Source organism: Pseudomonas sp. GW821-FHT07F05, from assembly GCF_059418765.1.
This window is the reverse complement of sequence record NZ_JBWKQL010000008.1, coordinates 169,071-226,741: the sequence shown is the minus strand read 5'-3', so window position 1 is coordinate 226,741 and position 57,671 is coordinate 169,071. Positions and strand designations below refer to the sequence as shown.

Genomic DNA, 57,671 nt, shown 5'->3' with positions numbered 1-57,671 from the left:
GGTGAGCAGAAGCGCGCACACCCCCGAGGTGGCGCTGTTCTACGCCAACCACCTGCACGACAACGACCGCTGGCCCATGGGGCTGGCCGGTAAAGGCGTCGCGCTGCCGCCGTTTGTAGAGGCGCCTTCGGTGGATCAGCTCTGGAGTACGTCGCTCGGTTCGGACGTGCAACTGGATAAGGCCATGGCTCTGGCGATGCAGCATGACCTCCAGGGAGCGCCACCCCTGAAGAAGCGCCTGCGCCGACAGATTCAACGCTGGCTGGCCGGTCGCGAATGGCCGCTGACGGGAGACGACGAATTCTTCCGCAAGGCCGTGCGCCGTCACGAGGTGTTCTGGGTTCGCCGCTTTCCGCGCCCATAGCTGCAACAGTCGATGCGCCATTCGTTGCACCAGTTAAAGCGCCATCTGAAGCGCCATCTGAAGCGCTGTTTGAAGCACTAAGGGATTCGAGGCCAACCGGCCAGCCAGCGCTGATCGCTGTGCTAAGATTCCGTCCTTGTCCATTTCTGCCACGGGTTGTTCGATGAAGTTGTCCATGCCGCGTTTTGATCAGGCTCAAGTGTTGGTTGTCGGCGATGTCATGCTCGACCGCTACTGGCACGGTGGCACTTCCAGAATCTCCCCTGAAGCACCGGTGCCGGTGGTCAAAGTCGACCAGATCGAAGACCGTCCGGGCGGTGCCGCCAACGTGGCGTTGAACATTGCTGCGCTGGGCGCCAAGGCGTCCCTGGTCGGCGTGACCGGCACCGACGAAGCCGCCGACAGCCTGAGCAACAGCCTCAAGGCCGCCGGCGTGATCGCCAGCTTCCAGCGCATCGCCCACCAGCCCACCATCGTCAAATTGCGCGTCATGAGCCGGCACCAGCAGCTCCTGCGTATCGACTTCGAAGAACCCTTTGCCACTGACCCCGAGGCCCTGAGCCGCGAGGTCGATACCTTGCTCGACGGTATCAAGGTGCTGGTCCTGTCCGACTACGGCAAAGGCGCGCTGAAGAATCATCAAGTGCTGATCAAGGCAGCCCGGGACCGTGGCATTCCCGTGCTCGCCGACCCCAAGGGTAAAGACTTCGCGATCTACCGTGGCGCCAGCCTGATTACCCCCAATCTCAGTGAATTTGAAGCCATCGTCGGCCATTGCGTCGACGAGGCAGAGCTGGTCGCCAAAGGCGCGGCGCTGATGAAGGACCTCGATCTGGGGGCGTTGCTGGTCACCCGTGGCGAACACGGCATGACCCTGCTGCGTCCGGATCAGCCAACGCTGCACCTTCCGGCCCGCGCGCGGGAAGTCTTCGACGTGACGGGGGCTGGCGATACCGTCATCTCCACCCTGGCAGCGGCCATTGCGGCGGGTGAGGAGTTGCCGCACGCGGTCGCGCTGGCGAACCTTGCGGCGGGCATCGTCGTGGGCAAGCTTGGCACTGCCGCGATCAGCGCGCCCGAGTTGCGTCGCGCCATCCAGCGCGCCGAAGGTTCCGAGCGCGGCGTGCTGACCCTCGATCAGCTGCTGCTGGCCATCGACGACGCCCGTGCCCACAACGAAACCATCGTATTCACCAATGGCTGTTTCGACATTCTGCACGCAGGCCATGTCACCTACCTGGAACAGGCCCGCGCCCAGGGCGATCGGCTGATCGTGGCGGTCAACGATGACGCGTCGGTGAGTCGCCTGAAAGGCCCGGGCCGCCCGATCAACAGCGTTGATCGACGCATGGCCGTGCTGGCCGGTCTGGGCGCCGTGGACTGGGTCATCAGCTTCCCCGAAGGCACCCCGGAAAACCTGCTGACCCATGTGCGTCCGGACGTGCTGGTGAAGGGCGGGGACTACTCGGTTGACCAAGTCGTCGGCGCCGACATCGTCGGCTCTTATGGCGGCACCGTGAAAGTGCTGGGACTGGTTGCCAACAGCTCGACGACAGCCATCGTCGACAAGATCCGCAGTCAGGACTGATCCGACGCCCGCAGCGCAGAGTGGCACCCCTTGCCGCTGCCATTTTTGTATTCGCAGTTCGGTATATGAACGTATGAAAGTCATGTTACTGGTGATGGATGAACAGCGCGTCATACTGGACGGTTTGTACGACACCGTGCGGCAGCATTGTGACGACTGCGTCATCTTTCGCCTGAGCAAGCAACAGCAGCTGAATCTCGGGCCGTTTCTGGCCTCGGTCGACTATCAGCGCTACGACCGGGTGGTGATTTTCTCCCGGGTCAAACGGCTTGCTCGCCAGCGCGCGGTGCTCAAGTGTATTCCGGGGCTGATCTTTCTTGAGCACGATGCGTATCAGAACTACATGAGCGCCAGCAAATACCACGGCATGTATTCACGCTTGTACCGGCAGCTGCCGTGGAGTCGCGCACTGGTTTCCGGTGCGGTGGTTGCGCGGCGCATGCGCGGCGAAGGCCTTGATGCGGTGTTCGTGTCCAAGGGCTACGACCAGGAAATGCTGCGCAATCTCGGTCAACCCCGAGACATTCCGGTGGGTTTTCTGGGCAGCCTGAAAAGCCGCGAGTATTCCCAGCGCAAGCAACTGGTGGAAAACCTCGCGCGGCGCGCCGGCATGCTGGTGACGCGCACGGCCTCTGGCGCCGAATACCTTGAAACGCTTAATCGCATCAGGATTTTCGTCAGTGCCGACATCGGCATGGGCGAGTTCATGATCAAGAATTTCGAAGCCATGGCCTGCGGCTGCGTGCTGCTCGCATGGAGCCAGGGTGAAGAGGACGAGCTGCTGGGGTTCGAAGAGGGGCGAAATGTCATGTTCTACCGCTCCGAAGACGAAGCCGTCGAGAAGATCCGCCTGCTGCAGAGTGATCCCGAGCTTGCCGCGCGCATCGCCAGCGAAGGCCAAAAATTCGCCGAAGCACGTTATGCCTTTGCCCGCGTGGGCCGCGATCTGGCCGATGAAATTCAGCGGCCGATGCGCCCGTGGCAACGTCCGTCGGCGCTGACCCGTGCCTGGGTCAAGTGGCGCCATGGCATGCAGGTGCCGGCCTGATGACGTTGCCGTCGAACCACGACAGCACCGCGCCGAGTGAACCCCTTGTATTGCCGGGCGCCGATCAGGACGTATTCGGCGCGCTTCCCGCTGCGCTGCGCCAGTGCCTGGCTAACGCTGCACGGGTCATCCTGATCGCCAACAATCCAGCCATCACCCCAGCCGATTTCGATGCCTTGGGCGTGGGTGCCGACGATGTGGTGGTCAGCTTCAATCTGTGCATCAAGGCCGCCCTGCTAAAGCCTGAAAGCGTCAACCTGTTTGTCCACGGCTTCAACGCGCCCGACTGTTATTTCTTTGGCCTGCCTTCAACCGCTGACGTACAGAAGTTCACTGCCCAACCGGGCTCGCGTTGCTTCACGCTGCTGGTGGGATGCGCCGTGCCGCTGTGCCCGCTGCCTGAGGTTGCGCTGTATTGGGACCGCATTCCGTTGCCGGCCCTGGCCGAGCATTACCCTGTTGATCGTCCCAACGGCAAGCGCTTCGTCGGTCCGTCCACAGGTTTCAACGTGCTGGTGCTGCTCGACTGGCTGCGCGCCCATGCCGGTTACCGCTACAAGCTCATGACCCTCGGTTTTTCCAACGAAGCCGGCAAGCTCTGGGGCGGCCACGCCTGGGACTATGAGCGCAACTGGCTGCTCGACGCCGACGTCGAAGTGATCGCCCTCAAGCCCCGGAGTTGGTGGCGCACGCTGTTGTTTCGTAAATGAACGAGGCCGTCCGCCGCTTGAGCGCGCATGTCCAGGCGCATCGCCATCGATCCCGGAGAGTTTGTCAGTGCTGAACATTGCGGTCGCGTTTTTTGGTATCCCGCGCAACTCGGAAATCTGTTTTCCTTCCATTGAGGAAAACGTCCTTGGCCCGTTGCCCAAGGGCAGCAACGTCAAATGCTTCTACCACCTCTACAAGATCGACGAAGTGCATAACCAGCGCTCGGCGGAGAAGGGGGAGCTGAAGGCGCAGAACTACGACGTTTTCCAGTCGATGACGGGGGTTCTCGAGTCCACGGACGGCGTGCTGGATCGCTGGGATTTCGAGCGGGTCAAGGCGATGGGCGACACCTGGGGCGACGAGCATGTCTCCCTGCGCAACCTGATCTATCAGCTCAATTCCCTGCACACGGTCACGGGCATGATGGAGTCGTTCGATCCGGACTTCGTGGTGTTCGTGCGCCCGGACAACTTCTTCCATTCGCGGCTGCCAGGTTATGTCTTTCATTCGCCACAGGCACGGCGGCTGAACGCCTATATTCCGGACTGGCAGTGGTGGGGCGGGCTGAACGATCGTTTCGCCATTTGCGGCCGCGACGTCTACCGCGCCTATGGCAAGCGGGTGGAGCGCATCTTCGAGTTCTGCGAAGCGACGGGCCGCAAGCTGCACTCGGAGCGTTTGCTCAAGTACGCCCTGCTTGAGGCCGACGCCCGCGTTTGCACGCTGCCAACCACCGCCTCGCGAGTGCGCATCACCGGCGCCTTCGCTGAAGAGTCGTTCTCACCGAAGCGCGGGATGGGCAAGCGTGAGAACCGCTATTTCCACTTCTTCGCCCGGCTGCGCACCTGGCGTGACAAACGCCTCACTGAAAAGAGCTGAGTGGCGGCCTACTTGTGCAGGCCGCTGCGCACCAGCCTGACCAGCCGCCTCGCTTTGATCCGCAGCTTGGTCAGACCTGATTTGGGCTTTTTCTTCGGCGTCAGGCCCTGCTGCACCAGCCAGTCCTTCCAGCGAATCCGCTCCTCGCGTACCACCCAGCCTTCTTGTGGGGCAAAGCTCTCGGCCAGATAAAGGCCGCGCGTACCGGCGGGCGAAAGCTTGTCTTTCTTCAGGGTGTACAGCTCGGGCAGGGGCGAGCCGTTTTCCAGCGGCATCAGGTACAGATCCGGCTTGCTGCGATTGAGGCGCGCCACCAACTCATTGTTCTCCAGGCTCTCGTCGACGTGAAACAGGCTCAGCGGGCGAGCCTCTTTCGGCACTTCCAGGCGCATGTCGTAGATCAGCTGCAACGACGCCGTCGGCAAATGCACGTAAGCGCGGGGCCGCTCAATCAGGGTCAGGCTGCCGCAACGTACAGGGCGTGCCGCGCCGGAAAGCGGCGTGAGGCGAAAGGGCATCGCTTCGCGGTAATGCAGCGCTGCCGCGTAGGGCGCTGGCAGCCAAGTGTCGTTGAAACGTCCGCCGAGCCAGCCTTGGGGCGTCTCGATCAGGCATTCCTCGGCGACTTCCTGCACCGCCGTGTGCAACGGCAAGTTGAGTTCGTGGGCGGGAACGTAGCCGGAGATCAGCTTGAGCACCACATCGCCACGGTCCTGGCGGCGCTGGCGAACCAGCACCCAGTAATCGCGGTTCTGCCAGCGCAGGGTCAGGCGCACCGAGACACCGAGATTGGCCAGCTCGGTGGAAAACCGTTCGCTGTCCTCTACGTCGATCTTGCGACGCCGTGCTAGGGTCTGGGTGAAATTCAGCGGCATCCCTATGCTCTGGTAGGTCAGGCTTTCCGGGGTGGCTTCGACAAATAACGGCAGGGTCTTGAAGTTGCTGGGGTTCTTTCGGATCAGGGTTCGCGGCATATCGGCTCCTTCTTGCGTTGGGGTCGGCCGTTTGTCTCAGGGCTGACGACGGATCACGGCAGCGGCGGTTGCCACGTTATGGGCCAGATGCAGCGGATTGATGGTGCCGACGATAGCACCGGTGACGCCGGGATGTTCAAACAGCAGCTCGAAACTGGCACGCACAGGATCGACACCGGGGCTCAGGCAAACGTGCCCGCTGGCCAGCGCTTTTTTGACCAGCACCCCTTTGCCGTGTGCAGCAGCGTAGTCGAGGACCGGCTTTTCGCCCTGTTCGTTGAGGTTGTACGTGACCATCGCGCAGTCGCCGTCCTCCAGCGCCAGCAGACCGCCTTCGACGGTCTTGCCGGAGAACCCGAACCCGCGAATCTTGCCTTCTCGCTTGAGCTCGGCCAGGGTCTGGTAGACGGCGCAGTCGTTGAGCACGTGCAGATCGTTGCCGTCGGAATGCACCAGCACCAGATCGATGAAGTCGGTTTCCAGGCGCTGCAGGCTGCGCTCCACGGACAGGCGCGTGTGGGCGGCGCTGAAATCGTGCCGTGACTGGCCCGCGTCGAATTCTTCGCCGACCTTGCTGACGATCACCCAGTCCTTGCGTTGCCCGCGCAGCAGCGGGCCGAGGCGCTCTTCGCTGCGACCGTACGCCGGGGCGGTGTCGATCAGGTTGATGCCCAGATCCCGCGCCAGCTTCAGCAACATCTGCGCTTCGACGTCGTCGGGAATGGTGAAGCCGTTGGGGTACTTCACGCCCTGATCGCGGCCCAGCTTTACCGTGCCCAGGCCCAAGGGTGAGACGTTGATGCCGAGGCTGCCGAGCGGCCGATGCAGATCGTGCAGGGTCTTCATGGCAGCAGTTGATCCCAGACAGGAATGGCGAGTGGCGGCTTGGGGAAGTCGGTGTGCGGTGGTTGCGGGGTCGGGTGAATGTCATCCCGGGACAGCGAGGCCAGCACGCGATCGGCGAAGTCGGGGGCCAGCGCCAGTTTGGTGGGCCAGCCGACCAGCAAGCGCCCCTGCACGTCGACAAAGGCGTTGTCCGGGCGCACCAGACCGCTTTGCTGTGGCTCGGCGCGGTCCACGCGCAAGGTGGCGAACTGCGCCTGGCTGAGATCCACCCAGGGCAGCAGATTGGCGAGCTCTTTTTTCGCGGCGGCGATCTGCTCGGCGGGGGTGCGGGCCACGCCTTCGGCTTCGGCAATGTCGCCGCCCAGGTACCAGACCCACTGGCCGTCCGCCGCCGGATGCGTCGTGACGGTGATGCGCGGTTTCGGCCCGCCGCCCAGGCAGTGGGCGTACAGCGGTTTGAGCGTCGGGCCTTTGACCAGCACCATGTGTAGCGGGCGGCGTTGCATGGCCGGCTGGCTGACGTTCAGCGCCTTGAGCAGATCAGCCATGCCTTCACCGGCGCTGAGCACCACTCGCTGGGCGTGGATGTCGCGGCCGTCGACGCGCAGCCCGACCAGTTCGCCGTCGCGGCGCAGCGGCTGGATGTCCTGACCCGCCAGCAGGCTGTCGCCCGCCAGCTCCGCCAGTTTTTTCACCAGACTGGGAATGTCGATGACCAGCTCGGCCAGGCGGTACACCTTGCCCTTGAAGCGCGGATCCTGGAGCGCAGGCGGCAGGTCGCTGCCCTTGACCTGATCAACACGCCCGCGCACGGCCTTGCTGGCGAAGAAGCTGGTGAGGTTGCCGGCGAGGGTGCCGGGCGACCACAGGTAATGGGCTTCCGACAGCAGGCGTACGCCTGAGAGGTTCAGCTCGCCTTTGCCGGCGAGCGCTTCGCGCCAGCGACGTGGCATGTCGGCGATCGCTTCGGAGGCACCGGACAGCGCGCCGTGCAGGGCGTATTTGGCGCCGCCGTGGATGATCCCCTGGGATTTGAGTGTCTGGCCGCCACCCAGGCTGGCCTTTTCCACCACCACCGTTGAAAAGCCCTGGTGCCGCAGCCGCGCGTTGAGCCAGAGACCGGCAACGCCCGCGCCGACAATCAGGACGTCAGTGGAAATAGCAGATGACATGGGCACCTCAAATGGCGAAACGAATGCCGGCATTATAGGGGAAGGCACTTTTCAGTAACCCCCTTAATGACCGGCCGTCTTCGAGAACAGCTGGATGACCACGACGCCCGCGACGATCAGGCCCATGCCGGCGATGGCGGGCAAGTCCAGTTTCTGGCCGTAAATAAACAGCGCCGCGATGCTGACCATGACGATGCCCATGCCCGCCCACACGGCGTATGCCACGCCGACCGGGATGGTGCGCACCACCAGCGTGAGCATCCAGAACGCAATGGCGTAGCTGACGATTACCAACAGCAGTGGAATCGGCGTGCTCAGGCCTTTGACGGCTTTCATGGACACAGTGCCGATGACCTCGGCACAGATGGCGATGGCCAGCAGGTAGTACGCAGACATGGTGTAGCTCCTTTTCAATGGCCGTCATTAAAGCGGCTTACCCGGTACTGAACAACCGGCGCCTTTCGGGCTGGCGGGCTGGCGGCTGGCGAAATGCGCCGGGCAAGATATGTGCGAAGCTCCATGGAAATCTGACAGCGTTTGGCTGATAAACTCCGCGCCCATGAATAGAACCCTCTACAGCATCCTGTTCCACCTCGGCCTCCCATTGATCGCCCTGCGCTTGTGGCTGCGTTCGCGCAAGGCGCCGGCCTACGCGAAACGGGTCGGCGAGCGCTTCGCCATGGGCTTGCCCGCCATGCAGCGCGGCGGTATCTGGGTGCATGCCGTGTCGGTGGGCGAGAGCATCGCCGCCGCGCCGATGATTCGCGCCTTGCTGGCTCGCTATCCGCAATTGCCGATCACCATCACCTGCATGACGCCGACCGGCTCGGAGCGCATTCAGTCGCTGTTCGCCCACGAGCCGCGCGTTCAGCATTGCTATTTGCCCTATGACTTTCCGTGGGCAGCCGGGCGTTTTCTCGATCACATCCAGCCGAAGATCGGCGTGATCATGGAAACCGAGCTGTGGCCCAATCACATTCATCAGTGTGCGAAGCGCGGCATTGCGACGGTGCTGGCGAACGCGCGGTTGTCAGAGCGTTCCGCTCGCGGCTACGGACGCTTCGCCGGGCTGACTCGGCCGATGCTGGCAGAGATGAGCCTGATTGCCGTGCAGACCGAAACCGAGGCCCAGCGCTTTCGTGACCTGGGCGCTCGGCCCGAGTGCGTCACCGTGACGGGCTCGATCAAGTTCGACCTGACCATTGATCCGCAATTGCTGGAGCGTGCCGCTCAGCAGCGTGAGCAATGGCAGACCTTGCAGCGTCCGGTGTGGATTGCCGCCAGTACCCACGCGGGCGAAGACGAGGTGGTGTTGGCGGCCCATCGCACGGTAATGGAAACCCATCCCGGCGCGCTGTTGATCCTCGTGCCCCGTCACCCCGAGCGGTTCAATGGCGTGTTTGAGCTGAGTCAGCAGCAAGGATTCGCCAGCGTTCGTCGTTCGACGGCCGAGCCGGTAACGCCGGAGACCTCGGTTCTGGTGGGCGACACCATGGGGGAGCTGCTGTTTCTGTATGCGCTGGCCGACATCGCCTTTGTCGGCGGCAGCCTGGTGCCCAACGGTGGCCATAACCTGCTGGAGCCTGCGGCGCTGGATAAGCCCGTTCTCAGCGGCCCGCACCTGTTCAACTTCCTCGAAATCGCCACGATGCTGCGTAATGCCGGCGCGTTGGAGGAGGTCAGTGACTCGGCCGCACTGGCCGCTGCAGTGCGAGGGTTGATCGACCATCCCGAGAAAGCAAAGGCGATGGCCGATGCCGGATTGGCCGTGATGAAGGCCAATCAGGGGGCGTTGCAGAGGTTGCTGGATGGGATTGGGCGGTTGTTGGGCTGATTGCGCCTGAAACGCCGCCTTCGTGAGCAAGGTGGAGCGCCACACCGGTCACTCCCACAAGTGCAGTAATAGCTACGCGACCGCGCGACATTCACCGCTCCGTCGGCCGCTCAAAATTCTTCGCCGCTTCTTTCGCCAGATCCGGCGGCAGGAAGTCTTTGTCGGGGTTGTAGTCGGCTTTCAGAAAGCGTGACAGATCCTGCAGATCCCCAGGACTCAATGTGCCGGCAGCCTGCTTCAGACGCAGGTTGTCGAGGATGTAGTCGTAACGGGTGTTGTTGTAGTCGCGGACGGATGCGTACAGCTGGCGCTGTGCATCGAGCACGTCGACGATGTTGCGCGTCCCCACTTGATAACCGATTTCCGTGGCTTCCAGCGCGCTCTGGTTGGAGATGATCGACTGCTTGCGAGCCTGCACCTGCTCGACATCGGTGTTCACCGCGCGGTGCAGGTTGCGGGTGTTTTCCACCACTTGCCGACGCAGGCCTTCACGCTGCTGCTCGCTCTGACCGAGACGAGCGTAAGCCTCGCGGACCTGGGAACTGGTCAGGCCGCCGCTGTAAATCGGTATGTTCACCTGCAGGCCGATGGTGCGTTGCTCGACGCTGCCGTGGAAACTCTGGCCGGTGTAATTGGGGTTGGTGAAACCCAGCGGGTCGTTGTCGCCTTTCTCGTACTGCGCTACCGCATCGACCGTGGGTGCGTGGCCCGCCTTGCGCTGACGCAAAGTCTCTTCAGCGGCGCTGACGGCGTAGTTGCTGGCCAGCAAATTCAGGTTTTGCTGGGTTGCCGTGTCGACCCAGGCTTTCGCATCGTTGGGCGTCGGTGCGAGCACTGGCAGGGTGTGCACGATGCCTTCAATGGAGTTGTAGTCGCGGTTGGTCAGGGTGATCAGCGCCTGAAAGGCATCGTCCACCTGGCGCTTGGCAACGATCCGCGCAGCGCGGGCGGTGTCGTAACTGGCTTGGGCCTGCAGCACGTCGGTCTTGTCCGACAGGCCGACGTCGAAGCGTTCATTGGCCTGATCGAGCTGGCGCTTGAACGCCGCTTCCTCTGCCTTGGTCGAGGCCAGATTGTCCTGTGCGCGGAGCACCGCAAAATAGTCTTCGGCGCTTTGCAGAATCAGGTTCTGCTCGGTGGCCGAGAGCTGCAGGATCGCCTGCTCGTTGACGTCCTTCGCGGCCTTGAGCTGGAACCAGCGGTCCGCGCGGAAGATCGGCTGACTCAAGGTCGCGCGATAGACCGTGCCGCTGCGGCTGATGACGGCGGAGGGTTGGTCAATCGAGGTGCGGGTGTCATTGATGTCGGCGCCGCCGGAGATGTTCGGCAGCAGACCGGCGCGTGCCTGAGGCACGATTTCCTTCTGCGCGTCGTAGCTGGCGCGGGCTGCCGCAAGGTCGGCGTTATTGTTGACCGCTTCCTGATACACACTGACCAAACCGGTCCTGGTCGGCAGCGGCATGTCTGCTGCCCCGGCCATCGCATTCGAAGCACACGACACGGCAATGGCCAGTGAAAGTTTGCGCAGCATAGACATTCCCTAGTAATTCAAGCGGTATGAAGACGGTGACGTTGCGTCTGATCCAGATGGCTTTGGCGACGCGTAGCGAGTGTAGTTCCAGCGGGTAGGGACAACAATCGGGCAAATCAGCCATTTAACGCGCGTTTGAATTCCGCGCTTGGCGTTTGGCCTGCGCCGCGACTAGACTGACGCCGTTCTTGTCGGGGTGCCTTGATATGAGGCTGAGATCGGATAATCCGGATCCCGTTGAACCTGATCAGGTTAGCGCCTGCGTAGGGAACAAGATTTCTCGTCTCCCGGCGAGTCCTCTTGAGTGTCGTCCGGGGTCGTCTTTGTTCATTTTCTGAACAGTCCGCGCCTTTCGATTCTCTGCATCCATGCCGTCTCAGGGTGCATCCGTCCGTGTTCATCAGGCTCAAACTCCGACAATTCATTCCGCTGCTGGATGATGTCCTGGAGAGCCCGTGATGAGTACAACACTAAAAAACGCCAATCTGAGTGAATCCGCCCAAGTCGATTCGGGGTCGGTTCAACCTTTTACCCGCTCGCAGAAAATCTACGTTCAGGGCTCGCGTCCGGACATCCGTGTGCCCATGCGCGAGATCAGCCTGGACGTCACGCCGACGGCCTTCTCTGAAACAAAGAGCTCTGGAACAAACAGCGGCGGCGAGATCAACGCACCGGTCTGTGTGTACGACACCTCCGGCCCGTACACCGACCCCAACGTCATCATCGACGTGCGCAAGGGCCTGGCGGATGTGCGTTCGCCGTGGATCGATTCCCGCGCTGACACCGAACGCCTTCCAGGGCTGACCTCGAACTTCGGTCAGCAGCGCCTGGCCGATGCCGAACTGACCCGGCTGCGTTTCGCCCATGTGCGCAATCCGCGTCGGGCAAAGGCGGGCGCCAACGTCAGCCAGATGCACTACGCGCGTCAGGGCATCATCACCGCCGAGATGGAATACGTCGCCATCCGCGAGAACATGAAGCTGCAGGAAGCCCGCACCGCTGGTCTGCTCACCCAGCAGCACCCCGGCCACAGCTTCGGTGCGAGCATTCCGAAAGAGATCACCCCTGAGTTCGTGCGCGAAGAAATCGCCCGCGGTCGCGCGATCATCCCTGCCAACATCAACCACGTTGAGCTCGAGCCGATGATCATCGGGCGCAACTTTCTGGTGAAGATCAACGGCAATATCGGCAACAGCGCGCTGGGTTCGTCCATCGAAGAAGAAGTGGCGAAACTGACGTGGGGCATTCGCTGGGGTTCGGACACGGTCATGGACCTGTCCACCGGCAAGCACATTCACGAAACCCGCGAGTGGATTATCCGCAATTCGCCGGTGCCCATCGGCACCGTGCCGATCTATCAGGCGCTGGAAAAGGTCGGTGGCGCGGCCGAAGACCTGACGTGGGAGCTGTTCCGCGACACGCTGATCGAGCAGGCGGAGCAGGGCGTCGACTATTTCACCATTCACGCCGGTGTACTGCTGCGTTACGTGCCGCTGACCGCCAAGCGCGTGACCGGGATCGTCAGCCGTGGCGGTTCGATCATGGCCAAGTGGTGTCTGGCCCATCACAAGGAAAACTTCCTCTACACCCACTTCGACGACATCTGCGAAATCATGAAGGCCTATGACGTTAGCTTCTCTCTGGGCGACGGCCTGCGCCCGGGCTCGATTGCCGACGCCAACGACGAAGCGCAGTTCGGCGAGCTGGAGACCCTTGGCGAGCTTACCAAGATCGCCTGGAAACACGATGTGCAATGCATGATCGAAGGCCCGGGCCACGTGCCGATGCAGTTGATCAAAGAGAACATGGACAAGCAGCTGGAGTGCTGCGACGAGGCGCCGTTCTATACGCTCGGCCCGCTGACCACCGACATCGCACCGGGTTACGACCACATCACGTCGGGCATCGGCGCGGCCATGATCGGCTGGTTTGGCTGCGCGATGCTCTGCTACGTCACGCCCAAGGAACACTTGGGATTGCCGAACAAGGACGACGTCAAGACCGGGATCATTACCTACAAGATCGCCGCCCACGCAGCGGACCTCGCCAAGGGTCATCCCGGTGCGCAGATTCGCGATAACGCGCTGAGCAAGGCGCGGTTTGAATTCCGCTGGGAAGACCAGTTCAACCTCGGGCTGGACCCGGACACCGCGCGCGCCTACCACGACGAGACGCTGCCGAAAGACTCGGCCAAGGTCGCGCATTTCTGCTCCATGTGCGGGCCGAAATTCTGCTCAATGAAGATCACCCAGGAAGTGCGCGAGTACGCCGCCAACCAGAAGATCAGCGCGGTGGACGTGTCGGTGGACGAAGGCATGCGCGAACAGGCCGAGCGGTTCAGACAGGAAGGCAGTCAGCTTTATAAGAAAGTCTGAGCGGCAAGCGGCAAGCGGCAAGCGGCAAGCGGCAAGCGGCAAGCGGCAAGCGGCAAGTCACAAGTTGCAAGGAAAAGCAGGCCGCGATCGTTCCCACGCTCTGCGTGGTAATGCCGCCCCTGACGCTCTGCGTCACTCAGGACGCAGAGCGTCCAGGTATGCGTGCCCATGCAGAGCGTGGGTACGATCAACCCTAAGTTTCAGCGAGACACAAAAGTGAACACACCCGGCACCTATTCACCCGACGTCCCCGTACCCGCCGCCAAGCGGGTCTTTGGCGGGCGCGACCTGTTCTCTCTGTGGTTTTCCCTCGGCATCGGCCTCATGGTCCTGCAGACCGGCGCGTTGCTTGCGCCGGGATTGGGCATGTCCGGCTCGATGCTGGCGATCCTGCTCGGCACACTGGTGGGCGTTTTGCTGCTCGCCGCCGTTGGCGTCATTGGCAGTGACACCGGCCTGTCATCAATGGCTGCGCTCAAGCTCAGCCTCGGTAGCAAAGGCGCAGGCGTTCCGGCGACTCTCAATCTGCTGCAACTGGTGGGCTGGGGCTCGTTCGAAATCATCGTCATGCGCGACGCCGCCAGTCTGTTGGGCGCGGGCGCCTTTTCCGAAGGCAGCCTCTGGGCCAGCCCGATGCTCTGGACCATCGTGTTCGGCGCCCTCGCAACCCTGCTGGCGGTGAGTGGCCCTTTGGCCTTCGTTCGGCAAATCCTGCGCAAATGGGGCATCTGGCTGCTCTTGGCGGCGTGCGCCTGGCTGACGTTCAACCTGTTCAGAAAGGCTGATTTGACGGCCCTGTGGTCGCGGACGGGAGATGGCTCGATGCCGTTTGCAGTGGGTTTCGATATTGCTATCGCGATGCCGCTGTCGTGGCTGCCGCTGATTGCGGACTACTCCCGGTTCGGCGAGCGCGCCGCCGGCGTGTTCGGCGGCACAGCGCTGGGCTTCTTCATCGGCAATTTCTGGCTGATGTCCCTTGGCGTGGCGTACACCCTGGCCTTCGCGCCAAGTGGTGAAGCCAATGCGCTGCTGCTGGCGCTCGCGGGTGCGGGGATGGGTATTCCGTTGTTGCTGATCCTGCTGGACGAATCGGAAAACGCGTTCGCCGACATTCACTCCGCTGCCGTGTCGAGCGGCCTTCTGCTGAAGGCCAAAGTCGAACACCTGGCGCTGGCCATTGGCGTCATCTGCACGCTGATCGCCTGCTTGGCGCCGCTGGCGCAGTACCAGAACTTCCTGCTGATGATCGCTTCCGTGTTTGCACCGCTATTCGGCGTGGTGCTGGTGGATCACTTCGTCCTGCGTCGCCGTCGTCACGGCGTTGCGACAGCGGGCTTGCGCTGGATGACGCTACTGGCGTGGATCGGCGGGATCTGCACTTACCATCTGCTGGCGAACCTGTATCCGGACATCGGTGCAACGCTGCCAGCGCTCGTTGTGGCGGGTGTATTGCAGTGGGTATTGGCCCGCGGGCAGCCACCTGCATTCGAGGCCGATGTGCGGCATTAACTCAGCGATCTGGACCTGGAATAGAAAAACCAGGCTCAATGCCGGCGTGTGGCTCAAAGCGTATCGAGGTCCGGGAATCCCCAATCCGTCAGCGGCGCGAGCTGGGACAGGAAAGTGAGGTGCTCGATGGTTTTGACTTTTTGCAGATGTTTCAGATCGGCTGAGCCGCCGAGTGCGAGGGCAGGGACGAAGCCGTACATTTCGTCGGGTTGTAGTGGGCCGAGTGTTCTCAGTGCTTTTTCAAAGAGGTCGTCAAGATCATTGGCTTCTCGACTCTGTGTCAAAAAAAACACCTCGATCACCTCATCAAAATCATATTTCCCAACGTTTGGCTTGGTCCTATGGAAGCGTGCATATGGGATCGTTAAGTTCAGCCAGTTCCCCGCTTTCTCATGCCAAAGATAAAGATCGCCGAAAGCACTTCTGGCGATCGTGTGATAGAAGCCGGAATCGGGTATTTCCGAATCATCCAGCCATGCAGTGATCAGTTCCTGATACTCAGCTGGATTAACGGTCCAGAACAGCCCTTCGGCGTAGCCACTCCATCCGTGGTCCCGCCACTGCTTCAGGAGTTGCTGAGGGAGTTTCTCTGCGTATTTGTCCAATGTTGATAAAGGCACCTCTCTCCTGTCCAGCGCGGGGCCCAGTTCCTCAAGGAAACATTCGTAATACTCTTCCACTGTCACCTCTATTTACAGCGTTCTAGTTTGGCATTTACTTTGGTCGTAGCACGACTGTTTAAGTTGACTTTATTTGCCAAAGCATCAAGTCCGTCGATCCGCCGACGCCATTGCGCCCCGATGCTGGCGTTCACTGATCTGTCTCCAAAATCGGAAATAAAATCTTTCCCCCCTGCGAAAAGGTCCGGGTTGTGAAGAGCCGCGAGTGAGTTCATTTTCTCCCTAGCTGAGGCCATTGCCAGTTCTTTAGCCTCTCGATGTGATAACCCTTTTGAACGTAGCTCAAGGGTTATCTTCTCAGTGAGGTCCCGGGCAAGGTTTGCGCGCGCTTTCTTCGCCACCCTTGGATCCCTAACCTTATCCCCTGCCTTGAACGCCTCCCGCCCCCGCAAATACTCATCCACGGTCAGATCATTCAGCCCTCGTTCCTGCCCCACCAGTTGCCGGTCGAACTCGGGAATTTTGCTGTAGTGCAGGTTGCTCGCGTTAAAGCATGGCACCTTGTATTCCGGCATGCCCAGCGGTTTCTTCACGCCTGGCTCATCGGTTTCCCGATGCGTGCCGGGCGGCGCTTCCGGTGTCATCGGGTCCGCCGTTCGAGGCTGGGCGGGCTGTAGACCAGGGTGCTTTTTCAGCCCCTCTTCATGCTTGACCATCCACTGCGCCAGCCGCGCGCCTTTGCTGCTGGCGCGCATCTGACCGGCGAGTAGCGCCATGTTGCCGCGCCCTCGGGTCAGGTACTCAACCACCGCGCCGAGCAGCAGGATCACCACTTCCGTGTGCCCGCGGGCGATGTGGTGGGCCGCTTGGTCGACCACCCACGGGTCGTCCTGTGAAATCGGGTTTAGCCCATCGTTGCCTTGGGCCCCGTCCCAAGCGACCTGGATACCGCGCACGTAGTGGTCCAGCAGCGCAGGCAGGCCTTTTACGAAAAACTCGGCGACCGATGCCAGCCCAAGCACGCCGAGAATCCAGCTGCTGGCTTGCAACCCGATCGCCATTCCAGCGAATGCGCCGGGCCCCGCGCCTATGCCTCCCGCCAGAGCGCCGACCCCCGCACCCATCGCGCCTCCGGCCAGGACGCTCCCCACAATGATCATCGCCATGTCGCCGACGACGCCTATCAGATCAAACAGCACTTCGGATATGTCGAGGTCTGCGAATCGCTGTCGCAGTAATGCGCTGGCTTCAAATTCGGCGCGGTAAAAAGCAGTTCTGATGTTGTCGACACGACGCAATACAAGTTCGATCGAAAGCGCCTGTTCATTCAGATGACTTCTGAAGTGACCTTGGCCTCTGCTGTTGATTTCATCTCTTAGCCGGTCTTCAATATCAAACCATGACGGCAGGATATTCCATAAGCGCATCCCGTCTCCCTGACAGTTCCAAAAAGTTCAGGGCGGAACTTAATGATTAAGTCAGGACTGCGTCAATAAACAAGAAGTTTAATATTCGAGTGGCCGGGAAGTGTATGTGTTTAAAGTATTAGTTTGCGGGTGGGAAAGTGTATGTAGGAAGTGGCGAGGTATAAAAGTTATTTAAATGAGGCGTTTGCAAGAAAGGGCGTTACAAGATAAAGCCGGCGCCTTTTCGAGCGCCGGCCGAGGTTCTACCGATCAGCTCCGACCGGGAAACAGCTCAGGCTTGATGATGCCGTTCAGCTGCGGGTACGGAATCTTCAGCTCGATGTGGCCCATGGCGTAGGGGGCGATGGTTGTCACCGGGTACTTGAGAATCACCGCACCGTACGTCAGAGCAATGTTGGAAGTTTGCTTGAAAGGCCACATGTTCTGGAACTCGGTGTCCTTGTCCAGCTTGCTGCTGATCAGCCAGGCCTGATGCGCCAAGCGGGCCTTGTCCCAGAATGCAGCTTCCTGACCCGGGATCAGCATGTCGGCCAGTGTCAGCACGCGCTGCTGCTGGCGGGAATAGTTGATGAACGCCCGCCCCGGATTGCCCTGACCAGTGCCTGAATCAACGTAGCTGGACAGCTCGACCACCACGATTCCGTCATGCTGCTCACGTACTTTGGCCTGCAGGTAGCTGCTGTTGCGCGCCGGCGCGCGGCTCAGGTATTGCTCCTGATACGCCTTCAGCGTTGGCGGCACCGGACCATCGCTGTCGCTGCGGGTCAGTTGCAGCAGGGTGCGCTGGACGATCTCGTCAAGTTTCGGCTCATCGGGGAAATGCACGGTGTCGATGTTTACCAGCGGGCAATCATCGGTGGTGCAGCCGGGCTTGATCAGCTCGGAGGCGTCACGCTGAACGGTCAGCGGACTGCGCAGGTTGGGTTGGAACAGGCTTTGGCAGGCGCCCAAAATCAGGGCCACGCAGGCCAGTGAAATGATCTTCAGAAAAGACATGTTGATCCTTGGCATCGGCATAAGGGGGCGTCACGTGGGAGGTAACGGCAACGTCCTTCGACTGTAGGTGGCGCAATCAGTTCGCCATCGGGCGGATTAGAGTGCTTTCCCCGGCAGTCGTCTACCCCGGTGACCGGTTTTGCGAACTCAAAGGGCTGCATCCCGCACCACAGCGCGTTAGGATGGGCCCGGACACAGTGCTCAAGCAGTGAGAAATCTATGACGGATAGCAACAGATCGACGCCGACGAATTACGAAATTAAACACCGTGAGACCTGCTTCAAAGGGTTTTACCAGCTCGACCGTCTTCAGTTGCGCCACGAATTGTTCGCGGGCGGCATGGGCCCGGAAATCAAGCGCGAACTGTTCGTTCGCCACGATGCGGTCTGCGTGCTGCCCTACGACGCGAAACGCGATGAAGTCGTGCTCATCGAGCAGTTCCGCGTCGGCGTCATCGGCAAGCATGAAAACCCCTGGCTTATCGAAATGGTCGCCGGACTGATCGATAAAAAAGAGGAGCCCGAGGAGGTTGCTCACCGCGAGGGACAAGAGGAAGCTGGGCTGACGTTCAACGCCCTTTGGCCGATCACCAAATACTTTCCATCGCCGGGCGGCAGCAACGAGTTCGTGCACTTGTACCTGGGCAAATGCGACAGCGAGGGGGCAGGTGGGCTGCACGGGCTGGTAGAAGAAGCCGAGGACATCCGGGTTTCGGTCTGGTCATTCGACGACGCGATGCAAGCCGTCAAAGACGGGCGCATCGTTAACGCCGCAACTATTATTGCAATGCAATGGCTGGCGCTCAATCGCGCCGAAGTAAGGGGGCTATGGTCGTGAATCTTCTGCGCGAGCGCTACCGTGTCGACCTCGCCGGGCTGCAAGCCGCCTGCGAGGCGAACTACGCGCGCTTGATGCGTTTGCTGCCCGATATGCGCAATCAACAACGCTCCCGCCGGGTCGCCGTGACCCAGGGCGACCAGATGCTGGGCGTGCTGGCGGTCGAGGTCATCCTCGATTGCCCTTACACCACCACACTGCAAGTGCGTCAGGAACACAGCCTGCCGTGGCTGCCGGTGCCCGTGCTCGAAGTGCAGGTCTACCACGACGCCCGCATGGCCGAAGTCATCGGCGCCGAACATGCACGCCGCTTTCAGGGCATCTATCCCTATCCCAACGCCGACATGCACCAGCCCGACGAAAAGGCCCAGCTCAACGTGTTTCTGGGTGAATGGCTGAGCCATTGCCTGGCCTGCGGGCATGAGTTTGAGGCGGTTCGCTGAGACGGCGCGACGCTGCGGCCGGACGTTCTGTGCGCAGATGAGAACCAGGCCCTCTTTCCAGGTTTGCCGCCGCACCGATCTAACACCATAATCCGGCCACATCCGCTCAAGGAGATGGCCATTGTCGAGCGCATCCTCTCATTCCTCATCCGTGTTGGTCGTTCAACTGACCGACAGTCATCTGTTCGCCGAAGCGGACGGCGCGCTGCTGGGCATGCCCACGCGGGCCAGTCTGGATGCGGTGGTCGAGCTTGTGCTGAGCGAGCAGCCGGCGATCGATCTGGTGCTGGCTACCGGTGACTTGTCTCAGGACGGCACGGTCGAGTCGTATCAAGCGTTTCGCGACGCGAGTGATCGCCTGAATGCGCCCGCGCGCTGGATTCCGGGGAATCACGACGAGCTGAGGGAGATGGCGATTGCTGCGCAGAACAGCGACTTTCTCGAACCTGTCGTCGATATCGGTCACTGGCGGATCACTTTGCTTGATTCTGCTGTTTCAGGGTCTGTCCCCGGCTATCTGCAAGACGGTCAGCTTCAATTGCTCGCTCAGGCCTTGAGCGAAGCGCCGGAGCGGCATCATCTGGTGTGCCTGCATCATCATCCGGTACCCATCGGGGCGGAGTGGATGGCGCCCATTGGTTTGCGCAATCCCGAGGCGCTTTTTTCGGTGCTGGATCGGTTTCCTCAGGTGCGTGCGGTGCTCTGGGGTCATGTGCATCAGGAGTTCGATCAGCTTCGCGACGGCGTGCGGCTAATGGCTTCGCCTTCAACCTGCATCCAGTTCGCGCCGAACAGCGTGGATTTCGGGCTCGACGACCTTGCGCCCGGCTATCGCTGGCTGCGTCTTCACAATGATGGCCGGATCGAAACCGGTGTTTCACGCATCGCCCCCGACCTGTTCGACGTCGACATCAACGGCGCGGGCTATTGAAAGACATTTCCTTGATGTGCAGCGATTCATCAACAGGCGAGTCTTTACGCAGTTGACCCTGTAAACTGCGTGGCTTTGCCCTGATGAGCGCCAGTAGGCCAGCCCGTCCGGGATGTATCGATTGCCGTTTGGGAGGCAACTGCGTGGACCAGGATCAATCGACGCTTCTTTATATTCACGGCCTGAACAGCTCGGCCAAGTCGCAGAAAGCCACACAGCTGACGACGCTGATGGCGCGTTTGGGTTTGAGCGAATACGTGCGCGTGCCCGAGCTGCATCATCATCCGCGGCAGGCGCTGGTTCAGTTGGAGGCCGCGATCGAGGAGCTCGGTCGGCCGCTGCTGGTCGGCAGCTCGCTCGGCGGCTACTATGCGACTCACCTGGCTGAGCGCTACGGCCTCAAGGCTGTGCTGATCAACCCGGCGGTCAATCCGCATCAGCTCTTCGATGGTTTTCTCGGCACCCAACAAAACCTTTATACCGGCGAGAGCTGGGAGCTGACGCACGACCACGTGACGGCGCTGGCCGAGCTGGAAGTGCCTGCTCCACAGGATCCGCAGCGTATTCAGGTGTGGCTGCAAACGGGCGACGAAACGCTGGACTACCGCCGCGCCCAGAGCTTCTATCGGGCCTGTGCATTGCGCATCGAAGCAGGCGGCGATCACGGCTTTCAGGGCTTCGCTGCAAAAATACCAGCGCTGTTGAGCTTTGCCGGGTTCGCCCCCGCCTTGCTCCAGGGCGTTGATCTGAGCGGGCTCTGACCCGAGCCATTGCTGCAACAAATATGTAGAACAGTCTTGTAAAACCAGTGCTACTCCGAAATTTCATGAACGACTTGATGACGAGACCCCATGGCCAATCCCAGCGCTAGCTCTTATAACGCAGACGCCATCGAAGTCCTCTCGGGCCTCGACCCGGTCCGCAAACGGCCGGGCATGTACACCGACACCTCACGCCCCAACCACCTGGCGCAGGAAGTCATCGACAACAGTGTCGATGAAGCGCTGGCAGGCCACGCCCGATCCGTGCAGGTCATTCTGCACGCCGACAACTCGCTGGAAGTCTCCGACGATGGTCGCGGCATGCCCGTGGACATCCACCCGGAAGAGGGCGTGTCGGGCGTCGAGCTGATCCTCACCAAGCTCCACGCCGGCGGCAAGTTCTCCAACAAGAACTACCAGTTCTCAGGCGGTCTGCACGGCGTCGGGATTTCCGTGGTCAACGCGCTTTCTACCCAGGTTCGGGTGCGGGTCAAGCGCGATGGCAACGAATATGAAATGTCCTTCGCTGACGGCTACAAGGCGAGCGAACTGGCGGTGATCGGCACCGTCGGCAAGCGCAACACCGGCACCAGCGTGTACTTCGCGCCGGACCCCAAATACTTCGACACCCCGAAATTCTCGGTCAGCCGCCTCAAGCACGTGCTCAAGGCCAAGGCCGTTCTGTGCCCAGGCCTGCTGGTCAGTTTCGAAGACAAAGGCACCGGCGAGAAAGTCGAGTGGCATTACGAGGACGGCCTGCGTTCGTACCTGCAGGATTCGGTGTCTGACTTTCTGCGCCTGCCCGATGAGCCGTTCTGCGGCGTGTTCGCGGGCAACAAAGAGGCCGTCGACTGGGCGCTGCTGTGGTTGCCCGAGGGTGGCGACAGCGTTCAGGAAAGCTACGTCAACCTGATCCCCACCGCCCAGGGCGGCACCCACGTCAACGGGCTGCGTCAGGGCCTGCTGGACGCGATGCGTGACTTCTGTGAGTTCCGTAATCTGCTGCCGCGCGGCGTGAAGCTGGCACCCGAAGACGTCTGGGAGCGCATCGCTTTCGTGCTGTCGATGAAGATGCAGGAGCCACAATTCTCCGGCCAGACCAAAGAGCGGCTGTCGTCCCGCGAGGCGGCGGCGTTCGTCTCCGGTGTGGTCAAGGATGCTTTCAGCCTGTGGCTCAATGCGCACCCGGAAATGGGCATGCAACTGGCTGAACTGGCGATCAGCAACGCCGGTCGTCGTCTGAAGGCGAGCAAGAAGGTCGAGCGCAAACGCATCACGTCAGGCCCGGCACTGCCGGGCAAGCTGGCGGATTGCGCGGGTCAGGATCCGATGCGCTCCGAGCTGTTCCTGGTCGAGGGTGACTCCGCTGGCGGCTCCGCCAAACAGGCGCGGGACAAGGAATTTCAGGCCATCTTGCCGTTGCGCGGGAAAATCCTGAACACTTGGGAAGTCGACGGCGGCGAAGTGCTCGCCAGCCAGGAAGTGCACAACATCGCCGTGGCGATCGGGGTCGACCCGGGGGCTGCAGACATCAGCCAGCTGCGGTACGGCAAAATCTGCATCCTGGCTGACGCCGACTCCGACGGCCTGCACATCGCGACGCTGCTGTGTGCCTTGTTCGTCCAGCATTTCCGCCCGCTGGTAGATGCCGGTCACGTCTACGTTGCCATGCCGCCGCTGTACCGCATCGACCTGGGCAAAGACATTTATTACGCACTGGACGAAGCCGAACGCGACGGCATTCTCGACCGACTCGTGGCGGAGAAGAAGCGCGGCAAGCCGCAGGTCACCCGATTCAAAGGCCTGGGTGAGATGAACCCGCCGCAGTTGCGCGAAACCACCATGGACCCGAACACCCGTCGACTGGTGCAGTTGACCCTGGATGACTTCACAGCTACGTCGGAAATGATGGACATGCTGCTGGCCAAGAAACGCGCGGGCGACCGCAAGAGCTGGCTCGAATCCAAAGGCAATCTGGCCGAGGTGCTGGTCTGATGCGGGGCTGGTTTGCAGCGCTGTTGTTGGTCGTCACGCCTGTTTTCGCTGCGCCATTGCCCGAGCTCAAGCTGCTGTCGGAGCATCCGGTGGATGACATGATCGGCGGCAACCTGTCCGGCCTTGCGTCCTGCAACGGCGTGCTGTGGACCGTTTCGGACCGCGACGACACCCTGCTTTATAGCCTCGACACCTCGGCAACGGTCTGGAAAGCCAAGGCACAGACACTGGAAATCCCGCCGATCCCGGACAGCGGCTTGTCCGCTACCCTGCGCAGCATGGCCAAAGCCTCGGCGCTGATTCGTGGCGGCGATCTGGACTTTGAAGGTGTGAGTTGCGACGCGGCGGGCAACCGTTACCTCGTCAGCGAAGCCTATGCCGCCGTGCTGAAGGTGCCAGTCGAAGGCGCGCCGGTCTGGCTGGATCTGCCCAAAAAGGTCGTCGAGGAAGCGCAGTCTGCCGGGATGCTGCAGCATTTCAACGCCATCTTCGAAGGCATCGCGGTCAACCCGGCAGGCGATCAACTATGGCTCGCCGCCGAACGTGACAAGCGTGGCCTGCTGACCGCCAGGCTTGGCAAGGACGGCTGGGCCTGTGATGCCAGTTGCATCCTGAGAGTCGACTCGGGCAATGACATTTTGCCGCCCGAGCTGGGTGGCAAGGCGGTCTCCAAGGACTATTCCGACATCTCGCTGTACAAGGGCAAGCTGTACACCCTGGAGCGCGCGGCTTACCGCATCTGCCGCCGGACGCTGGCGACAGGTCAGCTGGAAACCTGCTGGTCGTTCGCCAAAGAGGCGCTGCAGCCCAACCGGCTGTACGACCAGAAATACGGCCTGACCGAAGCGCTGATCGTTGACGAGAAAGGCGCGTGGGTCGGTACGGACAACAACTTCGGTGCCCGCGCCGATGGCGAAAAACGTCCCGTCGTCTGGCGCTTTGCCGCGCCCGAGGGTGGCTGGAGCGGCAAGCCTTGACCCAGGCACTTCCCGGCAAACGCGCCGGGCGGCTGATGATGATCATCGCCTGGGCGGCGGCGCTGTTTCTGGCGACGCGGTTTTTTGGCGAGTGGGAGCAGCGGCAGGAAAATCCGAATACCATCGTCGCCTCCGAACATGGGGACGGCTATGTCGAGGTGACACTGGCGAGCAATCGTGACGGGCATTTCGTCATGACCGGGCAAATCAATACCCGCCCCGTGCAGTTCATGCTCGACACCGGCGCGACCAATGTCGCTGTGCCGGAGAGCGTCGCGCAGACGCTGCGCCTTGAGCGCGGCGAGCGCGTTCAGGTGAGCACGGCCAACGGACGCACAGACGCGTTCCGGACCACCCTGCAACGGTTGCAGATTGGCGACATCGTCCTGAACAACGTGCGCGCCCTGGTGGTGCCCGGTCTGGACGGTGAACAGGTGCTGCTGGGCATGAGCGCCGTGAAACAACTCGAATTCACACAGCGCGGCGGCACATTGTTGCTGCGCCAGACGACAAAATGATGAGGCCCGCATGAGCGACTCCCTTGACCTCAGCCTGGATGGCGTAGAACGCCGATCGCTGGCTGACTTCACCGAACAGGCCTATCTCAACTATTCCATGTACGTGATCATGGACCGGGCGTTGCCGCATATCGGTGATGGCCTGAAGCCTGTGCAGCGACGCATTGTCTACGCGATGAGCGAGCTGGGCCTGGACGCTGACGCCAAGCACAAGAAGTCGGCACGTACCGTCGGTGACGTGCTCGGCAAGTTTCACCCCCACGGCGACTCGGCCTGCTACGAAGCCATGGTGCTGATGGCGCAGCCCTTCAGCTATCGCTACACGCTGGTCGACGGCCAGGGTAACTGGGGTGCGCCGGACGATCCCAAGTCATTCGCGGCCATGCGCTACACCGAAGCGCGTCTGTCGCGTTACTCCGAAGTGCTGCTTTCCGAACTGGGGCAGGGCACCGCGGACTGGGTGCCGAACTTCGACGGTACGCTGGACGAGCCCGCTGTTTTGCCCGCGCGCCTGCCGAACATTCTGCTCAATGGCACCACCGGCATCGCCGTGGGCATGGCCACCGACGTACCGCCGCACAACCTGCGTGAAGTCGCGACAGCCTGCGTGCGTTTGCTCGATGAGCCCAAGGCAACGGTCGAACAGCTCTGTGAGCACATCCAGGGCCCGGACTACCCGACCGAAGCGGAAATCATCACGCCCCGCGCCGACCTGCTGAAAATGTACGAAACCGGCAAGGGCTCGGTGCGTATGCGCGCCGTGTACCACATCGAAGACGGCGACATCATTGTCACCGCGCTGCCGCATCAGGTGTCCGGTGCCAAGGTGCTGGAGCAGATCGCGGCGATGATGCAGGCCAAGCCGTCCAAGGCTCCGCAGATCGCTGACCTGCGTGACGAATCCGACCACGAAAACCCGTGCCGGATCGTGATCATCCCGGGCGCCCGCAAGCATTTCGACCACGATGCGCTGATGCAACACCTGTTCGCCAGCACCGACCTGGAGTCGAGCTACAGGGTCAACATCAACATCATTGGCCTGGACGGCAAGCCGCAGCTGAAAAACCTGCGCGCCCTGCTGGTCGAATGGTTGGAGTTCCGGGTACAGACCGTGCGTCGCCGCCTGCAATTCCGCCTCGACAAGGTTGAGCGTCGCTTGCACCTGTTGGATGGTTTGTTGATCGCTTACCTCAACCTGGATGAAGTGATTCACATCATCCGCACCGAGGAGCACCCGAAAGCCGCGCTGATCGCGCGTTTCGCCCTGAGCGAAATCCAGGCTGATTACATTCTCGACACCCGTTTGCGTCAGTTGGCGCGACTGGAAGAAATGAAGTTGCGCGCCGAGCAGGATGAATTGCTCAAGGAACAAGCCAAGCTGCAAGCCCTGTTGGGCAGCGAGGCCAAGCTGAAGAAACTGGTACGCACCGAGCTGATCAAGGATGCCGAAACCTATGGCGACGACCGTCGTTCGCCTATCGTCGAGCGTACCGAAGCCAAAGCCCTGACCGAACACGATCTGCTGCCGAACGAGAAAGTGACGGTCGTGTTGTCGGAAAAAGGCTGGGTTCGCTCCGCCAAAGGTCATGAAATCGACGCCACCGGGCTCTCTTACAAGGCCGGGGATGGCTTCAAGGCCCTGGCGCCGGGTCGTTCCAACCAGTTTGCGGTGTTTATCGACTCCACCGGTCGCAGTTATTCGGTGCCGTCGCACACCTTGCCATCGGCCCGTGGCCAAGGCGAACCGCTGACCGGTCGTTTGACGCCGCCGCCCGGTGCGACTTTCGAATGTGTGCTGATGCCGGAAGACGATTCGCTGTATGTGGTGGCGTCCGACGCCGGCTACGGTTTCGTGGTCAAGGGCGAAGACCTGCAGGCCAAGAACAAGGCCGGCAAGGCGTTGCTGAGTTTGCCGGGCGGGGCGAAGGTGATCCTGCCGCGTCCAGTGCCCGATCGCGAGCAGAACTGGCTCGCCGCCGTGACCACCGAAGGCCGCTTGCTGGTGTTCAAAATCAGCGATCTGCCGCAGCTGGGCAAGGGCAAAGGCAACAAGATCATTGGCATTCCGGGCGAGCGCGTTGCCAGTCGGGAAGAGTACGTGACTGATCTGGCCGTGGTCCCGGACGGCGCCACGCTGGTGCTGCAGGCGGGCAAGCGCAATCTGTCGCTCAAGCCTGACGATCTGGAGCACTACAAAGGTGAACGTGGACGACGGGGCAACAAACTGCCCCGTGGTTTCCAGCGCGTCGATGCGCTGTTGGTGGAAACCGCGGGCTAAAGCGGTTGGTTCGGCGGTCGCTCTTCGTTTCGTCACGAGAGCGACGCAGAATCGCTGGAGTCAACGCGCATATTCACGGATGATATGACGTCCTCTGGCGCCGCCATGGCGGAATGCCTTCATGTTTTCAAAGTATTTAACAGCGTGGACGCGTTACACGGCGTTCACTTGGAAGGGATGATGAATTTTCTACGTGTTCCCTGTGTGCTGTTGTTGACCGGCGTTCTGGGTTTGGCCGGTTGCAGCGTTCATCAGCCCACGTCGCTCTATCAGTTGGACAGCGGCGATCCTGGGCAACCGAAACATACCGGCGGGGTCGCCGTTTTACTGGGCCCTGTGGCGATTGCTGACTATCTGCAACGTGAAACATTATTACAGCGGCAACCGGACGGCAGCCTCAAGGCGTCCACCGACGGTCGCTGGGCGGGCAGTCTGTCTGCCGATATCGATCAACTGCTGCTGCGCCAGCTCGCCTGGAAGCTCGACAGTCAACGCGTGGTGATGGCGCCGGCCGCTGCCAACTTCACGCCGGATGTCCAGGTGGTGTTGTCCATCACCCGCCTGGATTCAGGCGAGAAGCAGCCGGCGGTACTGGATGCTCAGTGGCGCTTGCTCGACCGTCGTGGCAATGTGCGCGACAGCAAGCTGGTTCACCTGGAAGAACCCCATGCAGGCTCTTCAGCTGCGCAGGTCAAGGCTCAAGGGATTCTGCTGCAACGCCTGGCGGACAAGCTGAGCGTCGCGGTCAAGCCCATCGCCAGCCAGCCGTATGTGGCAGACGTGCCGAAGAAGGCCGCAACGCCGGCAAAAACCCGGACTGATCAGGACAAGCCAAAGATCCCGATGGCATCACCGATTCGCACCGATCTGGAAGTGTTCCGCTTCTAGACTCAGCGCCCACAAAAAAGCCCGCAGCGATGCGGGCTTTTTTTGTGACTGACGCTTAGACCTTGCGCGCCTCGTGCATGCGCGCCAGCTGGCGTTCCAGCATTGACGGATACGGCTCCATCAGACGCTCCACGCAGCTGGCACCTTCAGGGCTCGCGATCGGGCGGATACGTGCACGCAGGCGAATGGTCGGGTCTTCGCTGATCTTGCGCTCCACCAGCAGCAGGTTGCGGCTGTGTTGCGACAGGGCCAGGGCGTCCTGGGCGGTTTCGGTCAGCAGCAGATCGATCTGGTTCATGCCGTGCAAGCCTTCGCCCAGTGTCAGGCCCAGCTGCAGTTGCAAGGTGATGCCGCTGTCGGCGACTTCGATCTGCAAGGCATGGCTCAATGCACGTAGCAACTCGCCACAGCAGATGGCGTTGGTCAGGTAGTCATCGCCGCTGTCCTGGGTGCTGAACACCATCAGCGAACTGCCGTCGTTCAGGGTGTGCAGCTCGCTGTCGTAGAGCGAAGCGGCCTGATCGATGCAGTCACGGTAGCGCTCGAGCAGCTCGGTCAGGCGCGTGCGCGGCAGGCGGCGAAGTTGCTCCTGCGAACCCAGCTGCACGGCCAGCACAGCGCTGTACTGCGGCTGCGATGGAACGACCGGAAGGATCGGACGCGGCGCAGGTTTTGGCGCGGCGGGAGAGTGATCGCGAAGGTCCGCGAACGGATCCTCCTCGTCGTCTTCATCTTCCTCGGCGACGATACGTCGAGCCGGGATCACCGTCGCGCGTGGCTTTGGCGCGTCGTCGAAGTCAGGGTCGTTCAGGTCGCTGCTGTCAAACTCGGGGGAGGCGTCGTCTTCTTCCTCGACCTGTGCAGGCTCGGGAATGGGAGCCGGTTCCGGTTCTGGCGGCGCGTAGGAAGTCTTCAGCTGGCGCGCCAGATCGCCGATCTCGTCCTGACGATCAGTGGCCGGCGTGTACGGATCGATGTAGCGCAGCCACATGCGCAGTTGCAGCATCGGCGTGGAGATATGGCGCCCCAGGCGCAAGCTCAAGGCCAGCGCCAGTGCCAGCAGGATCCCGGCCAGAATCGCCATGCTCTGGAGGCTGATGGTCAGCGGCTGTTGAAACTGAGCCATGTCCAGGCTGATGCGCAGCGTGCCGGCGACCACGTCCTGGAAGGTGATCTTGATCTCGTAGAGACCTTCCGCCTCGCCCAGCAAGCCGTTTTTCGGACGCTGACCGGCTTCGGCAAGAATGCGGTTGTCGGGGCTGTAAATAGCCGCGTGGGCCACCAGCGGGTTTTTCACCAGATTGCCCAGCAGCACGTTGAGGCTGAGGATGTCGTTGGACACCAGCAGTTCAGTGGCGGACGTGGCGGTCTGCGTGGTCAGGGCTTGCCCCAATGCGTCGGCCTGTTCGTGCATGGCTTGCTTGAATTGCAAACCCATGACGCAGGCGTAGATCACCAGAGCCAGCGCGACGAGGATCACGTTATGGCTGGCGATGCGCAAAGCAATCGGTACACGTCGGTGACGCAATGCCCGGAAGATCAGCAAGAAGAAATTATCGGTTTTTACTGGCGTGGGCCGGTTCACTGAGCACGGCTCTCTTGGTGAAGTTGGGGCGCAGTATAGCGAGCGACCCTGTGGCGGCAAAGCGCTGGCTGTGCCCGGCGGTCACTGAAAGTGCGTAGAATGCGGTTTTTTTCCACTGCGGGGGTGCGCCTTGCGCGAAATCGTCCTGATAAACATCACCGGTGAAGACCGTCCGGGTCTCACTGCGGCCATCACCGGTGTGCTGGCCCAAGGCGGCGTGAACATTCTCGACATCGGTCAGGCGGTGATTCACGACGCTCTGTCGTTCGGCCTCCTGGTCGAAATCCCCGACACCGAGGCAGGCGCGGCAGTGCGCCAGAACGTGCAGGCGACAGTCGACGAACTGGGGCAGCAAGTTCGTTTTACCCACGTGTCCGAAGCTGATTATCAGCACTGGGTCGACGGTCAGGGCAAGGCGCGGCACATCGTGACGCTGCTGACCCGTAAGGTCACCGCCGAGCAACTGCAAACGGTCAGCGCGATCACTGCCAAATATGGCTTGAACATCGACCGCATCGACCGCCTTTCCGGGCGGATGCCGCTGGACATGCCCACCGAGAAGAGCAAGGGTTGCATCGAGTTTTCCGTGCGCGGCGAGCCAGTCGATCCCCAGCAGATGCAGGCCGAATTCCTTCACGTTGCCCAAGAGCTGAACGTTGATATCGCGTTCCAGCAGGATTCACTGTTCCGCCGCAACCGGCGTCTGGCAGTGTTCGACATGGATTCGACCCTGATCGAGGCCGAGGTCATCGACGAACTGGCCAAGGCCCACGGCGTCGGCGAGCGCGTGTCGGAGATCACCGAGCGCGCCATGCGTGGCGAGCTGGACTTCCGCGCCAGTTTCAAAGAGCGACTGGCGCTGCTCAAAGGCTTGGATGTGAAGGTGCTGGACGAGATCGGCGCCTCGTTGCGTTTGACCGAAGGCGCAGAAACGCTGTTCGCCGAACTCAAGCGGCTGGGTTACAAGACCGCGATCCTGTCGGGCGGTTTTACCTACTTCGCTCGCCAGTTGCAGGCCAAACTGGGCATCGACTACATCTTCGCCAACGAGCTGGAAGTGGTAGACGGCAAGTGCACGGGCAACGCGATCGAGCCGATCGTCGATGCCCAGCGCAAGGCCGATCTGCTGCGCGAACTCGCGGGCAAAGAAGGGTTGAGTCTGGAGCAGACCATCGCAGTGGGCGATGGCGCCAATGACCTGCCGATGCTCGCCATCGCCGGCCTGGGTGTGGCGTTCCGCGCCAAGCCGCTGGTCAAGCAGTCAGCGAAACAGGCTATCTCGACGCTAGGCCTGGACGGCGTGCTGTATTTGCTGGGGTTCCGCGACCGGGAAGGGCGCGGCGCTTAAACGCGTGAATGTTGAGGCATCTGCAACGGATGCCTCGATGGCTCAGAGCACCGTCCACAGCGAATCGAATTCCTGCTCCGGGCCGCCGGCGTCTGGCGTCGCAACCTTTTTCGGCCCTTCAAGAATCTGATACTCAAACTGGTTGTAGCTGCCCGTCGTCGCCCGACGATTGCTCAGGCTCGCGCGTCGCTGTTCGCCACTGGTATTGATCAGCACCTTGGAGCCGTCCTCGAACGGCAGGCGCGGAGCGATGACCGTCGCTGGCACGTCGATGGCGCGAACTTCCGGCAACAGCAACGCGCGCAAAAACTGACTGCTCTGCTCGGCACGGGTCAGTTGCATGCCACATGCCTGGGCGAAAGGGGCTATGAGTTCGACACCCATCTGCATGCCACCGCCACGGACCTGCCGCACCCAGCGGACCACCGCAATGCTCCAGCCGTGCCCATGGTCCTGAATGCCGATCATCTCACCGGCCTGCAACTGGTCCGGGACTTCCTTCGGCCAGGCCAGGCAGTAGCCGCCCGGACTGTGATTGACGATGTGCAGCGTGTACGTTGGAAAACTCTTTTGCCCGTCGGACGCCGCATTGCCTTCAGCGTCATCACGTTTGTATTCGATTTCCTCGAACGGCAACATGCTGTCGGACGTGCCATTGCGTTGCGCGTCCGCCGTCTGCGCCCACGGATCATGCTTGGCCGGCTTCAAAGGCTGCAGCGTGTATTCGGCGACTTTGGACAGGGTCGACATTTGCAGCAGGTCGCTGAAAGACTGCTGGCCGCCGACGTAATAATGCAGAGCGCTCATGCCCACGCAGACGGTGAGGGTGCCTTGCCCCGGGGTGCGTTGAAACGCACGTTCTGACACATCACCCCAAGCGGCGGCAAGGTGCTGGAGGACGTCGATGGACAACCCCGGCGGCACTTTCAGCGCGGATTTCGAGCGTTCTTCAACAGGCGTTTCGGTGTAACGCTCCAGTGCAGCCGACAGAGGACGGGGGTCGATGCCGAGCAGGTTCGGCCGCTGATCGTCGTCGTACAGCGCGGCGTAGCGCGGTGCCGTGTCAGTACCCGGAGACACGGCGTACAGGCTGTTGCTGTCCAGCGGCTGCTGCAGCGTAACCATCGCGCTCCACGCATCCAGCGCCTCTGCCAGCTTGCCGATGTTGTGCTGGCGCATCTGATTACAGCGCGAGCAGCCCATCAGCAGCGCGACGACGTAAGTCTGTTCAACGGTCATCGCCTGGGTGTTGTGGGCGAGGCTGTCGGCGACGGGCACGTTGTGCAACTGATGCTGGCGGGCGATCTGATAGATCTGGTGCAGCTCAAGCCACAGGCCGTCCTGCACCGGGCAGTAAAGCTGATTGGCGCGGATCAGCGGGCCGTTCAGGCAGCTGAGCGCGCGCTGAAGGGCGGTGGTCAGCAGGCCGATGCGGTCTTTGCTGAGCTTGACGGCCACCCGCGCGATGATCTGTTTGTAGCCAATGGCGAGGTGGTTTTGCAGGGCCTGGCACAGATTGGCGACCTTGCGCGGACGCTCTTCGAGAACCACGGACTGGTTCAGGAAGTGACGCTCCAGATGCTTGCACACGAAAAAAACTTCCGGGCGAAGCAGTTCAAGGAGCTGCATGCGGTTGTCGCTGGGGGTGAGCAACTGGTTCAGCTCGCCGAGCCCTTGATAGAGCTGGCGGGCCATTTCACCGAGATTGGCCTTGGGCAGCGTAGCGATCCAGCGCTTCAAGTCTTTGGGCGTCGCGTCACAGAACGACAGGCTCGACTGCGTCGGCACAGGTGCGCGCAACAACAGTGGAAGACTTAAATTACTCATGTGACCGGCAAACTCCAACGACGACAGGACTGAACGGCGGCGTCCAACTCCGGGGGCAAGCACCCTCGCCGAGCGAAAAGAGCACGTTTACGTCCACTGAAAGCGAAGTTTCCTACAGCGCTGACAACTGGACTTTAGCAGCATCCTGCAACGGTCGCAGCCTGGGCACATTGTCCTGCGCCCAGCCCCGGCAATCCCTGGTTAAGCGTGGTGTGGCGCGACGGCTTAAAGCAGTTCGCGCCAGAAAAACAGCATCACGCCTCTCGGGTAAGAGTTAAGGCAAGAATCAGGCCTGCAATGGCAGCGCGATGCCCTGACCCATCTGAACGGCAGAACCGGCCGCCAGCAGCTCGGACCACTTCACCTGATTGGGCCCGAACAGCACGATGGCCGTAGAACCCAGTTTAAAGCGACCCAGCTCGGCGCCTTTTTCCAGATGAATGGGTGCGCGCGCGGCTTCGTCGTAACGGAAAGTCTTGAGCTCGCGCTTCGGTGGCGTGACCAGACCGGCCCAGACGGTTTCGATCGAGGCAACGATCAGGGCACCGACCAGCACGACGGCCATCGGTCCGCGTTCGGTGTCGAACAGGCACACGACGCGTTCGTTACGGGCGAACAGCTCTGGTACGTTTTCCGCCGTGGTCTGGTTTACCGAGAACAGCCGGCCGGGCACATAGACCATCTCGCGCAGGGTGCCGGCGAGCGGCATGTGAACACGGTGATAGTCCTTCGGCGACAGGTAAACGGTGGCGAATTCGCCACCCATGAACGGCGCGGACAGGCGCGCATCGCCGCCGAGCAGTTCCAGTACGCTGTAGCTATGGCCTTTGGCCTGGAAGATGCGGCCGTGTTCAATTGGGCCCAGTTGGCTGACCGCGCCATCGGCGGGAGAAAGGATCGCGCCCGGCGTTGGGTCCAGTGGACGCGCGCCCGGTTTGAGGGCGCGGGTGAAGAAGTCGTTGAAGTGCGGGTACCCGGTGATGTCCTCGACCTGAGCCTGGGACATGTCGACCTGGTAGCGTCGCGCAAACCATTGGGTGAAGGCATTTTTGAACCAGCGCACGCGGCATTCGGCCACGCAGCCCGCCAGTTGCGACAGCAGATGATGGGGAAGCAGATACTGGAAAAGGATAAACAGACGCTGTTTCATCAAGATTCCTAAAACGTTTGAAAAAGGGAATACGGATCTATGCCACATCGGGCGCCGATTATTTCTCGACCGGGGTGTCCGGATGGTTGCCCCACTCGCCCCATGAGCCTGCGTAGCCCTTGACCCTCGGGTAACCCAGCGCCTTGGCCACCAGATAGGTGAAGCCCGAACGATGATGGGTCTGGCAGTGGGTAATGATTTCTTTCTCCGGGGTAATGCCCAGGTCTTTGAGGATCTGCGGCATGTCCTTGCGGATGCGCAGGTGGTGTGCCTGGTCCATGCCGGCGGTCCATTCAAAGTTCACGGCGCCGGGAATATGACCTCCCTTGGCGGCGACGACTTTCTCGCCGGAATATTCGGTTGGTGCGCGAGCGTCCCAGATCGCCAGGTCATCGGCGCCGAGGCGGCTTTGCAGGTATTCGCGGGTGGCCGTGGGCTCGTCGTGCAAGGTGAGCGAGACCGGACCGCCGACTGCCTGTGGCACCTCTGACGACAGCGGCAGACCTTCGGCCTGCCAGGCGAGCAGGCCACCGTCGATATAGTGATACTTTTTGTGTCCGATGACGTCGAGCAGCCAGATGAAGCGGCCGGCCCAACCGCCGCCTTCGTCGTCGTAGACCACGTACACCGCATCGGGGTTGTGGCCCAGCTCGCCGAACAACGCTTCAAGATGGCTGTGCGAGGGCAGCAGTCCCGGCGCAGGTGGCAGGCCCAGTTGCGTGCGTTTCGGATCGACGAATCGCGCGCCGGAAATGTGGCCGGCCTCGTAGCGGGCCGGGCTGGTCAGGTCGACCAGAATCAGCTCTGGCGCGCTGAGGCGTGCTTGCAGGTCTGCGGGCTCGATGACCAGCGGCAAGCTTGAAAAGGCAGACATCTAGCGTCTCCGGATCGCGAAAAGGTTGCGAATTGTAGCTCAGCCGTCAGCCATTGCGATGGCTAAAGGTGGTCAGCGCTTTCTCGATGCACTGACCGGTTTTTCCGAACGCCTGGACGGACACTTCGGAAAACGGTCCGCCGCCCTGATCAGCCACCACCATCATCACCACACGGCCATTGCTGGCCAGTGAGCGAATCAGCAGGTTTTCGCCGCTGAACAGATTGCGCAGCTGCGGCGGCAGCAGCGCCGAAAACTGGGCGTTGTTGGCCGGTGTCAGGCGCAATTGCGTGGGGTGAGCGAGCAAGCGTTGCAGCACGGTGCTGTCTTTGTAGGGCACCAGCAACGCAGCGGCCGACTTGTCCACGCCTGCGATCTGATGCACGCGCAGGCTGTCGGTCTTGCGATCGGTCATCAGCAACACCACTCGCTGCATGCCCGCCGCCACCAATGCATCCCGGGCGCAGGTGGTCAGGTGTATCGCGTTGATGAAAATGCCGGGCTCTTTCAACAGATCGGCGCAGTGCTTGCGCCACAGCTGCAAGGCGTCGGGCGAGGGGGGCGGTGCAGGCAGCAAGCCTTTATGTACTCGTCGTGCACTCCACGGCCAAAGCAAAGCCTGCGCCGGGTGCCAGATATCCGGGCCGGAATGCTGGCGAGCGCTGGCCGCCGCATTCTGGTGAACCTGCTGCTGGAGATGATCCAGTGACTGTTGCAGATACAGGCTGGTCAGCAGTTGCCAGCGCAGGTTATGCGGCGTGTCCCAGGCCTGGTGCGCCGACAGCGCGAGGCCGTTGGCCAGCAGAATTGTATTGGCGGGCTGGTTAAGCCAGCGCCGCAGCGGCAGATCAGCGTCGAGTTGCTGTTGCTGCTTGAGTGGGTCGTTGTTGCTATGGGCGATGCGCAACACTTTCACCAGATTGCGTTGCTGGGAGGTCAGCAGTTCGTAGCCCTGGGTCACCCAGATCGGCAGGCGCCAGTGCTGCGCCAGCCCCTGACACAAACGCACCAGCCGCACGCCAAACAGTGCCTGCTCAACGGTCTTGGCAGATTCGCCCTTGTGGATAACCCGCAATTCCCATTCTTCCAGCAATTTGGGGTGGGCCAGCGCCAACGGCCAGAGGGGCGAGAGAAACAGCAGGCTGCCCAGATGGATGTCCTGCCACAGCCGGGCCAGTTGATTGGCGAACAGGCCGTAAGCCTGTTGCATGGCGTGCTGACTGATCAGTTGTATCTGGCGCAGCGCCATGGGGATATCCCGAGCATCGACACTCGGCAACCGCGCCAGCAGCGCCTCGGTACGCGCCAGACCCAGGCGGTTGATGGCGACTTCAAGACTCTCCGCAGGCTGAGCCGTGGCGGGGCTGTTCAGGTTGGCTTCGCGCAAAATGTTGAGCACCAGCGCCGGGCTGTCCTGCATGAGATCGGCAATATCGCGCAGCGAGCGGCGGCTGTCGGTCAATGCCGCCTGCACGCGCTGATACGCCACCGCGGGCACCGGCAATGCGATGCTGTCGAGCTGCTTTATCCAGGTATCGAGGGTGCGCGGAACAGGGAGCGAAGTAGCTTTATCTGATTGCATTCACAACACCCGTACGGCTGGGAGGTTTTGATCAATGTCGGGTACTGGCATCATGCTGGCCCTCATGGACGCAACGTCCTGCGCCACGCATCGGTCAGCATTTTCCTGTGATCTGACTATAGTCTGGCGCATTCATGCCGATAAGCAGGACAAGAGTTTCAAGCGCTTCTCGCACAATGACCATGAACCCGACTCAGTAAGTATTCTCTACCTATGGCAAAAATTATCGGCATCATCGTCGTTTTCGCGAGCGTTCTCGGCGGATACGTACTGTCCCACGGTCAGATCGCTGCGTTGATCCAGCCTTTCGAGGTCATGATCATCGGCGGTGCGGCGCTGGGCGCATTCCTGCAAGCCAACCCGGGCTATATGACCATGCTGGTCATCAAGAAGTCCTTGAAGATGTTCAGCACCCGGTTCACCCACGGCTACTACCTCGAAGTGCTGGGCCTGGTCTACGAGATCCTCAACAAGAGTCGCCGCGAAGGCATGATGGCCATCGAAGGCGACATTGAAGAGCCCGAGAACAGCCCGATTTTCGCCAAATACCCTGGCGTGCTCAAAGACACCCGCATGATCGCTTTCATCTGCGATTACCTGCGCATCATGTCTTCCGGCAACATGGCACCCCACGAGCTGGAAGGCTTGTTCGACATGGAATTGCTGAGCATGAAAGAAGAGCTCGAGCATCCTTCCCACGCAGTGACCGGTGTCGCCGACGCCATGCCGGGTTTCGGTATCGTTGCTGCGGTACTGGGTATCGTGGTGACCATGGCCTCCCTGGGTTCCGGCGACAAAGCCGCGATCGGCATGCACGTCGGCGCGGCGCTGGTGGGGACCTTCTTCGGTATTCTTGCGGCGTACGGTTTCTTCGGTCCGTTGGCCACTTCCCTGGCCCACGATGCCAAGGAAGAAATGAACGTCTATGAATCGATCAAGGCTTCGCTCGTAGCATCGGCGTCCGGCGTGCCGCCTTCGCTGGCCGTGGAGTTCGGTCGCAAGGTTCTGTATCCGGCCCATCGCCCCAGCTTCAGCGAGCTGGAACAAGCTGTCCGCGGTCGTTGATCCATGGAAAATAATCAGCCGATTATCATAAAGCGCGTCAAGCGCTACGGCGGGGGGCATCACGGCGGCGCCTGGAAAATCGCCTTTGCCGACTTCGCGACGGCGATGATGGCGTTCTTCCTGGTGCTGTGGCTGATGTCGTCGGCCACGCCCGAGCAACTGCTCGCCATCGCCGGTTACTTCAAGGACCCGGTCGGTTTTTCCGACAGCGGCTCGCCCTATGTGATTGACCTGGGCGGTTCGCCGGAAATGTCCCCTAACCAGACGCTCAACCCGGAAGTGCAATCCACGCCTGCGCCGGATCGCGTGCCCGTTGATGCAGACCAACAGGATGCCGCCGCCGAGCAGGTCGAGCAGGACCGTCTGGAGATGTTGCTGCAAGAGTTGCAGACCAAGATCAACGAGAATCCGCAACTGGCGAAGTTCAAGGACCAGATTCTGTTCGAGATCACTCAGGACGGTTTGCGCATCCAGATCATGGACGCCGAAAACCGCCCGATGTTTGACATCGGCAGCGCGAAGCTCAAACCGTATTTCGAAGACATCTTGCTGGCCATGGCCGACACCATCAAAGCCGTGCCGAACAAAGTCAGCATCAGCGGACACACCGACGCGACGCCCTTTGTTGGTAACAATGGCTTCGGTAACTGGGAGCTGTCGTCCGGTCGAGCGAACGCCGCACGCCGGGCGCTCGTCGCGGGAGGGTATCCGGATCAGCAGGTGGCGCGCGTAGTGGGTTATGCGTCTTCGGCACTGTATGACAAGGAGCACCCGCAAAACCCGATCAACCGTCGCATCGACATTGTGGTGATGACCAAGAAAGCGCAGCAGCGGATCGAAGGCGCGCAGAATTCAGGTGAAGCGCCGCAAACCCCGGATGCACCGGGAGCTCCTGCGCCATCGCCTGTACCTGGCGCTACAGCGCCGGCCAATCAGCCGGGGGCGTCGACGTCCACACCTGCCATTGACCCACAGGCTTATGCCCAGCCCCACGAGATCCGGCAGAAACTGAACATCTTCGATCAGGGCCAGTTGAAGATCGACGACACCAAGAATTGATACTGGGTTGCAGACACAAAAACGCCGCGATGATCGCGGCGTTTTTGTGTGCGCAGTTCAAGCGCTGGGACCGCAGTCAGTAGGACCGGCTTCAGCCGGGAAGGCCTAAATCGGATTGGCCACTACCGCTGAATCAATAACTGCTTTCCGGCAGGCTCGCGATAATCGAGCGATAGCTGTTCATGCGCTGCTGCTGCACGCGTCCGTCTGCAAGGCCCTGCAACAACGCACAACCGGGTTCGCGGTCGTGTTTGCAGTCGCGGAAGCGGCAGCGACCGAGCAGGTCGTTGAACTCGATAAAGCCCGCTTCGACATCGGCACGGCTGACGTGGCCCAGGCCGAATTCACGAATACCCGGTGAGTCGATCAGGTCGCCGCCGCGCGGGAAGTGGAACAGGCGCGCGGTGGTCGTGGTGTGCGTGCCTTGGCCCGAATACTCCGACAACGGCCCGACGCGGGTGCCGACTTCCGGCAGCAGGCTGTTGACCAGCGAGGATTTGCCTACGCCGGACTGGCCGACGAACACACTGATGTGGCCATCCAGCTGGTCCTGCAATTGCTGCATGCCGTCGCCGTGGTGGGCCGACACTTCCAGCACCGGGTAACCCAGCGTGCGATAAACGGCCAGCAGCGCATTGAGCGCCGGGGCGTTCTGATCGTCGATCAAGTCAAACTTGTTCAGCAGCAACAACGGCCGAATCCCGGCGTGCTCGGCGGCCACCAGGTAGCGATCGATCAAGTTGGCGTGGGGCTCGGGCATCGGTGCGAAAACGATGACGATCAGGTCAACGTTGGCGGCCACCGGCTTGAGCTGGCCCCGGCTGTCCGGGCGGCTCAGTTCTGTATCGCGGGGCAGTTGCGCAACGATCACGCCGATGCCCTGATTGCCCGCGCGCCAGACGACTCGGTCGCCGGTCACCAGTGCTGGCAGGTTGGCGCGCAAGTGGCAGCGGAAAACCTGACCCTGCAGCTCGCCTTCCTGCGCTTCGACTTCTACCTGCACGCCAAAATGCGCGATGACCAGCCCCGTTTGTTCGGGACCGAGATCGCCGCCTTCCAGCGTTTCGAGAGCGGTTGATTCACGTTTTGCGGCACGCGCTGCGCGTTCGCCCTGAATCTTTTCGATGCGCCAGTTCTGGCGGCGGTTGAGTTGGCGTTTGGCCATGGGTGTTCAGTGTTCCGTTTGAAGACGCATAAAGGTGCTGATTTGATAAAGCGCGAGCGAGTCTAGCACGCCCGGGTGGGCTAAACTGCGCGCCAACGCTGAGGAGCCGACATATGCAGAACAAACAGAATCTGATCTGGATCGACCTGGAAATGACCGGTCTGGACCCTGATAACGACGTCATCATCGAGATGGCAACGATCATCACCGACAGCGAACTCAATACCTTGGCCGAAGGCCCGGTCATCGCGGTTCACCAGAGCGATGAGCTGCTGAACGGCATGGACGAGTGGAACACCCGTCAGCACGGTGGCTCCGGCCTGACTCAGCGCGTGCGCGAAAGCAACATCTCCAACGACGAAGCCGAGGCCATGACGCTTGAGTTCATCAAGCAGTGGGTCCCCGAGCGCAGTTCGCCCATCTGCGGCAACAGCATCTGCCAGGATCGTCGCTTCCTGTACAGGCGCATGCCGACGCTGGAAAACTACTTTCACTACCGCAACCTCGACGTCTCGACGCTCAAGGAGTTGGCCGCACGTTGGTCGCCTGATCTCAAGTTCAAGAAGGGCAGCACTCACCTGGCGCTGGACGATATCCGTGAGTCGATCGCCGAGCTGCGTTTCTATCGCGAGCACTTCATCAAGTCCTGATGACAGGGCGCCGGCGGCCAAGCGCGGTCGCCTGGAGAGGGAGCAAAGCTAAACGCTCTCTTTTGGTGCCCCGGTCGAGTGGGTAGACTGCGCCCCTTTCTCGCAGGGACTGCCGCCATGTTGTTGATGCTCTACCTGATCGCTATTACGGCCGAGGCCATGACCGGCGCGCTGTCCGCAGGCCGTCGCGGCATGGACTGGTTCGGTGTGGTGCTGATCGCGTGCATCACGGCATTGGGTGGCGGTTCGGTTCGCGACGTGCTGCTGGGGCATTACCCGCTGACGTGGGTCAAGCACCCGGAATATCTGATCCTCACCAGCGTCGCGGCGCTGGTGACGATTTTCATCGCACCGCTGATGCGCCATCTGCGCTCGCTGTTTCTGGTGCTCGATGCGCTGGGGCTGGTGGCGTTCACACTGATCGGCTGCATGACCGCGCTGGACATGGGCTTGAGCATGACCGTCGCCGCCGTGAGCGGGGTGATTACGGGCGTGTTTGGCGGGATCCTGCGGGATATTTTCTGCAACGACATCCCTCTCATCTTCCGCCGCGAGCTGTATGCCAGCGTGTCGTTCGCCGCCGCGTGGTGCTTTTTACTGTGTCAGTACGCCGGCTTGCCGGTGGAGCAGGGCACGCTGATTACTCTGTTTGGCGGGCTGTTACTGCGGCTGCTGGCGATCAGGTTTCGCTGGGAAATGCCGAAGTTTGTTTACAAGGATGGGCATTGAGTCAGCGCGTTATTACAGCAAGCGTCCTGGGGCCCTGGCTTCATGCTGCCGCAACGCCCATTCCACATGCTCGCGCACCATCTCCGACGGATGCTCCCGCCGCGCTTTCAGCGCTTCGATCACCGGGATGGTAGACGGCGCATTGCCCAGTCCCACGGCCAGATTTCTGAGCCACCGCTCATACCCGGCGCGCCGCAACGGTGAGCCTTCGGTGTTGCTCAGGAAGGTCGTTTCATCCCACAAAAAAAGCGTCGTCAGTTCGGCGTTATCAAGGCCGTGGCGCGGCTTGAAGTCTGTCTGATCGGTGGGCCGGGCGAAGCGATTCCACGGGCAGACGATCTGGCAGTCATCGCAGCCAAACACCCGATTGCCGATCAGTGAGCGCAAGTCTTCGGGGATCGACGTCTTTAGCTCGATGGTCAGGTAGGAAATGCACTTGCGCGCATCCAGTACGTAGGGCCCGACGAACGCATTGGTCGGGCAGACGTCCAGGCACGCCGTGCAGCGCCCGCAATGCTCGGTGGCGTGTGGCGCGTCTACCGGCAGCGGCAGGTCGACGAACAGTTCGCTGAGGAAAAAATAACTCCCGGCCTTGCGATTGAGCACCAGGGTGTTCTTGCCGATCCAGCCCAGCCCGGCCTGTTCGGCGATGGCCTTCTCCAGCACCGGTGCGCTGTCGACGAACGCGCGAAACCCGAATGGCCCGATCGCCTGTTGAATACGCTCCGCCAGTTGCTGCACGCGCTTGCGGATCAGCTTGTGGTAATCACGGCCCAGCGCGTAACGGGAAACGTAGGCTTTCTCGGGCTGCCCCAGCAACTGAGCCATCTGCGTGTCGCCGGGAAGATAGTCCATGCGCAACGACACCACGCGCAGGGTTCCTGGCACCAGCTCGTCCGGATGCGAACGTTTGCTGCCATGCGCTGCCATATAGTCCATCTCGCCGTGGTACCCGGCGTCGAGCCATCGCTCCAAGTGCTGCTCATGCTCAGCCAGGTCCAGCCCCGAGATCCCGACTTGCTGAAAGCCAAGCTCGCGCCCCCACGCCTTGATCGATTGGGCAAGGTCGGTCAGCCCGGCCGCCGAGAGGGGCGTTGAGGCTGTGGATGGATCTACAGTTATCGCGGACATGCAAGGAGGACACCGGGGCGCAGGTGCGTATAATTCTGCCAGACATCGGAGCCCAAAGACGCATGTTGCACAGCAAACCCCCATTTCCCGACGCACTGTACAGCGCCGCTCAGGTGCGCGACCTCGACGCGCGCCTGATTGCCGCCGGCACGCCCGGTTTCGAGCTGATGCAACGGGCCGCCCATGCCGCGTGGCGGGCAATACGCCGCCGCTGGCCTGAGGACAAACAGCTGACAGTGATGGCCGGTCGCGGCAATAACGCTGGCGACGGCTATCTCATTGCTGCGCTGGCCCGACGTGCCGGTTGGCAAGTTAACGTGTTGGCCGTGGGTGATTGCGACGCGCTGGCCGGCGATGCCCGAACGGCCTATGAAGAGGCCATCGCCGCCAATGTCGATATTCAGCCATGGCAACAGCAGGCGCTGGCCGGCATCGTGGTCGATGCGCTGCTGGGCACCGGACTGACAGGTGACGTGCGCGCGCCTTACGCTACGGCCATCGAAGCCATCAACAACAGTGAGTTGCCGGTCGTGGCCGTCGATCTCCCTTCGGGACTGTGCGCGGACACGGGGCGAACCCTCGGTTGTGCAGTTCACGCCGATCTGACCGTCACCTTCATCGGCCTCAAGGTCGGGCTGTTCACCGGCGATGCGCCCGAGCTGGTGGGTGAGCTGGTGTTCGATGACTTGCAGGCGGACGCCGAGATCATTCGGCAGACGCCAGTGAGCGTCAAACGGCTGGATACTTTCAATCTGCCCACCCTGGCGCCTCGTTCACGCACTGCGCACAAGGGCATGTTCGGCCGCGTGCTGGTGGTGGGCGGCGACCGGGGTTTCGGCGGCGCGGCATTGCTCGCCACTGAAAGCACGCTGCGCACCGGCGCGGGCATGGTCACGCTGGCAACGCGGCCGGAACATGTCAGCGCCGCGCTGACGCGATTCCCCGAAGTCATGAGCGCCGGCATCAGCTCGGCCAACCAGATGCGCGCCTTGATCGAGCCCGCGTCGGTGCTGGTGGTCGGTCCGGGCCTCGGTCAGCACAGTTGGGGGAAAAGCCTGTTGTCGGCGGCTGCCAACGCGCCGTTGCCGCAGGTCTGGGATGCCGACGCATTGAATGAGCTGGCGACCGGCACGGTGCAACTGCCCGAGGGCAGCGTAATCACCCCGCATCCTGGCGAAGCCGCGCGGCTGCTGGGCACCGATACCAAACACATTCAAGCCGATCGTCCGGCTGCGGCGCGAGCGCTGGCTAAAAAATTTAACGCTGTATGCGTTTTAAAAGGCAGCGGCAGCCTGATCGCCAACCCTGCGGGTGACCTCTCACTGGCCAATCATGGCCATCCGGCGATGGCGACCGGCGGGCTGGGCGATGTGCTGTCCGGTGTCATCGGCGCGCTGATGGCGCAAAAGATGAGCGCCTACGACGCTGCCTGTCTGGGTGTCTGGCTGCACGCCCTCGCCGGTGAGCAATGTGGCGCCAGCGGGCGAGGGCTCGCTGCCGCTGATCTGATTCCTGTTATTCGCCAGCTTCTGGAGGAGCACCAACCGTGTCTGAGCTAACCCTGGAGCTCATGGGTGAAGAGGCCATGACCCACTTCGGCGCACGTATTGCCCAAGTGACTGAAAGCAATGGGATTATTTTTCTGGAGGGCGATCTGGGGGCGGGCAAGACCACGCTGTCCCGAGGGATCATTCGCGGCCTTGGCCATACTAGAGCGGTTAAAAGTCCGACGTTTACGCTGGTAGAACCTTACGAAATTGGGAGAAACCGCGCGTATCACTTTGATCTCTACCGACTTGTTGATCCAGAAGAGCTAGAATTCCTCGGCATCCGGGACTATTTCGAAGGCAATGCCCTTTGTCTCATCGAATGGCCCAATCTTGGTGCAGGCTTTTTGCCAAAGCCTGACCTGATCATTACCATAAGGCCGCTCGATCAAGGTCGAGCGCTGACGCTGAGCCCTAAAAGCTCCCGTGGTGAGCAGTGGTGTGCCGCTTTGGCGCCGTCGTTTAAATAGAAATTCATTAGATATGGGGTTTGGTATGCGCATGCGCGCGCTGGTTACTGTGATTGGACTGCTGCTGGCGACACTGGCTGTCGACGCGTTGGCCGCTTCACAGGTACGAAGTGTCCGCTTATGGCGTGCTCCGGATAACACTCGACTGGTTTTCGACCTGTCTGGCCCCGTTCAGCACAGCGTCTTCACGCTGCAGTCCCCTGATCGTCTGGTCATTGATATCAATGGCGCCACCCTGGGTGGGCCGCTGAACGTGCCGACAGCCAACACACCGATCACCAGCATGCGCTCGGCGCAGCGCACGCCTGACGACCTGCGCGTGGTGATCGACCTGAAAAAGGCGGTGACACCAAAGAGTTTCACCCTCGCGCCGAACCAGCAATACGGCAACCGTCTGGTCGTCGATCTGTACGACAACGCCGCCGATGCCAATCCGCCGCCGTCGGTTGCAGATACCCCGGCCACCGCTGCTCCGGCGACGCCTGCGGTCCCGGTCAGCCCGTCCAAGCCTGAAATCAAACTCACCCCTGTGCCGAATGGCAAGCGTGACATCGTCGTCGTCATCGATGCCGGTCACGGCGGCGAAGACCCGGGCGCGTCCGGCGGCCGCGGTGAGAAAGAAAAGAACGTCGTGCTCGCGATTGCCAAGGAGCTGCAGCGCCAGATCAACGGCGAGAAGGGCTATCGCGCAGAGCTGACCCGCACCGGCGACTACTTTATCCCGCTGCGTAAGCGCACGGAAATCGCACGCGCCAAGGGCGCTGATCTGTTCGTCTCCATTCACGCCGACGCGGCCCCTTCCTCGGCGGCGTTCGGGGCTTCGGTGTTTGCTTTGTCCGAGCGAGGCGCGACTTCTGAGACCGCACGCTGGCTGGCGGACAGTGAAAACCGTTCCGACTTGATCGGGGGCGCCGGGGCTGTGAGCCTCGATGACAAAGACCGCATGCTCGCCGGCGTACTGCTTGATCTGTCGATGACCGCGTCGCTGACTTCAAGCCTCAACGTCGGCCAGAAGGTTCTGACCAACATCGGCCGCGTGACCTCGTTGCACAAATCCCGCGTCGAGCAGGCCGGCTTCATGGTGCTGAAGTCGCCGGACATTCCGTCGATTCTGGTCGAGACCGGCTTTATCTCCAACGCGGCGGAAGCGAACAAGCTGGAAGGTGCAAGCCACCAGCAAGCGTTGGCGCGTTCCATCACCGCCGGCGTGAAGCAATTCTTCCAGCAGAATCCGCCGCAAGGTACGTACATCGCCTGGCTGCGGGACAACGGCAAACTCGCCATGGGTGCGCGCGAGCACACGGTCCGTCCCGGCGAATCGCTGAGCATGATCGCGGCGCGCTACGACATGACCATGCCGATGCTTCGCACCGCCAATCATTTAAGTTCTGACGAATTAAAAGTCGGCCAGCAACTGAGAATCCCCAGCGCAGAACTGGCAGGTGAGCCGTGACTGACCTGTTGCTCGGTGATCAGGAACTGGATGTCAGCGTAAGCGCGGATTTGCCTGCTGCAGAAGCCGCGCGTATCCAGCTGCTCAGCCCACGGCTTGCCAACCAGATTGCTGCGGGCGAGGTCGTCGAGCGACCGGCATCAGTAATCAAGGAACTGCTCGAAAATAGCCTCGATTCCGGCGCGCGTCGTATCGATGTCGACGTTGAGCAGGCCGGCATCAAGCTGCTGCGTGTTCGCGACGACGGTGGCGGCATTTCTTCGGATGACCTGCCCCTGGCGCTGGCCCGACATGCCACCAGTAAGATCCGCGAGCTGGAAGACCTTGAGCGCGTCATGAGCCTTGGTTTCCGGGGTGAGGCGCTGGCCTCGATCAGCTCCGTGGCCCGTCTGACCCTGACGTCGCGCACCCGCGATGCTGATCAGGCGTGGCAGGTCGAGACCGAAGGCCGCGACATGGCTTCGCGCGTTCAGCCTGCTGCGCATCCTGTCGGCACCTCTGTTGAAGTCCGCGACCTGTTCTTCAACACCCCTGCGCGGCGCAAGTTTCTCAAGGCCGAGAAAACCGAGTTCGATCATCTCCAGGAAGTCATCAAGCGCATGGCGCTGGCGCGTTTCGACGTTGCCTTTCACTTGCGCCACAACGGCAAGACCGTCCTGAGCCTGCACGAAGCGCGCGATGACGTATCGCGTGCGCGACGGGTGTCGGCTATTTGCGGCCCCGGGTTTCTGGAACAGGCGCTGCCGATCGAGGTCGAGCGCAACGGGCTGAGGTTATGGGGTTGGGTCGGACTGCCGACGTTCTCCCGCAGTCAGGCCGATCTGCAGTATTTCTTCGTCAACGGCCGCGCGGTCCGCGACAAACTGGTTGCCCACGCGGTGCGTCAAGCTTATCGCGACGTATTGTTCAACGGCCGGCATCCGACCTTCGTGCTGTTTTTCGAAGTCGATCCGGCAGTCGTCGACGTTAACGTTCACCCGACCAAGCATGAAGTGCGGTTCCGCGATGGGCGCATGGTTCACGATTTCCTCTACGGTACGCTGCATCGGGCGCTCGGCGATGTACGGCCTGAGGATCAGCTTGCAGGTACGACCTCGGTCACCGCGCTGGTGCGCCCAAGCAGGCCGGATGCCGGCGAGTTCGGGCCCCAGGGCGAAATGCGCTTGGCCAATAACGTGCTCGAGACGCCACAGGGTCAGGCCTGGAACCCGCCCGCCGGATCCGCCCCCGGCTCTGGCAGCGGCGCGGGTTATCAGTATCAGTACACGCCGCGGCCGTCGTCGGTGCTTCCGGCTGAAGAGGCGCGTGCCGCTTACAGCGAATTCTTTGCCCCGCTGCCCGGCGCCCAGGCTCCGGTGGGTGCAGGCAGCGTCGCGTTGCCCGACTCCCAAGGCGATGTGCCGCCGCTGGGTTATGCCCTCGCTCAGCTCAAGGGCATTTATATCCTCGCGGAAAACGCCCACGGCCTGGTGCTGGTGGACATGCACGCCGCCCATGAGCGGATCATGTATGAACGTTTGAAGATCGCCATGGCCAGCGAAGGCCTGAGCGGTCAGCCGCTGCTGGTGCCGGAGTCCATCGCGGTCAGCCAGCGAGAGGCCGACTGCGCCGAAGAGCATATGACGACCTTCCAGCAACTGGGCTTCGAATTACAGCGCCTGGGGCCAGAGACGCTCGCGATACGGCAGATACCTGCACTGCTCAAGCAGGCTGAGGCGAATCGACTGGTGCACGACGTGCTGGGCGATCTGATGGAGTACGGCACCAGCGACCGCGTTCAGGCGCACATGAATGAACTGCTGGGCACCATGGCGTGCCACGGCGCGATTCGCGCCAACCGGCGTCTGGCCATTCCGGAAATGAACGGCCTGCTGCGTGACATGGAAAACACCGAGCGCAGCGGTCAATGCAACCACGGACGGCCCACCTGGACCCAGCTGGGTCTGGATGATCTGGACAAACTATTCCTGCGCGGTCGCTGATGAGTGCTCTTCCTCCGGCCATCTTTCTGATGGGGCCGACCGCCGCCGGGAAAACCGATCTCGCCATCGAGCTGACCAAGGTGCTTCCGTGTGAGCTGATCAGCGTGGATTCCGCGCTGGTGTATCGCGGCATGGACATCGGCACCGCCAAGCCATCAAAGGCACTTCTGGAAAAGTATCCGCACCGGCTCATCGATATTCTCGACCCCGGCCAAAGCTACTCTGCGGCGGATTTTCGAACCGATGCCTTGCAGGCGATGGGGGAAATTACCGCCCGGGGAAAAATTCCCCTGCTGGTGGGCGGCACGATGTTGTATTTCAAGGCTCTACTGGAAGGCCTGGCCGATATGCCTGCGGCTGACGCCGAGATTCGTGCGCAGATTGAGGCGCAAGCGGCCAGTCAGGGTTGGCAGGCACTGCATGATGAGCTGGCGAGCGTCGATCCGGTATCGGCAGCGAGAATTCACCCCAACGATCCTCAGCGGCTGGTTCGTGCGCTGGAAGTCTTTCGGGTTAGCGGAATGAGCATGACCGCGCACCGTGAACAACAAAGTGCGCAAAGTGCTCAAGCGAGCGCTTCGGGGCGTCATCAATTGCCCTATACTGTCGCAAATCTCGCGATCGCACCGACGGATCGCAAGGTGCTCCACGACCGAATTGCTGTGCGTTTCAGGCAAATGCTTGATGAAGGATTCGTTGAAGAAGTCGTAGCGCTACGTTCGAGGGGTGATCTGCAATCGAATTTACCGTCTATAAGAGCTGTAGGGTATCGCCAGGTCTGGGATCATCTGGACGGCAAGCTGACTCGGGACGAGATGCAGGAACGCGGCATCATTGCCACGCGCCAGTTGGCCAAGAGGCAGTTCACCTGGTTGCGCAGCTGGCAGGATTTGCACTGGTTGGACAGCCTGGCTAGCGACAATCTGTCACGCGCCTTGAAATACCTGGGGTCGGTCTCCATATTGAGCTGAGTCCTTGCAATAGCCGTCTATCCTTGGGGGATAGCCTTCGGGAGGTAGCGGCCCAAGCCAACGTTTTCGAAATTTATTCTATTGATCCTTAAAGGAGTGCGGCACATGTCAAAAGGGCATTCGCTACAAGACCCTTACCTGAACACTTTGCGTAAAGAAAAGGTTGGGGTTTCGATCTATCTGGTAAACGGCATCAAGCTGCAAGGCACTATCGAATCTTTTGACCAGTTCGTTATTTTGCTGAAGAACACTGTCAGCCAAATGGTCTACAAACACGCCATCTCGACTGTCGTTCCTGTCCGCCCGATTCGTCTGCCTAGCGCTACCGAATCCGAGCAGGCTGACGCCGAGCCAGGTAACGCCTGATAGGAGTCTGCTTTGTTCTTTGAGCGCCACAGTGGTGGTGAGCGGGCGATCCTCGTTCACTTGGATGGTCAGGACCCTGAGGCGCGCGAAGATCCGCAGGAGTTCAGGGAACTGGCGCTGTCGGCCGGTGCCGATATTGTCTCGTTCGTCAACGTGCCAAGACATCGGCCTACGGCCAAGTATCTGGTGGGCAGCGGCAAGGTCGAGGAATTACGCGACCTGGTCAAAACCGAAAAATCAGATATCGTCATCTTCAATCATGTCCTTACCCCCAGTCAGGAACGTAACCTCGAACGTGTTTTCGAGTGTCGCGTGCTTGACCGTACGGGCCTGATTCTCGACATCTTCGCCCAACGGGCGCGCACCCACGAAGGCAAGCTGCAGGTCGAACTGGCCCAGCTTGAGCACATGAGTACGCGGCTGGTCCGTGGCTGGACTCACCTTGAGCGTCAGGGCGGTGGTATCGGTCTGCGCGGCCCGGGTGAAACCCAGCTTGAAACGGACCGACGTCTGTTGCGTGTGCGCCTGCGTCAGATCAAGGGCCGGCTTGAAAAAGTCCGCAGTCAGCGTGATCAGGCTCGTCGTGGCCGGTCCCGCGCCGATATCCCTACGGTGTCGATCGTTGGCTATACCAACGCCGGCAAGTCAACGCTGTTCAATGCGGTGACCGACTCCGACGTCTACGCGGCGGATCAACTGTTCGCGACCCTCGACCCGACCCTGCGCCGCCTTGAAGTCAAAGACCTCGGGCCGATTGTGCTGGCCGATACGGTGGGTTTTATCCGCCATTTGCCGCACAAGCTGGTCGAGGCCTTTCGGGCTACGCTCGAAGAATCGAGCAACTCCGATCTGCTGCTGCATGTGATCGACGCTCACGAGCCCGATCGCCTTGAGCAGATCGAGCAGGTCATGGTGGTGCTGGGCGAGATTGGCGCCCAGGACTTGCCGATGCTCGAGGTCTATAACAAACTCGATCTGCTCGAAGGGGTGGAGCCGCAGATTCAACGCGATGCTGATGGCAAGCCGCAGCGGGTCTGGGTTTCTGCCCGTGACGGACGCGGTCTGGATTTGCTCAGGCAAGCCATCGCTGAAGTATTGGGCAATGATCTCTTTGTGGGGACGTTGCGCCTGACGCAGGAGTTCGCCCGGTTGCGTGCCCAGTTTTTCAACTTGGGCGCGGTGCAGAGCGAAGAACACGACGAAGAAGGCCAGAGTCTTCTGGCTGTTCGGTTACCCCGAGTTGAATTCAATCGCCTGGTGAGTCGCGAAGGACTGCAGCCGCTCGAATTCATCGAGCAACACACTTTGCAATAAAAGCCTGACAAAGCGGTTGTACCGCTTTGACGGGCATTCTGTAGCATTGGTCGGCGCGCCGCGGGCGCGTCTTTGCTTTATCAGATGGAGAGCGCTATGGCTTGGAATGAGCCGGGTGGCAACTCGAATAATCAGGATCCTTGGGGTGGTAAGCGCAAGGGCGGCGACCGCAAGGGGCCACCGGATCTCGACGAGGCCTTCCGTAAGCTGCAGGAAATCCTGAATGGGTTGTTCGGTGGTGGCAAGAAACGCAGTGGCGATGGCGGCGGCAGCGGCGGTGGATCGAGCAAGGGCGGTGGCCTTGGCCTGCTCGGCATCGGTCTGGTCGTGCTGCTCGCCATCTGGCTGTACAACGCAATCTATGTGGTCGACGAGCAAGAGCAGGCCGTTGTGCTGCGCTTCGGCAAGTATTACGAAACCGTCGGGCCGGGTCTGAACATCTATTTCCCGCCGTTCGATCGCAAGTACCTCGAAAACGTGACGCGCGAACGTGCGTACAGCAAGCAGGGCCAGATGCTTACCGAAGACGAGAACATCGTCGAAGTGCCACTGACCGTGCAGTACAAAATTACCAATCTGCAGGATTTCGTGCTGAACGTTGATCAGCCTGAAGTCAGCCTGCAGCATGCGACCGAAAGTGCCTTGCGTCATGTCGTCGGTTCGACCGCCATGGATCAGGTGCTGACTGAAGGTCGTGAGTTGATGGCCAGCGAAATCAAGGAGCGGCTGCAGCGCTTCCTCGATACCTATCGCACCGGCATCACCGTGACTCAGGTCAACGTGCAGAGCGCTGCGGCGCCACGCGAAGTCCAGGAAGCGTTCGATGACGTGATCCGCGCCCGTGAAGACGAGCAACGCTCACGCAACCAGGCTGAAACCTACGCAAACGGTGTGATTCCGGAGGCGCGTGGTCAGGCTCAGCGTATCGTCGAAGACGCCAACGGTTATCGCGATGAAGTGGTCTCTCGAGCCAAGGGTGAGGCGGATCGCTTTACCAAGCTGGTTGCCGAGTACCGCAAGGCACCGGAAGTCACGCGTGAGCGTCTGTATCTGGACACCATGCAGGAAGTCTTCAGCAACACCAGCAAGGTACTCGTGACCGGCGACAAAGGTCAGAACAACCTGCTTTACCTGCCGTTGGACAAAATGATCGATAGCAGCCGTAACGGTTCCAATTCGTCTACCGCCGGCGGCGCCGCTGCTGCACCGGCAGACCCGGGCTCACGGGCAGCAGACATGCAACAGCAGCGTGACACGCGCACTAGGGAGACTCGCTGATGAGCAATAAATCTCTGGTTGCCCTGATTGTCTGCGTCGTGTTGGCCGTGGTCGCATGGAACAGCTTCTACATCGTCGCTCAGACCGAGCGCGCGGTGCTGCTGCAGTTCGGTCGCGTGGTTCAGGCGGATGTTTCGCCAGGCCTGCACGTGAAGATTCCCTACGTGAATCAGGTGCGTAAGTTCGATGGTCGCTTGATGACCCTTGATGCGCCGACTCAGCGTTTCCTGACGCTCGAAAAGAAAGCCGTGATGGTTGATGCCTATGCCAAGTGGCGTGTGAAGGACGCTGAGCGTTTCTACACCGCGACATCCGGCCTGAAGCAGATCGCCGATGAGCGCCTTTCCCGTCGTCTCGAGTCTGGTCTGCGCGACCAGTTCGGCAAGCGCACCCTGCACGAGGTGGTCTCGGGTGAGCGTGACGCGCTGATGGCTGACATCACTGCGTCGCTCAACACCATGGCCGGCAAAGAGCTGGGCATCGAAGTTGTCGATGTCCGGGTCAAGGCTATCGATCTGCCGAAGGAAGTGAATCGCAGTGTGTTCGAGCGCATGAGCACCGAGCGTGAGCGTGAAGCCCGCGAGCATCGCGCCAAGGGTAACGAACTGGCTGAGGGCATTCGTGCCGACGCTGATCGTCAGCGCCGCGTTCTGTTGGCTGAGGCGTATCGCGAGTCTGAAGAGGCCCGCGGTGATGGTGATGCTCAGGCGTCCGCGATCTACTCCAAGGCCTACGGTCAGGATCAGGAGTTCTACGCGTTCTACCGTAGCCTTCGCGCCTACCGTGAAAGCTTCGCCAACAAAAGCGACGTGATGGTGCTTGACCCAGGCAGCGAGTTTTTCCGCTATCTGCAAAAGTCCAAGCCGTAATCGCATCAGCACTTGATCACTCCGCCGGGCGGCAAAACTACCCGTCGGGGTGATCGCGCGACAAAACGTGTGTATGATGCGGCAGCCGGGAAATTCCCGGCTTTTTTGCGTCTGCACGATTGATTGGCCGTGGCGTGTTCCGTGCGCGGCAGTTTTTTCGAGGACAGTGTTCAAGCTATTGCGGCGCATCAGGCAGGGGAGGTTTCCTTGTCCTGCGTCCGTAGAATGCTGTCTGCTTCACTCAAGGCTTGCCCAAGGGCCGGCCGCCCGGATCATAGGGGAAAGGCGTAATGGCAACGGTTGACCGCTGGCTGCTGCCGGATGGCATCGAAGAAGTACTGCCGCCGGAAGCTGCGCGTATTGAAGTCGCGCGTCGTCAGGTGCTGGATCTGTTTCAGAGCTGGGGCTACGAGTTTGTCGTCACCCCGCACATCGAATACCTCGAATCGCTGCTCACCGGTGCGGGCCAGGATCTGGATCTGCGCACCTTTAAAGTCGTCGACCCGCAATCGGGTCGGCAGATGGGGTTCCGCGCGGACATCACGCCGCAGGTCGCCCGCATCGACGCACACACTTTGCGCCGTGAAGGCCCGAGCCGTCTCTGCTACGCAGGCAGCGTGCTGCATGCCCAGCCGCGTGCGTTGTCGTCCTCGCGCAGCCCGATCCAGCTGGGTGCCGAGCTGTACGGAGATGCGAGCCCAAGCAGCGACGTCGAAGTCATCAGCCTCATGTTGGCGATGCTGCAACTGGCTGACGTGCCGGACGTCCATATGGACCTGGGCCATGTCGGGATTTACCGCGGTCTCGCCCGCGCTGCCGGGTTGTCCGGCGAAGTAGAACAACAGCTGTTTGATGCACTTCAGCGCAAAGCCATCGACGAGGTCATTGCGTTGACCGAAGGTCTGTCGGCGGATCTGGCCAGCATGCTGCGCGCGCTGGTGGATCTGTGTGGCGACCGTAGCGTGTTGGCGCAGGCTCGCGACCGTCTGGCGAATGCGCCGGCGCCGGTCATCGAAGCGCTGGATGATCTGCAGGAAATCGCCGAACGTCTGTCGGCCCGGTTTCCTGAGCTACCGTTGTATTTTGACCTCGGCGAGTTGCGCGGCTACCACTACCACACCGGTGTGGTGTTTGCGGTGTTCGTGCCGGGTGTTGGCCAGTCGATCGCCCAGGGTGGTCGGTATGATGACATTGGTGCCGACTTCGGTCGCGCCCGCCCGGCGACGGGGTTTTCCACCGATCTGAAAACCCTGGTGACACGCGGTCAGGCGCAGATCGAGCTACCGTCAGGCGGTATCTGGATGCCGGACAGCACTGATGCGGTGCTGTGGCAGAAGGTCTGTCAGCTGCGCGCAGAAGGTCAGCGTGTGGTTCAGGCCTTGCCAGGCCAACCGGTTTCAGCGGCGCAAGACGCCGACTGCGATCGGCAATTGATTCAGCAGGGCGAGCGTTGGCAGGTAATGCCGCTGGCCTCTTGAGTTTCCCCGCCGGCCGCTGCCGGCACCAAGTTTGCGCGAATGAGGACAAGTGTTATGGGTAAGAATGTCGTAGTCCTGGGCACCCAATGGGGTGATGAGGGCAAAGGCAAGATCGTTGATCTGCTGACCGAACATGCAACCGCGGTAGTGCGCTATCAAGGCGGCCACAACGCTGGCCACACGCTGGTGATCGACGGCGAGAAAACCGTCCTGCACCTGATTCCGTCCGGCGTTCTGCGCGAAGGCGTGCAGTGCCTGATCGGCAACGGTGTGGTTGTTGCGCCTGATGCACTCATGCGCGAAATCACCAAGCTGGAAGAGAAAGGCATTCCGGTGCGCGAGCGTCTGCGCATCAGCCCGTCCTGCCCGCTGATCCTGTCCTATCACGTGGCCCTTGATCAGGCCCGTGAAAAAGCCCGTGGCGAGCACAAGATCGGCACGACCGGTCGTGGCATCGGCCCGGCTTACGAAGACAAGGTTGCGCGTCGTGGCCTGCGCATTGGTGATCTGTTCCACCGCGAACGCTTCGCCGCCAAGCTGGGCGAGCTGCTGGATTACCACAACTTCGTTCTGGTGAATTACTACAAAGAGCCGGCCATCGACTTCCAGAAGACACTCGACGAGTGCATGGAATACGCCGAGCTGCTCAAGCCGATGATGCTCGACGTGACCGCTACGCTGCACGAAATGCGTCGCGCCGGCAAAGACATCATGTTCGAAGGTGCCCAGGGTTCGTTGCTGGACATCGACCACGGTACCTACCCGTACGTCACTAGCTCGAACACCACTGCCGGCGGCATCGCCACCGGTTCGGGCATGGGTCCGATGTACCTGGATTACATCCTGGGCATCACCAAGGCCTACACCACTCGCGTGGGTTCGGGTCCGTTCCCGACGGAGCTGTTCGACGACGTCGGCGCGTTCCTGGCCAAGCGTGGCCACGAGTTCGGTGCAACCACCGGCCGAGCCCGCCGCTGTGGTTGGTTCGACGCTGTTATCCTGCGCCGCGCCATCGACGTCAACAGCATCTCGGGCATCTGCCTGACCAAGCTGGACGTGCTTGACGGTCTCGAGACCATCAACATCTGCGTGGGCTACAAGAACGAGAACGGTGCAGTGATCGACGCCCCGACCGACGCTGACAGCTACATCGGCCTGGAGCCGGTGTACGAAGAAGTGCCGGGCTGGTCCGAGTCGACCCTGGGTGCCAAGACCCTGGAAGAGCTGCCTGCCAACGCTCGCGCTTACATCAAGCGCCTTGAAGAACTGGTTGGCGCACCGATCGACATTATTTCGACGGGGCCTGATCGCAACGAGACGATCGTTCTGCGTCACCCGTTCGATTGATAAGTCGTTGAAACACAAACAAAGGGTCGCTTCGGCGGCCCTTTGTTTTGCCCGTTGACTTGCACCTCAATCAAACCCGCCACTGCGGCACGACCCTTGCTGTGATTCCACGTATTACGCGATGCCATCATTTTAATGGCGTGTGTTGTGGGGGATTTCCTGTGTCGGCTGTTACTTCTCTTCTACGCAGCCGCTTGCTGCGGCCCGTATTCATTGCTCTCGGTATTGCCCTTGTGGTGCAGGTGCTGGTTGCCGTCGCCCTCACTCGGAGCACCGTTACTGCGCTCGAAGCTGAACTGGCGGCGCGGCTGAGTGTAGATTCGCAACACTTGACCGGCGAACTGGAACAGGCAAGCCGCGACGTAACGTCCAGTCTGGACAGTCTTTCGCAAAATACACGTCAGCGCCTGAGCGCGGGCCTGTCGACGCGTCTGAAAGATGAACAGAAGCAACTGCGTGCGACGCTGGAGAAAGACCTGCGGGATTCAGCGACGGACATGGCCGAGCTGCTGGCTGCTGTCGCGCCACGGGCAATGTGGGATGGCGATACGCCGACGCTGTCGGAGTTCGCGCGCCGTGCGCAACGCAATCCGAACGTGCTTTTTGTGGTCTACGACGATGCTCAAGGTGAGCACCTGACGCGTTATCTGAATCGCGAGAACGAATCGATCAAGGCCCTGCTGGCGAAAGGCGAAGGCGAGCGTGCCATGGACAAGGTCCTGAATGCGGCGCAGAAGGATCCTTCGGTTTATTACGTCGAGGCTTCGATCAGCCCCAACGGTGTGGAAATCGGCAAAGTACGCATGGGCGTATCGACCACGTCGGTGGAAGAGAATCTGGCGGCGCTGGACAAACGCTTCGTTGCGTTGATCGGCAGCGGTGATCAACTGGTTTCGGAAAGTCTGGGCGGCGCTGCGGCCGAGAGTTCTGCCGCATTGCGCTCGCGTCTGCAAACGGCGCAAGCGTCGGCCACTGCGATGGCAACCAATACCAGTTCTGCTGTCCAGGAGGCTGCGTCCACGTTGCGCTGGAGAATCGGCGTCGGGCTGTCTCTGGTGGGACTCGGTGTGCTGGTGGTGTTGGCCATCGTGCTGGGGCGCCGCGTCGTTTTGCGCTTGCAGTTGCTCAATCGTGCGCTGGATGATCTGGCAGCAGGCGAAGGCGATCTGACCAAGCGCGTCAAACTCAACAGCAACGATGAGATAGGCGATATGGCTGCGGCGGTGAACCGCTTCGTAGACAAATTGCAGCCGATCGTTCGAGAGGCGGGCGATGTGGCGCAACAGACGGGGGTTGAGATCGGCGCCATGAGCAAACGCAATGCGGGCGCCGGCGCTGCCGCCGAGTTGCAGCGTGATGAAGTGGCTGCCAGCCTTCAAGCGCTGGCGCAGATGGCTGACGAGGCGCAGGCCGAGAGCCAGGCGATGCAGGCAGCATTGCGGCAGGTGGTGGACATTCGTCAGGCGACCGATGAAAACACACGCACCTCCAATCAGGTGGGCAGCCTGATTGAGGCGCTGGCCGGGCAGGTGGAGACCGGTTCCCAAGTCATCGAGCGGCTGGCGCAGCAAAGCCAGCAGATTGAAGTGGTGCTGGAAGTGATCCATGGCATCGCCGAGCAAACCAACCTGCTTGCCCTCAACGCGGCCATTGAGGCAGCGCGTGCGGGCGAGACCGGTCGAGGTTTCGCCGTTGTCGCCGATGAAGTGCGCGCGTTGGCGAGCAAGACGCAAAGCTCAACGGGCGATATTCAGGAACACATCGCCAAGCTGCAGTCCGGGGCACGCGAAGCGGTGGCAACGATTGGTCTGGCCGGGCGTCAGGCCAAAGAAGGCTTGGCGGTATTGAAGGACAGCGCGCGGCTACAGCAGTCGGTGCAGTTGTCTGTCGAGCAGGTTCATGCGGCGATTGGTTTAGCGACTCGTGCGGCAGAGCATCAGGCTCAAGGCGCACAAGCAGTACGCGGGCGCGTAGAAGTCATCCACGCTCAAGCCGAGAAGGCTGCGCAGGCCGTGGTGGAAACAACCGCCAGCGGCAAGACGCTGGACAGGCTTGCTGCTCAGCTCAAGGCGAGTCTTGGGCAGTTCCGCGCGTAGTCGCCTGTACGGACCGGGGTATTGCAGCCCCCCCAGAAAGCACAAAACCGAGCACTTGGCTCGGTTTTGTTTGTTTGGTGCCCAGAAGAAGACTCGAACTTCCACGACCTTGCGGTCACCAGCACCTGAAGCTGGCGTGTCTACCAATTTCACCATCTGGGCATGGCGCTGATTTAATTAGATTTTTCGTGGGAGTGCAACTGAATTTTTGAATTTCTTCGGGAGGCGGTTGAGCGATTCATTTGCCGCGTGGGACAGGGCAGGGAGAAGTGATCTACGCTGAGGGCAGTTTTGCCAGGCTTGACTTTTCAAACCGCAAAATGCACAAAACCGAGCCTAAGCTCGGTTTCGTTGAATTGGTGCCCAGAAGAAGACTCGAACTTCCACGACCTTGCGGTCACCAGCACCTGAAGCTGGCGTGTCTACCAATTTCACCATCTGGGCAGTTCGTTGATTTCATTCGATATTTCGTTTGATTTCAACTACAACTTGGCAGTGCCGTCGTTGTGGGGCGCATCTTACGGAGGAGATTGAAGGCTGTAAAGCCCCCGTGCAAAAATAATTTGAAATAGCGAAAAGTCCCAGCAAATGCTGTCTTCGCGTTTCAATCTGGTATATGCCAAACTAATTACATCCAGATAAGGTGAACTCATTCTAATGGCCGATTGGCAGTCCCTCGATCCCGAGGCCGCTCGTGAAGCGGAAAAATACGAAAACCCCATCCCTAGCCGTGAGCTGATTCTGGCGCACCTTTCCGAGCGCGGTTCGCCCGCCGCCCGTGAGCAGTTGGTGGAAGAGTTTGGCCTCACGACTGAAGATCAGATCGAGGCCTT

At 61.1% G+C, this 57,671-nt stretch carries 49 protein-coding genes, 2 tRNA genes, 2 pseudogenes and 1 riboswitch (2 of these 54 cut by a window edge); of the genes and pseudogenes, 35 read left to right on the top strand and 18 right to left on the bottom strand.

What is annotated here, in order from left to right:
• From AC07RO_RS17950 to AC07RO_RS17930, 5 genes are all read left to right on the top strand, one after another.
• Positions 1 to 364 carry the end of a PIG-L deacetylase family protein gene (locus tag AC07RO_RS17950; protein WP_495086716.1) on the top strand. The gene continues 1,040 nt to the left of window position 1, outside the view, so only the last 364 of its 1,404 coding nucleotides appear in the window; the start codon falls outside the window, past its left edge; the stop codon is at positions 362 to 364.
• Between the two features lie 163 nt (positions 365 to 527).
• Positions 528 to 1,952, top strand: a complete 1,425-nt coding sequence (hldE, locus tag AC07RO_RS17945) for a bifunctional D-glycero-beta-D-manno-heptose-7-phosphate kinase/D-glycero-beta-D-manno-heptose 1-phosphate adenylyltransferase HldE (protein WP_495086715.1) — start codon at positions 528 to 530, stop codon at positions 1,950 to 1,952.
• Between the two features lie 73 nt (positions 1,953 to 2,025).
• A complete protein-coding gene (locus AC07RO_RS17940; RefSeq protein ID WP_495086714.1) occupies positions 2,026 to 3,000 on the top strand; it encodes a glycosyltransferase family protein in 975 nt (324 codons plus the stop codon).
• Positions 3,000 to 3,710: a protein kinase family protein gene (locus tag AC07RO_RS17935; protein WP_346626858.1), complete on the top strand. Its 711-nt coding sequence runs from the start codon at positions 3,000 to 3,002 to the stop codon at positions 3,708 to 3,710. Before AC07RO_RS17940 ends, AC07RO_RS17935 begins: the two co-directional genes overlap by 1 nt.
• Positions 3,711 to 3,777: 67 nt before the next feature.
• A complete protein-coding gene (locus AC07RO_RS17930; RefSeq protein ID WP_495086713.1) occupies positions 3,778 to 4,590 on the top strand; it encodes a hypothetical protein in 813 nt (270 codons plus the stop codon).
• An 8-nt stretch (positions 4,591 to 4,598) separates the two neighbouring features.
• Here AC07RO_RS17930 and AC07RO_RS17925 read toward each other — a convergent pair whose 3' ends face one another.
• The 4 genes from AC07RO_RS17925 to AC07RO_RS17910 all read right to left on the bottom strand — a co-directional run bounded on the left by AC07RO_RS17925 (position 4,599) and on the right by AC07RO_RS17910 (position 7,978).
• Positions 4,599 to 5,564: a metal ABC transporter ATPase gene (locus AC07RO_RS17925; protein WP_192171124.1), complete on the bottom strand. Its 966-nt coding sequence runs from the start codon at positions 5,562 to 5,564 to the stop codon at positions 4,599 to 4,601.
• 36 nt (positions 5,565 to 5,600) lie between these two features.
• The gene (locus AC07RO_RS17920) at positions 5,601 to 6,410 is read right to left on the bottom strand and encodes an aldo/keto reductase (protein ID WP_346626856.1); all 810 of its coding nucleotides are present in this window, start codon (positions 6,408 to 6,410) and stop codon (positions 5,601 to 5,603) included.
• A complete protein-coding gene (locus AC07RO_RS17915) occupies positions 6,407 to 7,582 on the bottom strand; it encodes an NAD(P)/FAD-dependent oxidoreductase (RefSeq protein ID WP_495008541.1) in 1,176 nt (391 codons plus the stop codon). The genes AC07RO_RS17920 and AC07RO_RS17915 overlap by 4 nt, the downstream gene beginning before the upstream one ends.
• Before the next feature lie 63 nt (positions 7,583 to 7,645).
• Positions 7,646 to 7,978, bottom strand: coding sequence for a DMT family transporter (locus AC07RO_RS17910; protein WP_495086712.1), 333 nt, complete (start codon positions 7,976 to 7,978; stop codon positions 7,646 to 7,648).
• Positions 7,979 to 8,141: 163 nt separating this feature from the next.
• Between AC07RO_RS17910 and waaA the strand changes: the two genes are divergently transcribed.
• Positions 8,142 to 9,416, top strand: a complete 1,275-nt coding sequence (gene waaA, locus AC07RO_RS17905; RefSeq protein ID WP_495086711.1) for a lipid IV(A) 3-deoxy-D-manno-octulosonic acid transferase — start codon at positions 8,142 to 8,144, stop codon at positions 9,414 to 9,416.
• A 91-nt stretch (positions 9,417 to 9,507) separates the two neighbouring features.
• Here waaA and AC07RO_RS17900 read toward each other — a convergent pair whose 3' ends face one another.
• Positions 9,508 to 10,947, bottom strand: coding sequence for a TolC family outer membrane protein (locus AC07RO_RS17900; RefSeq protein WP_192171120.1), 1,440 nt, complete (start codon positions 10,945 to 10,947; stop codon positions 9,508 to 9,510).
• A gap of 182 nt (positions 10,948 to 11,129) precedes the next feature.
• Positions 11,130 to 11,234, top strand: a riboswitch (TPP riboswitch).
• A gap of 171 nt (positions 11,235 to 11,405) precedes the next feature.
• Here AC07RO_RS17900 and thiC point away from each other — a divergent pair.
• Both thiC and cytX read left to right on the top strand, forming a co-directional pair.
• Positions 11,406 to 13,322, top strand: coding sequence for a phosphomethylpyrimidine synthase ThiC (gene thiC, locus AC07RO_RS17895; RefSeq protein WP_495086710.1), 1,917 nt, complete (start codon positions 11,406 to 11,408; stop codon positions 13,320 to 13,322).
• A gap of 168 nt (positions 13,323 to 13,490) precedes the next feature.
• Positions 13,491 to 14,831, top strand: a complete 1,341-nt coding sequence (cytX, locus tag AC07RO_RS17890; protein ID WP_495086709.1) for a putative hydroxymethylpyrimidine transporter CytX — start codon at positions 13,491 to 13,493, stop codon at positions 14,829 to 14,831.
• Positions 14,832 to 14,884: 53 nt separating this feature from the next.
• Here cytX and AC07RO_RS17885 read toward each other — a convergent pair whose 3' ends face one another.
• The 3 genes from AC07RO_RS17885 to AC07RO_RS17875 form a co-directional block, all read right to left on the bottom strand.
• A complete protein-coding gene (locus tag AC07RO_RS17885) occupies positions 14,885 to 15,511 on the bottom strand; it encodes a GAD-like domain-containing protein (RefSeq protein WP_495086708.1) in 627 nt (208 codons plus the stop codon).
• Positions 15,512 to 15,519: 8 nt separating this feature from the next.
• Positions 15,520 to 16,878 carry a DUF6861 domain-containing protein gene (locus AC07RO_RS17880; protein ID WP_495086707.1) on the bottom strand — a complete coding sequence of 453 codons (1,359 nt, stop codon included), beginning with the start codon at positions 16,876 to 16,878 and terminating at the stop codon, positions 15,520 to 15,522.
• 249 nt (positions 16,879 to 17,127) lie between these two features.
• Complete coding sequence (locus AC07RO_RS17875) at positions 17,128 to 17,874, bottom strand: RsiV family protein (protein ID WP_192171114.1); 747 nt, start codon at positions 17,872 to 17,874, stop codon at positions 17,128 to 17,130.
• Between the two features lie 219 nt (positions 17,875 to 18,093).
• Between AC07RO_RS17875 and AC07RO_RS17870 the strand changes: the two genes are divergently transcribed.
• The 9 genes from AC07RO_RS17870 to AC07RO_RS17830 all read left to right on the top strand — a co-directional run bounded on the left by AC07RO_RS17870 (position 18,094) and on the right by AC07RO_RS17830 (position 27,502).
• A complete protein-coding gene (locus tag AC07RO_RS17870) occupies positions 18,094 to 18,711 on the top strand; it encodes an NUDIX domain-containing protein (RefSeq protein ID WP_192171113.1) in 618 nt (205 codons plus the stop codon).
• The gene (locus AC07RO_RS17865; RefSeq protein WP_065987826.1) at positions 18,702 to 19,154 is read left to right on the top strand and encodes a DUF1249 domain-containing protein; all 453 of its coding nucleotides are present in this window, start codon (positions 18,702 to 18,704) and stop codon (positions 19,152 to 19,154) included. Before AC07RO_RS17870 ends, AC07RO_RS17865 begins: the two co-directional genes overlap by 10 nt.
• Positions 19,155 to 19,275: 121 nt before the next feature.
• Positions 19,276 to 20,085, top strand: a complete 810-nt coding sequence (gene cpdA, locus AC07RO_RS17860) for a 3',5'-cyclic-AMP phosphodiesterase (protein WP_495086706.1) — start codon at positions 19,276 to 19,278, stop codon at positions 20,083 to 20,085.
• Between the two features lie 143 nt (positions 20,086 to 20,228).
• A complete protein-coding gene (locus tag AC07RO_RS17855; protein WP_495086705.1) occupies positions 20,229 to 20,846 on the top strand; it encodes a YqiA/YcfP family alpha/beta fold hydrolase in 618 nt (205 codons plus the stop codon).
• A gap of 90 nt (positions 20,847 to 20,936) precedes the next feature.
• Positions 20,937 to 22,841 (top strand): DNA topoisomerase IV subunit B, encoded by a 1,905-nt coding sequence (gene parE / locus AC07RO_RS17850; protein WP_423570881.1) that lies wholly within the window; start codon positions 20,937 to 20,939, stop codon positions 22,839 to 22,841.
• Positions 22,841 to 23,818 (top strand): esterase-like activity of phytase family protein, encoded by a 978-nt coding sequence (locus AC07RO_RS17845; protein WP_495086704.1) that lies wholly within the window; start codon positions 22,841 to 22,843, stop codon positions 23,816 to 23,818. The genes parE and AC07RO_RS17845 overlap by 1 nt, the downstream gene beginning before the upstream one ends.
• Before the next feature lie 35 nt (positions 23,819 to 23,853).
• A complete protein-coding gene (locus AC07RO_RS17840; RefSeq protein ID WP_192171474.1) occupies positions 23,854 to 24,336 on the top strand; it encodes a retropepsin-like aspartic protease family protein in 483 nt (160 codons plus the stop codon).
• 10 nt (positions 24,337 to 24,346) lie between these two features.
• Positions 24,347 to 26,614 (top strand): DNA topoisomerase IV subunit A, encoded by a 2,268-nt coding sequence (gene parC, locus AC07RO_RS17835; RefSeq protein ID WP_495086703.1) that lies wholly within the window; start codon positions 24,347 to 24,349, stop codon positions 26,612 to 26,614.
• A gap of 180 nt (positions 26,615 to 26,794) precedes the next feature.
• Positions 26,795 to 27,502 carry a PqiC family protein gene (locus tag AC07RO_RS17830; protein ID WP_282367692.1) on the top strand — a complete coding sequence of 236 codons (708 nt, stop codon included), beginning with the start codon at positions 26,795 to 26,797 and terminating at the stop codon, positions 27,500 to 27,502.
• Positions 27,503 to 27,557: 55 nt separating this feature from the next.
• Here AC07RO_RS17830 and AC07RO_RS17825 read toward each other — a convergent pair.
• Positions 27,558 to 28,262: pseudogene (locus tag AC07RO_RS17825) on the bottom strand (histidine kinase); the annotation flags it as partial.
• Positions 28,263 to 28,336: 74 nt separating this feature from the next.
• A pseudogene (locus AC07RO_RS17820) lies at positions 28,337 to 29,087 on the bottom strand (AhpA/YtjB family protein); the annotation flags it as partial.
• 130 nt (positions 29,088 to 29,217) lie between these two features.
• On the opposite strand from AC07RO_RS17820, the gene serB reads away from it, so the two are divergent.
• Complete coding sequence (gene serB / locus AC07RO_RS17815; protein ID WP_192171104.1) at positions 29,218 to 30,435, top strand: phosphoserine phosphatase SerB; 1,218 nt, start codon at positions 29,218 to 29,220, stop codon at positions 30,433 to 30,435.
• 42 nt (positions 30,436 to 30,477) lie between these two features.
• Here serB and AC07RO_RS17810 read toward each other — a convergent pair whose 3' ends face one another.
• The 4 genes from AC07RO_RS17810 to AC07RO_RS17795 form a co-directional block, all read right to left on the bottom strand.
• Positions 30,478 to 32,262: a cyclic-di-GMP receptor FimW-related protein gene (locus tag AC07RO_RS17810; protein WP_495086702.1), complete on the bottom strand. Its 1,785-nt coding sequence runs from the start codon at positions 32,260 to 32,262 to the stop codon at positions 30,478 to 30,480.
• 286 nt (positions 32,263 to 32,548) lie between these two features.
• The gene (gene asd / locus AC07RO_RS17805; RefSeq protein WP_495086737.1) at positions 32,549 to 33,418 is read right to left on the bottom strand and encodes an archaetidylserine decarboxylase; all 870 of its coding nucleotides are present in this window, start codon (positions 33,416 to 33,418) and stop codon (positions 32,549 to 32,551) included.
• A 52-nt stretch (positions 33,419 to 33,470) separates the two neighbouring features.
• Positions 33,471 to 34,286, bottom strand: a complete 816-nt coding sequence (locus AC07RO_RS17800; RefSeq protein WP_495086701.1) for a rhodanese-like domain-containing protein — start codon at positions 34,284 to 34,286, stop codon at positions 33,471 to 33,473.
• Between the two features lie 46 nt (positions 34,287 to 34,332).
• Positions 34,333 to 35,868, bottom strand: coding sequence for an HDOD domain-containing protein (locus AC07RO_RS17795; protein WP_495086700.1), 1,536 nt, complete (start codon positions 35,866 to 35,868; stop codon positions 34,333 to 34,335).
• A 213-nt stretch (positions 35,869 to 36,081) separates the two neighbouring features.
• Between AC07RO_RS17795 and motA the strand changes: the two genes are divergently transcribed.
• Together motA and motB are read left to right on the top strand one after the other, a co-directional pair.
• Positions 36,082 to 36,933, top strand: a complete 852-nt coding sequence (gene motA, locus AC07RO_RS17790; RefSeq protein ID WP_037015764.1) for a flagellar motor stator protein MotA — start codon at positions 36,082 to 36,084, stop codon at positions 36,931 to 36,933.
• A 3-nt stretch (positions 36,934 to 36,936) separates the two neighbouring features.
• Positions 36,937 to 37,992, top strand: a complete 1,056-nt coding sequence (gene motB, locus AC07RO_RS17785; protein ID WP_495086699.1) for a flagellar motor protein MotB — start codon at positions 36,937 to 36,939, stop codon at positions 37,990 to 37,992.
• 133 nt (positions 37,993 to 38,125) lie between these two features.
• Here motB and rsgA read toward each other — a convergent pair whose 3' ends face one another.
• Entirely contained in the window at positions 38,126 to 39,157 is a 1,032-nt protein-coding gene (gene rsgA / locus AC07RO_RS17780) for a small ribosomal subunit biogenesis GTPase RsgA (protein ID WP_192171099.1), read from the bottom strand.
• Between the two features lie 113 nt (positions 39,158 to 39,270).
• Here rsgA and orn point away from each other — a divergent pair, with 113 nt between their 5' ends.
• Positions 39,271 to 39,807: an oligoribonuclease gene (gene orn, locus AC07RO_RS17775; protein ID WP_495086698.1), complete on the top strand. Its 537-nt coding sequence runs from the start codon at positions 39,271 to 39,273 to the stop codon at positions 39,805 to 39,807.
• Between the two features lie 117 nt (positions 39,808 to 39,924).
• The gene (locus AC07RO_RS17770; RefSeq protein WP_122533826.1) at positions 39,925 to 40,536 is read left to right on the top strand and encodes a trimeric intracellular cation channel family protein; all 612 of its coding nucleotides are present in this window, start codon (positions 39,925 to 39,927) and stop codon (positions 40,534 to 40,536) included.
• Between the two features lie 12 nt (positions 40,537 to 40,548).
• Here AC07RO_RS17770 and queG read toward each other — a convergent pair whose 3' ends face one another.
• Positions 40,549 to 41,667 (bottom strand): tRNA epoxyqueuosine(34) reductase QueG, encoded by a 1,119-nt coding sequence (queG, locus tag AC07RO_RS17765; protein WP_495086697.1) that lies wholly within the window; start codon positions 41,665 to 41,667, stop codon positions 40,549 to 40,551.
• 62 nt (positions 41,668 to 41,729) lie between these two features.
• Here queG and AC07RO_RS17760 point away from each other — a divergent pair, with 62 nt between their 5' ends.
• The 12 genes from AC07RO_RS17760 to AC07RO_RS17705 all read left to right on the top strand — a co-directional run bounded on the left by AC07RO_RS17760 (position 41,730) and on the right by AC07RO_RS17705 (position 56,838).
• A complete protein-coding gene (locus tag AC07RO_RS17760; protein WP_495086696.1) occupies positions 41,730 to 43,226 on the top strand; it encodes an NAD(P)H-hydrate dehydratase in 1,497 nt (498 codons plus the stop codon).
• Positions 43,214 to 43,684 carry a tRNA (adenosine(37)-N6)-threonylcarbamoyltransferase complex ATPase subunit type 1 TsaE gene (gene tsaE / locus AC07RO_RS17755; RefSeq protein ID WP_495086695.1) on the top strand — a complete coding sequence of 157 codons (471 nt, stop codon included), beginning with the start codon at positions 43,214 to 43,216 and terminating at the stop codon, positions 43,682 to 43,684. Before AC07RO_RS17760 ends, tsaE begins: the two co-directional genes overlap by 13 nt.
• Before the next feature lie 13 nt (positions 43,685 to 43,697).
• On the top strand, positions 43,698 to 45,137 hold the full coding sequence (locus AC07RO_RS17750; protein ID WP_463583883.1) for an N-acetylmuramoyl-L-alanine amidase: 1,440 nt from the start codon (positions 43,698 to 43,700) through the stop codon (positions 45,135 to 45,137).
• Between the two features lie 50 nt (positions 45,138 to 45,187).
• A complete protein-coding gene (gene mutL, locus AC07RO_RS17745; RefSeq protein ID WP_495086736.1) occupies positions 45,188 to 47,119 on the top strand; it encodes a DNA mismatch repair endonuclease MutL in 1,932 nt (643 codons plus the stop codon).
• Complete coding sequence (gene miaA / locus AC07RO_RS17740; RefSeq protein ID WP_495086694.1) at positions 47,119 to 48,090, top strand: tRNA (adenosine(37)-N6)-dimethylallyltransferase MiaA; 972 nt, start codon at positions 47,119 to 47,121, stop codon at positions 48,088 to 48,090. The genes mutL and miaA overlap by 1 nt, the downstream gene beginning before the upstream one ends.
• A gap of 105 nt (positions 48,091 to 48,195) precedes the next feature.
• A complete protein-coding gene (hfq, locus tag AC07RO_RS17735) occupies positions 48,196 to 48,456 on the top strand; it encodes an RNA chaperone Hfq (protein ID WP_019691505.1) in 261 nt (86 codons plus the stop codon).
• 12 nt (positions 48,457 to 48,468) lie between these two features.
• A complete protein-coding gene (gene hflX, locus AC07RO_RS17730) occupies positions 48,469 to 49,770 on the top strand; it encodes a ribosome rescue GTPase HflX (RefSeq protein WP_192171093.1) in 1,302 nt (433 codons plus the stop codon).
• Positions 49,771 to 49,866: 96 nt separating this feature from the next.
• Positions 49,867 to 51,048 (top strand): FtsH protease activity modulator HflK, encoded by a 1,182-nt coding sequence (gene hflK, locus AC07RO_RS17725; RefSeq protein ID WP_495086693.1) that lies wholly within the window; start codon positions 49,867 to 49,869, stop codon positions 51,046 to 51,048.
• Positions 51,048 to 51,917, top strand: a complete 870-nt coding sequence (hflC, locus tag AC07RO_RS17720; RefSeq protein WP_122533818.1) for a protease modulator HflC — start codon at positions 51,048 to 51,050, stop codon at positions 51,915 to 51,917. The genes hflK and hflC overlap by 1 nt, the downstream gene beginning before the upstream one ends.
• A gap of 290 nt (positions 51,918 to 52,207) precedes the next feature.
• Positions 52,208 to 53,395 (top strand): ATP phosphoribosyltransferase regulatory subunit, encoded by a 1,188-nt coding sequence (locus AC07RO_RS17715; RefSeq protein ID WP_495086692.1) that lies wholly within the window; start codon positions 52,208 to 52,210, stop codon positions 53,393 to 53,395.
• A 54-nt stretch (positions 53,396 to 53,449) separates the two neighbouring features.
• Positions 53,450 to 54,742, top strand: a complete 1,293-nt coding sequence (locus tag AC07RO_RS17710; protein WP_122533816.1) for an adenylosuccinate synthase — start codon at positions 53,450 to 53,452, stop codon at positions 54,740 to 54,742.
• A gap of 161 nt (positions 54,743 to 54,903) precedes the next feature.
• The gene (locus tag AC07RO_RS17705) at positions 54,904 to 56,838 is read left to right on the top strand and encodes a methyl-accepting chemotaxis protein (RefSeq protein ID WP_495086691.1); all 1,935 of its coding nucleotides are present in this window, start codon (positions 54,904 to 54,906) and stop codon (positions 56,836 to 56,838) included.
• Positions 56,839 to 56,913: 75 nt separating this feature from the next.
• Here AC07RO_RS17705 and AC07RO_RS17700 read toward each other — a convergent pair.
• Together AC07RO_RS17700 and AC07RO_RS17695 are read right to left on the bottom strand one after the other, a co-directional pair.
• A tRNA-Leu gene (locus AC07RO_RS17700) sits at positions 56,914 to 57,000 on the bottom strand.
• Between the two features lie 195 nt (positions 57,001 to 57,195).
• A tRNA-Leu gene (locus AC07RO_RS17695) sits at positions 57,196 to 57,282 on the bottom strand.
• Between the two features lie 213 nt (positions 57,283 to 57,495).
• On the opposite strand from AC07RO_RS17695, the gene rnr reads away from it, so the two are divergent.
• Positions 57,496 to 57,671, top strand: partial view of a ribonuclease R gene (rnr, locus tag AC07RO_RS17690; RefSeq protein ID WP_495086690.1) — the 5' portion only. 2,443 nt of this gene lie beyond the right edge of the window; only the first 176 of its 2,619 coding nucleotides appear in the window; it begins with the start codon at positions 57,496 to 57,498; its stop codon lies beyond the right edge, outside the window.

Coding starts and splice junctions, on each gene's coding strand:
- AC07RO_RS17840 (WP_192171474.1), top strand. CDS start 23,854: ATGATGATCATCGCCTGGGCGGCGGCGCTGTTTCTGGCGACGCGGTTT.
- AC07RO_RS17870 (WP_192171113.1), top strand. CDS start 18,094: ATGACGGATAGCAACAGATCGACGCCGACGAATTACGAAATTAAACAC.
- AC07RO_RS17875 (WP_192171114.1), bottom strand. CDS start 17,874: ATGTCTTTTCTGAAGATCATTTCACTGGCCTGCGTGGCCCTGATTTTG.
- motB (WP_495086699.1), top strand. CDS start 36,937: ATGGAAAATAATCAGCCGATTATCATAAAGCGCGTCAAGCGCTACGGC.
- parC (WP_495086703.1), top strand. CDS start 24,347: ATGAGCGACTCCCTTGACCTCAGCCTGGATGGCGTAGAACGCCGATCG.
- AC07RO_RS17920 (WP_346626856.1), bottom strand. CDS start 6,410: ATGAAGACCCTGCACGATCTGCATCGGCCGCTCGGCAGCCTCGGCATC.
- rsgA (WP_192171099.1), bottom strand. CDS start 39,157: ATGGCCAAACGCCAACTCAACCGCCGCCAGAACTGGCGCATCGAAAAG.
- AC07RO_RS17935 (WP_346626858.1), top strand. CDS start 3,000: ATGACGTTGCCGTCGAACCACGACAGCACCGCGCCGAGTGAACCCCTT.
- AC07RO_RS17925 (WP_192171124.1), bottom strand. CDS start 5,564: ATGCCGCGAACCCTGATCCGAAAGAACCCCAGCAACTTCAAGACCCTG.
- AC07RO_RS17915 (WP_495008541.1), bottom strand. CDS start 7,582: ATGTCATCTGCTATTTCCACTGACGTCCTGATTGTCGGCGCGGGCGTT.
- parE (WP_423570881.1), top strand. CDS start 20,937: ATGGCCAATCCCAGCGCTAGCTCTTATAACGCAGACGCCATCGAAGTC.
- motA (WP_037015764.1), top strand. CDS start 36,082: ATGGCAAAAATTATCGGCATCATCGTCGTTTTCGCGAGCGTTCTCGGC.
- AC07RO_RS17810 (WP_495086702.1), bottom strand. CDS start 32,262: ATGAGTAATTTAAGTCTTCCACTGTTGTTGCGCGCACCTGTGCCGACG.
- waaA (WP_495086711.1), top strand. CDS start 8,142: ATGAATAGAACCCTCTACAGCATCCTGTTCCACCTCGGCCTCCCATTG.
- orn (WP_495086698.1), top strand. CDS start 39,271: ATGCAGAACAAACAGAATCTGATCTGGATCGACCTGGAAATGACCGGT.
- queG (WP_495086697.1), bottom strand. CDS start 41,667: ATGTCCGCGATAACTGTAGATCCATCCACAGCCTCAACGCCCCTCTCG.
- cytX (WP_495086709.1), top strand. CDS start 13,491: ATGCAGAGCGTGGGTACGATCAACCCTAAGTTTCAGCGAGACACAAAA.
- hfq (WP_019691505.1), top strand. CDS start 48,196: ATGTCAAAAGGGCATTCGCTACAAGACCCTTACCTGAACACTTTGCGT.
- AC07RO_RS17865 (WP_065987826.1), top strand. CDS start 18,702: ATGGTCGTGAATCTTCTGCGCGAGCGCTACCGTGTCGACCTCGCCGGG.
- AC07RO_RS17880 (WP_495086707.1), bottom strand. CDS start 16,878: ATGCGCTTATGGAATATCCTGCCGTCATGGTTTGATATTGAAGACCGG.
- hflC (WP_122533818.1), top strand. CDS start 51,048: ATGAGCAATAAATCTCTGGTTGCCCTGATTGTCTGCGTCGTGTTGGCC.
- AC07RO_RS17750 (WP_463583883.1), top strand. CDS start 43,698: ATGGGGTTTGGTATGCGCATGCGCGCGCTGGTTACTGTGATTGGACTG.
- AC07RO_RS17715 (WP_495086692.1), top strand. CDS start 52,208: ATGGCAACGGTTGACCGCTGGCTGCTGCCGGATGGCATCGAAGAAGTA.
- AC07RO_RS17795 (WP_495086700.1), bottom strand. CDS start 35,868: ATGCAATCAGATAAAGCTACTTCGCTCCCTGTTCCGCGCACCCTCGAT.
- AC07RO_RS17830 (WP_282367692.1), top strand. CDS start 26,795: ATGAATTTTCTACGTGTTCCCTGTGTGCTGTTGTTGACCGGCGTTCTG.
- AC07RO_RS17800 (WP_495086701.1), bottom strand. CDS start 34,286: ATGTCTGCCTTTTCAAGCTTGCCGCTGGTCATCGAGCCCGCAGACCTG.
- AC07RO_RS17900 (WP_192171120.1), bottom strand. CDS start 10,947: ATGCTGCGCAAACTTTCACTGGCCATTGCCGTGTCGTGTGCTTCGAAT.
- AC07RO_RS17760 (WP_495086696.1), top strand. CDS start 41,730: ATGTTGCACAGCAAACCCCCATTTCCCGACGCACTGTACAGCGCCGCT.
- AC07RO_RS17910 (WP_495086712.1), bottom strand. CDS start 7,978: ATGTCTGCGTACTACCTGCTGGCCATCGCCATCTGTGCCGAGGTCATC.
- hflK (WP_495086693.1), top strand. CDS start 49,867: ATGGCTTGGAATGAGCCGGGTGGCAACTCGAATAATCAGGATCCTTGG.
- AC07RO_RS17845 (WP_495086704.1), top strand. CDS start 22,841: ATGCGGGGCTGGTTTGCAGCGCTGTTGTTGGTCGTCACGCCTGTTTTC.
- miaA (WP_495086694.1), top strand. CDS start 47,119: ATGAGTGCTCTTCCTCCGGCCATCTTTCTGATGGGGCCGACCGCCGCC.
- hldE (WP_495086715.1), top strand. CDS start 528: ATGAAGTTGTCCATGCCGCGTTTTGATCAGGCTCAAGTGTTGGTTGTC.
- AC07RO_RS17770 (WP_122533826.1), top strand. CDS start 39,925: ATGTTGTTGATGCTCTACCTGATCGCTATTACGGCCGAGGCCATGACC.
- AC07RO_RS17940 (WP_495086714.1), top strand. CDS start 2,026: ATGAAAGTCATGTTACTGGTGATGGATGAACAGCGCGTCATACTGGAC.
- AC07RO_RS17710 (WP_122533816.1), top strand. CDS start 53,450: ATGGGTAAGAATGTCGTAGTCCTGGGCACCCAATGGGGTGATGAGGGC.
- thiC (WP_495086710.1), top strand. CDS start 11,406: ATGAGTACAACACTAAAAAACGCCAATCTGAGTGAATCCGCCCAAGTC.